The 44,437-nt window shown below is 64.2% G+C and carries 44 protein-coding genes; 19 read left to right on the top strand and 25 right to left on the bottom strand.

Going from position 1 to position 44,437, the window contains the following annotated elements; all coding sequences use genetic code 11:
• A partial coding sequence (locus IVB47_RS24490; protein WP_247465057.1) for a hypothetical protein occupies nucleotides 1-854 on the top strand: 854 nt, incomplete at its 5' end.
• Nucleotides 855-881: 27 nt separating this feature from the next.
• On the opposite strand, the gene IVB47_RS24485 is transcribed toward IVB47_RS24490, so the two are convergent.
• Nucleotides 882-1,532, bottom strand: a complete 651-nt coding sequence (locus tag IVB47_RS24485) for a tetratricopeptide repeat protein (protein WP_247465056.1) — start codon at nucleotides 1,530-1,532, stop codon at nucleotides 882-884.
• 125 nt (nucleotides 1,533-1,657) lie between these two features.
• Nucleotides 1,658-1,966: a 30S ribosomal protein S21 gene (gene rpsU, locus IVB47_RS24480; RefSeq protein WP_007596265.1), complete on the bottom strand. Its 309-nt coding sequence runs from the start codon at nucleotides 1,964-1,966 to the stop codon at nucleotides 1,658-1,660.
• Between the two features lie 260 nt (nucleotides 1,967-2,226).
• Between rpsU and aqpZ the strand changes: the two genes are divergently transcribed.
• Nucleotides 2,227-2,949, top strand: a complete 723-nt coding sequence (gene aqpZ / locus IVB47_RS24475) for an aquaporin Z (protein ID WP_247401078.1) — start codon at nucleotides 2,227-2,229, stop codon at nucleotides 2,947-2,949.
• A gap of 36 nt (nucleotides 2,950-2,985) precedes the next feature.
• On the opposite strand, the gene IVB47_RS24470 is transcribed toward aqpZ, so the two are convergent.
• On the bottom strand, nucleotides 2,986-4,092 hold the full coding sequence (locus IVB47_RS24470; RefSeq protein WP_027570364.1) for a 5-(carboxyamino)imidazole ribonucleotide synthase: 1,107 nt from the start codon (nucleotides 4,090-4,092) through the stop codon (nucleotides 2,986-2,988).
• Nucleotides 4,089-4,577, bottom strand: coding sequence for a 5-(carboxyamino)imidazole ribonucleotide mutase (purE, locus tag IVB47_RS24465; RefSeq protein ID WP_247358276.1), 489 nt, complete (start codon nucleotides 4,575-4,577; stop codon nucleotides 4,089-4,091). Before purE ends, IVB47_RS24470 begins: the two co-directional genes overlap by 4 nt.
• Before the next feature lie 141 nt (nucleotides 4,578-4,718).
• Here purE and IVB47_RS24460 point away from each other — a divergent pair, with 141 nt between their 5' ends.
• The gene (locus tag IVB47_RS24460; RefSeq protein ID WP_247465053.1) at nucleotides 4,719-5,471 is read left to right on the top strand and encodes a GGDEF domain-containing protein; all 753 of its coding nucleotides are present in this window, start codon (nucleotides 4,719-4,721) and stop codon (nucleotides 5,469-5,471) included.
• Here the strand turns inward: IVB47_RS24460 and IVB47_RS24455 are convergent, their stop codons facing one another.
• The 3 genes from IVB47_RS24455 to IVB47_RS24445 form a co-directional block, all read right to left on the bottom strand.
• On the bottom strand, nucleotides 5,472-5,723 hold the full coding sequence (locus tag IVB47_RS24455) for a hypothetical protein (RefSeq protein WP_247358278.1): 252 nt from the start codon (nucleotides 5,721-5,723) through the stop codon (nucleotides 5,472-5,474). It lies immediately after the preceding gene.
• Nucleotides 5,724-5,745: 22 nt separating this feature from the next.
• Nucleotides 5,746-5,952, bottom strand: coding sequence for a hypothetical protein (locus IVB47_RS24450; RefSeq protein WP_027519981.1), 207 nt, complete (start codon nucleotides 5,950-5,952; stop codon nucleotides 5,746-5,748).
• 118 nt (nucleotides 5,953-6,070) lie between these two features.
• The gene (locus IVB47_RS24445; RefSeq protein ID WP_027519980.1) at nucleotides 6,071-6,277 is read right to left on the bottom strand and encodes a DUF465 domain-containing protein; all 207 of its coding nucleotides are present in this window, start codon (nucleotides 6,275-6,277) and stop codon (nucleotides 6,071-6,073) included.
• A gap of 327 nt (nucleotides 6,278-6,604) precedes the next feature.
• On the opposite strand from IVB47_RS24445, the gene IVB47_RS24440 reads away from it, so the two are divergent.
• Nucleotides 6,605-6,784, top strand: coding sequence for a DUF465 domain-containing protein (locus IVB47_RS24440; protein ID WP_007596254.1), 180 nt, complete (start codon nucleotides 6,605-6,607; stop codon nucleotides 6,782-6,784).
• Nucleotides 6,785-6,950: 166 nt separating this feature from the next.
• On the opposite strand, the gene IVB47_RS24435 is transcribed toward IVB47_RS24440, so the two are convergent.
• Entirely contained in the window at nucleotides 6,951-8,054 is a 1,104-nt protein-coding gene (locus IVB47_RS24435) for an NAD(P)/FAD-dependent oxidoreductase (protein WP_247465051.1), read from the bottom strand.
• A gap of 202 nt (nucleotides 8,055-8,256) precedes the next feature.
• Between IVB47_RS24435 and IVB47_RS24430 the strand changes: the two genes are divergently transcribed.
• From IVB47_RS24430 to IVB47_RS24405, 6 genes are all read left to right on the top strand, one after another.
• Nucleotides 8,257-10,944: an EAL domain-containing protein gene (locus IVB47_RS24430; RefSeq protein ID WP_247465048.1), complete on the top strand. Its 2,688-nt coding sequence runs from the start codon at nucleotides 8,257-8,259 to the stop codon at nucleotides 10,942-10,944.
• A gap of 39 nt (nucleotides 10,945-10,983) precedes the next feature.
• A complete protein-coding gene (locus tag IVB47_RS24425; protein ID WP_247465046.1) occupies nucleotides 10,984-12,444 on the top strand; it encodes a glycerol-3-phosphate dehydrogenase in 1,461 nt (486 codons plus the stop codon).
• Nucleotides 12,445-12,519: 75 nt separating this feature from the next.
• The gene (locus tag IVB47_RS24420) at nucleotides 12,520-13,689 is read left to right on the top strand and encodes an ABC transporter ATP-binding protein (protein ID WP_247431677.1); all 1,170 of its coding nucleotides are present in this window, start codon (nucleotides 12,520-12,522) and stop codon (nucleotides 13,687-13,689) included.
• Nucleotides 13,686-14,600 carry an ABC transporter permease gene (locus tag IVB47_RS24415; protein WP_247465044.1) on the top strand — a complete coding sequence of 305 codons (915 nt, stop codon included), beginning with the start codon at nucleotides 13,686-13,688 and terminating at the stop codon, nucleotides 14,598-14,600. Before IVB47_RS24420 ends, IVB47_RS24415 begins: the two co-directional genes overlap by 4 nt.
• Before the next feature lie 4 nt (nucleotides 14,601-14,604).
• Nucleotides 14,605-15,417, top strand: a complete 813-nt coding sequence (locus IVB47_RS24410; protein WP_247465039.1) for an ABC transporter permease subunit — start codon at nucleotides 14,605-14,607, stop codon at nucleotides 15,415-15,417.
• 12 nt (nucleotides 15,418-15,429) lie between these two features.
• Nucleotides 15,430-15,930 carry a DUF6622 family protein gene (locus IVB47_RS24405; RefSeq protein ID WP_247431668.1) on the top strand — a complete coding sequence of 167 codons (501 nt, stop codon included), beginning with the start codon at nucleotides 15,430-15,432 and terminating at the stop codon, nucleotides 15,928-15,930.
• Here the strand turns inward: IVB47_RS24405 and IVB47_RS24400 are convergent.
• The 4 genes from IVB47_RS24400 to IVB47_RS24385 all read right to left on the bottom strand — a co-directional run bounded on the left by IVB47_RS24400 (nucleotide 15,927) and on the right by IVB47_RS24385 (nucleotide 21,244).
• The gene (locus IVB47_RS24400) at nucleotides 15,927-16,778 is read right to left on the bottom strand and encodes a carbohydrate ABC transporter permease (RefSeq protein WP_027570375.1); all 852 of its coding nucleotides are present in this window, start codon (nucleotides 16,776-16,778) and stop codon (nucleotides 15,927-15,929) included. The genes IVB47_RS24405 and IVB47_RS24400 overlap by 4 nt on opposite strands.
• Nucleotides 16,775-17,647 carry a sugar ABC transporter permease gene (locus tag IVB47_RS24395; RefSeq protein ID WP_211394722.1) on the bottom strand — a complete coding sequence of 291 codons (873 nt, stop codon included), beginning with the start codon at nucleotides 17,645-17,647 and terminating at the stop codon, nucleotides 16,775-16,777. The genes IVB47_RS24400 and IVB47_RS24395 overlap by 4 nt, the downstream gene beginning before the upstream one ends.
• 76 nt (nucleotides 17,648-17,723) lie before the next feature.
• Nucleotides 17,724-19,109 (bottom strand): ABC transporter substrate-binding protein, encoded by a 1,386-nt coding sequence (locus tag IVB47_RS24390; RefSeq protein WP_027570377.1) that lies wholly within the window; start codon nucleotides 19,107-19,109, stop codon nucleotides 17,724-17,726.
• A gap of 209 nt (nucleotides 19,110-19,318) precedes the next feature.
• Nucleotides 19,319-21,244 (bottom strand): AsmA family protein, encoded by a 1,926-nt coding sequence (locus IVB47_RS24385; RefSeq protein ID WP_247288292.1) that lies wholly within the window; start codon nucleotides 21,242-21,244, stop codon nucleotides 19,319-19,321.
• A 290-nt stretch (nucleotides 21,245-21,534) separates the two neighbouring features.
• Between IVB47_RS24385 and IVB47_RS24380 the strand changes: the two genes are divergently transcribed.
• From IVB47_RS24380 to IVB47_RS24370, 3 genes are read left to right on the top strand one after another with little or no spacing between them, the layout of a single operon-like run.
• Nucleotides 21,535-22,242 (top strand): CoA transferase subunit A, encoded by a 708-nt coding sequence (locus IVB47_RS24380; RefSeq protein ID WP_007596238.1) that lies wholly within the window; start codon nucleotides 21,535-21,537, stop codon nucleotides 22,240-22,242.
• Nucleotides 22,243-22,260: 18 nt separating this feature from the next.
• Nucleotides 22,261-22,911 (top strand): CoA transferase subunit B, encoded by a 651-nt coding sequence (locus IVB47_RS24375; protein WP_027570379.1) that lies wholly within the window; start codon nucleotides 22,261-22,263, stop codon nucleotides 22,909-22,911.
• A 22-nt stretch (nucleotides 22,912-22,933) separates the two neighbouring features.
• Complete coding sequence (locus tag IVB47_RS24370; protein ID WP_247465036.1) at nucleotides 22,934-23,569, top strand: GNAT family N-acetyltransferase; 636 nt, start codon at nucleotides 22,934-22,936, stop codon at nucleotides 23,567-23,569.
• A gap of 43 nt (nucleotides 23,570-23,612) precedes the next feature.
• Here the strand turns inward: IVB47_RS24370 and IVB47_RS24365 are convergent, their stop codons facing one another.
• From IVB47_RS24365 to IVB47_RS24355, 3 genes are all read right to left on the bottom strand, one after another.
• Complete coding sequence (locus IVB47_RS24365; protein ID WP_247465034.1) at nucleotides 23,613-24,491, bottom strand: SUMF1/EgtB/PvdO family nonheme iron enzyme; 879 nt, start codon at nucleotides 24,489-24,491, stop codon at nucleotides 23,613-23,615.
• 50 nt (nucleotides 24,492-24,541) lie between these two features.
• A complete protein-coding gene (gene nirK / locus IVB47_RS24360; protein WP_247465032.1) occupies nucleotides 24,542-25,639 on the bottom strand; it encodes a copper-containing nitrite reductase in 1,098 nt (365 codons plus the stop codon).
• A 236-nt stretch (nucleotides 25,640-25,875) separates the two neighbouring features.
• On the bottom strand, nucleotides 25,876-26,082 hold the full coding sequence (locus IVB47_RS24355) for a hypothetical protein (RefSeq protein ID WP_027570383.1): 207 nt from the start codon (nucleotides 26,080-26,082) through the stop codon (nucleotides 25,876-25,878).
• A gap of 159 nt (nucleotides 26,083-26,241) precedes the next feature.
• Between IVB47_RS24355 and hemN the strand changes: the two genes are divergently transcribed.
• Both hemN and IVB47_RS24345 read left to right on the top strand, forming a co-directional pair.
• The gene (gene hemN, locus IVB47_RS24350) at nucleotides 26,242-27,594 is read left to right on the top strand and encodes an oxygen-independent coproporphyrinogen III oxidase (RefSeq protein WP_247465029.1); all 1,353 of its coding nucleotides are present in this window, start codon (nucleotides 26,242-26,244) and stop codon (nucleotides 27,592-27,594) included.
• A gap of 101 nt (nucleotides 27,595-27,695) precedes the next feature.
• The gene (locus IVB47_RS24345; protein WP_247465026.1) at nucleotides 27,696-27,893 is read left to right on the top strand and encodes a DUF1858 domain-containing protein; all 198 of its coding nucleotides are present in this window, start codon (nucleotides 27,696-27,698) and stop codon (nucleotides 27,891-27,893) included.
• 87 nt (nucleotides 27,894-27,980) lie between these two features.
• Here IVB47_RS24345 and IVB47_RS24340 read toward each other — a convergent pair whose 3' ends face one another.
• Entirely contained in the window at nucleotides 27,981-28,691 is a 711-nt protein-coding gene (locus tag IVB47_RS24340) for a Crp/Fnr family transcriptional regulator (RefSeq protein ID WP_027570385.1), read from the bottom strand.
• Nucleotides 28,692-28,819: 128 nt separating this feature from the next.
• Here IVB47_RS24340 and IVB47_RS24335 point away from each other — a divergent pair, with 128 nt between their 5' ends.
• Nucleotides 28,820-30,031, top strand: coding sequence for an NnrS family protein (locus IVB47_RS24335; protein WP_247465023.1), 1,212 nt, complete (start codon nucleotides 28,820-28,822; stop codon nucleotides 30,029-30,031).
• A 2-nt stretch (nucleotides 30,032-30,033) separates the two neighbouring features.
• On the opposite strand, the gene IVB47_RS24330 is transcribed toward IVB47_RS24335, so the two are convergent.
• Nucleotides 30,034-31,062, bottom strand: a complete 1,029-nt coding sequence (locus IVB47_RS24330) for an AraC family transcriptional regulator (protein WP_247465020.1) — start codon at nucleotides 31,060-31,062, stop codon at nucleotides 30,034-30,036.
• A 202-nt stretch (nucleotides 31,063-31,264) separates the two neighbouring features.
• Here IVB47_RS24330 and IVB47_RS24325 point away from each other — a divergent pair, with 202 nt between their 5' ends.
• Both IVB47_RS24325 and IVB47_RS24320 read left to right on the top strand, forming a co-directional pair.
• Nucleotides 31,265-31,885: a response regulator gene (locus IVB47_RS24325; RefSeq protein WP_027570388.1), complete on the top strand. Its 621-nt coding sequence runs from the start codon at nucleotides 31,265-31,267 to the stop codon at nucleotides 31,883-31,885.
• A 168-nt stretch (nucleotides 31,886-32,053) separates the two neighbouring features.
• The gene (locus IVB47_RS24320) at nucleotides 32,054-33,730 is read left to right on the top strand and encodes a mucoidy inhibitor MuiA family protein (RefSeq protein WP_247465017.1); all 1,677 of its coding nucleotides are present in this window, start codon (nucleotides 32,054-32,056) and stop codon (nucleotides 33,728-33,730) included.
• A 190-nt stretch (nucleotides 33,731-33,920) separates the two neighbouring features.
• On the opposite strand, the gene IVB47_RS24315 is transcribed toward IVB47_RS24320, so the two are convergent.
• The 8 genes from IVB47_RS24315 to IVB47_RS24280 all read right to left on the bottom strand — a co-directional run bounded on the left by IVB47_RS24315 (nucleotide 33,921) and on the right by IVB47_RS24280 (nucleotide 42,469).
• Nucleotides 33,921-35,276 (bottom strand): esterase-like activity of phytase family protein, encoded by a 1,356-nt coding sequence (locus tag IVB47_RS24315; RefSeq protein WP_247465014.1) that lies wholly within the window; start codon nucleotides 35,274-35,276, stop codon nucleotides 33,921-33,923.
• 84 nt (nucleotides 35,277-35,360) lie between these two features.
• A complete protein-coding gene (locus IVB47_RS24310; protein ID WP_247465013.1) occupies nucleotides 35,361-35,807 on the bottom strand; it encodes a DUF6130 family protein in 447 nt (148 codons plus the stop codon).
• Nucleotides 35,808-35,827: 20 nt separating this feature from the next.
• Entirely contained in the window at nucleotides 35,828-36,832 is a 1,005-nt protein-coding gene (locus IVB47_RS24305) for an alpha/beta hydrolase (RefSeq protein ID WP_247465010.1), read from the bottom strand.
• Nucleotides 36,833-36,881: 49 nt separating this feature from the next.
• Nucleotides 36,882-37,850, bottom strand: coding sequence for an MBL fold metallo-hydrolase (locus tag IVB47_RS24300; RefSeq protein WP_247465008.1), 969 nt, complete (start codon nucleotides 37,848-37,850; stop codon nucleotides 36,882-36,884).
• Between the two features lie 133 nt (nucleotides 37,851-37,983).
• The gene (locus IVB47_RS24295; protein WP_027519957.1) at nucleotides 37,984-38,880 is read right to left on the bottom strand and encodes a carbohydrate ABC transporter permease; all 897 of its coding nucleotides are present in this window, start codon (nucleotides 38,878-38,880) and stop codon (nucleotides 37,984-37,986) included.
• Nucleotides 38,873-39,829, bottom strand: a complete 957-nt coding sequence (locus IVB47_RS24290; RefSeq protein ID WP_027519956.1) for a sugar ABC transporter permease — start codon at nucleotides 39,827-39,829, stop codon at nucleotides 38,873-38,875. Before IVB47_RS24290 ends, IVB47_RS24295 begins: the two co-directional genes overlap by 8 nt.
• Nucleotides 39,830-39,993: 164 nt before the next feature.
• A complete protein-coding gene (locus tag IVB47_RS24285; RefSeq protein WP_027570395.1) occupies nucleotides 39,994-41,337 on the bottom strand; it encodes an extracellular solute-binding protein in 1,344 nt (447 codons plus the stop codon).
• Between the two features lie 88 nt (nucleotides 41,338-41,425).
• On the bottom strand, nucleotides 41,426-42,469 hold the full coding sequence (locus tag IVB47_RS24280) for a C-terminal binding protein (RefSeq protein ID WP_247358300.1): 1,044 nt from the start codon (nucleotides 42,467-42,469) through the stop codon (nucleotides 41,426-41,428).
• 252 nt (nucleotides 42,470-42,721) lie between these two features.
• Between IVB47_RS24280 and IVB47_RS24275 the strand changes: the two genes are divergently transcribed.
• Nucleotides 42,722-44,407: a methyl-accepting chemotaxis protein gene (locus tag IVB47_RS24275; protein WP_247465005.1), complete on the top strand. Its 1,686-nt coding sequence runs from the start codon at nucleotides 42,722-42,724 to the stop codon at nucleotides 44,405-44,407.
• Nucleotides 44,408-44,437: the final 30 nt, after the last annotated feature.

Below are 44,437 nucleotides of genomic sequence, written 5' to 3'. Positions count from 1 at the left end.
CCGCCGAGGCTGGCAAGAACGGCAAGCCCGCCGATCTGGCAAACTTGCCCGCGCCCGGCGTCAAGGCCAAGGGCATTTCCGAGAAGAAGGTGACGGACAAGCCGGCGGCCGAGAAGACTGCCGATCAGCCGGGTGCTGAGCCCAAGACCACTGAGAAGTCGACGGCGGACGTGGTACCGCCCGAGGCCGCGCCGCGGGGCAAGCCGTCCGCGCGCGAGAAGGCGGTTGCCAAGTCCACCCCGGCCGTCAGTGCACCCGCTCCCGCCACCCCGGTGGTGGAGGCCAATTCGGCGCCGGCTGCTGCCGCGCCGGCCGCAACCCCCGACGCCAACGATCTCGTGCGCGCCGCGATCGAGCGCCTGCGCAAGTCGCCTGAGAGCAAAGCGGCTGAGGCCAAAGCTTCCGACACAAAGGCTTCCGACAACAAGTCTTCCGAGACCAAGCCTTCCGAGACCAAGTCTTCCGAGACCAAGTCGCCCGAGAAGATTCAGGAGCCTGCGGTGCGTGAAGCCGCCCGCACCCCGGAGGCCCCGCGTGTCATTCCCGTGGATACGTCATCGGTGCGTCCGTTGCCGCCGCCGATCACGGTCTCGACACCAGCAGCCGAGGCCTATGGCAATGGCGGCTCGTCGCAGGCGGGCCCGCCCTATACGGCCTCGGTCGGCAACGAGAATCCGAATCGGCTGACGCCCCCGGCTGATATTCCGGTCCCGATGATCGCGCCCCCGCTCGATCTGCGCGCCGATGCCGGAGCGTCCATGCCGCGGCCGAAGACCAATGTCGCCGACGACATGCTGTCGGGCGTCAAGTCCATGTTCCATTCCGTTCTGCCGAAGAGCGTCACCCCGGATTAAGGCGGCGCCTGCGCTGCGCCAGAATCGTCAACCGCCGACGCGGGCGAGGCCGCTGCGGGCGACGTCGTCGCGTGGACGAAGCGAGACTGCCTTGGTGTAGGACGCTGCCGCCTTGGTCCTGTCGCCCAGCCGTTCATAGGCTTGCCCGCGTATGGTCCAGACCTGGGCATTGTGGGGATCGGCCTCGGAAGCCTCATCCAGGTCGGCCGCTGCCTCCTTGACCTTGCCGAGGGCGAGATAGCTGATGGCGCGGCCGAGCAGCGGCTCGACCTTCTGCGGGTTTAGGCCGCTCGCGGCGCTGAAATCGGCGATCGCGAAATCGTGCTGGTTCTTGCCCTGGTAGATCAGGGCGCGGCCATAGAGCGCCTGCGCATTGTAGGGATCGAGTCCGACCGCGTGATTGAACTCATCGAGCGCGGCCGCCGTCTCGCCGGACTTTGCCAGGGCCTGGGCCTTTGCCGTATGGGCCTGGGCCTCACTGACATTGCCGGCGCTGACCACGTTTTCGGCGGTCGCAGCTGCCCTGGGTGCCTCCTGCGGCTTCTCCTTCTCCGGCGTCAGCGATCCCAGGTCGAAGGAGCAGCCGCACAGCGAAATCCCCATCAAGGCCAGCGCAAACGGCTGTAGCAAGATGTGGCGTAACCGCGCCAAGCGCGGCTTGGGGAAAGGGGAGGCCATCTACGGTTCGCTCGAGCTGGTGCCGCATCGGTAGTGCCCCATCCCAGGAAGGCACCGTTCACAAAACAATAACGCGGGCCAAGGGCCCGCGTTATCGAAAACTGAAGTCTCTCAAGTTTGGTAAATCAGCGCGGTCCGCGCGGACCAGCACTTGCACCGGCACCAGGGCCACCGCGACCGCCACGATCACCGCCGGGGCCGGCGCCGAACACCGGCTTCGGCTTCATCGGCAGCAGGCCTTCGCGCTGCAGCTTCTTGCGGGCCAGCTTGCGTGCGCGACGCACGGCTTCGGCCTTTTCGCGGGCCTTCTTCTCGGAGGGCTTTTCGTAGTGACCGCGGAGCTTCATCTCGCGGAAAATACCCTCGCGCTGCATCTTCTTCTTGAGCGCCTTGAGGGCTTGATCGACATTGTTATCGCGAACGAGAACCTGCACGCGGCATCCTCTTCAGTGGATCGGATTTGAATTCTGGTAAGTCAAAGGGGATGGCGAAACGCACACGCCCTTAACCTTGAGGGCGCGGATGTATCAGACAAAACTTGGGATGTCCACCGGCCAAGCGGGTTTTCGGGCCAAGTTCAGCCATTAAATGAGGCAAAATACCTCTGCGCGGCCCTGATTTGGGAGATTTGACGCCAAGGGTGGGGCCGTTTCCGGAGCTTTGTTCCGGTATCTTTGAAAGCAGGGGACGACACATGGATATGAAGAAATACGCGGCCGAGGCTATCGGCACCTTTTGGCTCACATTCGCAGGTTGCGGAAGTGCTGTGATCGCAGCCGGCTTTCCGCAGGTCGGCATCGGCCTGGTCGGTGTCTCCCTCGCATTCGGGCTGAGCGTGGTCACCATGGCCTACGCGATCGGCCACATCTCAGGCTGCCATCTCAATCCGGCCGTCACCGTCGGTCTTGCCGCCGGCGGACGTTTTCCGGCCGGACAGATCCTGCCTTATGTGATCGCGCAGGTCGCCGGCGCGATCGTGGCCGCGTGGCTTCTCTACGTCATTGCAAGCGGAGCTCCCGGCTTCGACGTCAGCAAAGGATTCGCGTCCAACGGCTACGACGCCCATTCTCCCGGCCAGTACAGCATGATCGTGTGCTTCCTCACCGAGGTGGTGATGACCATGATGTTCCTGTTCATCATCATGGGCGCCACCCACGGCCGCGCGCCCGCGGGCTTTGCGCCGCTGGCGATCGGGCTCGCGCTGGTGATGATCCATCTCGTCAGCATCCCCGTCACCAACACCTCGGTGAACCCGGCGCGCAGCACGGGACCGGCGCTGTTCGTCGGCGGCTGGGCGCTGTCGCAGCTCTGGCTGTTCTGGGTCGCGCCACTGATCGGCGGCGCGCTTGGCGGGGTGATCTATCGCTGGCTCAGCGACGAACCCACCGGCGTCGTCGCTGGCGCAAAGACGGCGTAATCGCAAAGCGGGATCGCGGCATGCGCCGCGGTCCCGTCAATCGCCGGTCGTGGGTCGCACTTCGGTGACATGCCCCATCTTGCGGCCGGGGCGCGGCGCGCCCTTGCCGTAGATGTGCACGGTCGCGCCCGGCACGCTCAGCCACTTGTCATATTCGTTGATCTCGTCGCCGATCAGATTGGTCATGGTGACGACCTCGCCGTGGCGCACGGGCTTGCCGAGGGGCCAGCCGGCAATGGCGCGGATGTGCTGCTCGAACTGCGAGACGGATGCGCCGTCGAGCGTCCAGTGTCCGGAATTGTGCACGCGCGGAGCGATCTCGTTGACCAGCACCTTGGGTCCGGTGCCGTTGGCGAGCACGAACATCTCGACGGCAAGCACGCCGACATAATCGAGCGCGCCCGCGATCTTGCCGGCAATGCTGCGCGCTTCCTCGGCGAGCACGTCCGGGATCCGGGCGGGCGCTCGGGAGATCTTCAGGATGTGGTCGCGGTGCTCGTTTTCGGTGACGTCGAAACACTCGACCTGGCCTGTCGCGGAGCGGGCGGCGATCACGGAAATCTCACGTTCGTACGGCACGAAGGCTTCCAGGATGGCCGATTTGGTGGCGAGACTGGTCCACACTTTCGCGACGTCGTCGCCCTCGCGGATGATGGCCTGGCCCTTGCCGTCATAGCCGAAGCGGCGGGTCTTCAGCACCGCCGGAAGGCCGATTCTGGCGATAGCCTCGCGCAACGACGGGACCGAGGTGACGTCGGCATAGGCTGCGGTGCCGATGCCCAGCCGCGTCACGAAATCCTTCTCGGCGAGCCGGTCCTGGGTGGTCTCAAGGATCTTGCGGTTGGGCAGCACGGGACGGCGCGCATCCAGCACCATCGCGGCCGCGGACGGCACGTTCTCGAATTCGTAGGTGATGACATCGACGTCGTTGGCGAACAGCTCGAGTGCTTCGACATCGGCATATTCAGCGCAGGTCGCATTCAAGACGACGTCGAAGGCCGGTGAATCCGGATCGGGCGAGAACACCTGGCAGCGCAGGCCGAGCCGTGCCGCCGCCATAGCCAGCATCCGCCCTAATTGTCCGCCGCCGAGGATGCCAATGGTGTCGCCGGGCTTCAGCTTCACCTGCTTTGCGTCAGTCACGCCTTGTCCTCCGGGCGCTCGGCCACGGCCTCGGTCTGCGCCTTGCGCCAGGCGGCGAGGCGATCGGACAAGGCCGGGTCGGATAAGGCCAGCACGGCGGCCGCCAACAGCGCCGCATTGATGGCGCCGGCCTTGCCGATGGCGAGGGTGCCGACCGGGATGCCTGCGGGCATCTGGACGATCGAATAGAGCGAATCGATGCCCTTCAGCGTCCTGGATTCGACTGGGACGCCGAACACGGGCAGTTCCGTCAGCGCTGCCGCCATGCCGGGCAGGTGCGCAGCGCCGCCCGCGCCGGCGATGATGACCTTGTAACCGGCCCCCTTGGCGCCCTTGGCGAACGCAAACAGCCGATCGGGGGTGCGGTGTGCCGAAACGATGCGAGTGTCGGCGACAACGCCGAGCGCTGCAAGCGTGTCGGCGGTATGCCGCATCGTGTCCCAGTCCGACTGGCTTCCCATGATGATGGCGATTGGCGCGGTCATGACGTCAATTGTGCTCGAAAAACAGGAAGATAGGCCAGATTAGCGGTTCCGGCCGGTTGCTCGCAAGGCGGTGGCAAGGAGAAGGGAATGCACTATCCTGTCTTGGTGAATCCCCGCAAGCCTTCATTGAGCAGGATGCCCATGAAGAAACCAAAAAGGGCGAGCGCTGCGAAGGCCAAAAAGGGCCCGAAAACCAGCGCCGGTCGCTCCAAAGTTGCTCCCAAGCGTCTGGCCAAGAGTCGGGCCAAGGGCCCGGCCAAGCTTCCGGCGCGGCGTGGAGCGTCGGCCGCTGGCGGCGCCAAAGGGGCCATGAAGCCGGCCGTCAACGCGACCATCCGCGACCTCCGGAGCAAGCTCAAGGGGGCGCTGCGGCGGGTCGCGGAGCTCGAGGCAGCCGCCGACACCGACTTCCTGCTGGAAATTCCGAACCGGCGCGGCTTCGAACGTGAGCTCGCTCGCGCCGTCGCCTACATGAAGCGCTACCGCGCCAGCGGCGCGCTGATCGTCCTCGACGTCGATCGGCTGAAGCCGATCAACGATTCCTTCGGCCATGCGGCCGGCGACGAGGTGCTGAAGGCGATTGCCGCCACGCTGACGCGGCAGATCCGCGCCTCGGACGTGGTGGGCCGCCTCGGCGGCGACGAGTTCGCGCTGCTGCTCTGGAATCTCAGCGAGACCGACGCCAAGGCGAAGGCCGCGGCTTTCGAGCAGGCCGTCGACGAATTGTCCTTTGTCTTTCGCGGCCAGCACGTGAGCGCGGGCGCTTCCGCCGGCGTCGCCCTGCTTGGAGTGCAGTCCGACTCCACGCGGGCCCTGGAGGAGGCCGATGCCGCCATGTATGTGCGCAAGGCGCACCGGCGGCACGAGCCGCACATCAGGCTCGTCAGCAGCTAGTTAAAGTGTGCCGAGGTCTTTCGGTACGTTGCCGAAGCTGCGGAGCAGTTTGGCGTCGCCGAATTCGCCGGTCATGGGATCGCCGCTGCGGCTGAACGCGACCGCGCCGGTGTGGCCGGCGCCGCGCGACATGATCTCGGCGCGCCGTAGCGCGGCCGCCGCGCTCTGGCATTCCTCGGCCGCACCTGCGACCGGCGAGCCGTCCTCGTCGGTCAGGAAAGGTAATGCAACGTAATAGGTGACATCGGACATGGTCGGCTCCGATAGCTGACAGTCAGGCGGCGCTACTCTTGCTGCGCGAGGTCTCCGGAATGCAGCCTGCGGAAACCGCCGCCTGCAATTCCTCCAGCTCGGCCTCCAGATATTCATTGGCCATGATCAGCGCCTTGATGGTGCTGCGCAGATTGCCGTCGCACATCGCGATCGCCTGATCACAGGCTTGTTCATAATGGCCGTTGTCGAGAAGGGCGGCTGCCGACATCTGCGTTTTCCTTGGACGGTTTTCCGGGGGGCGTTGGTGTCTAAATGTTCTTATTTTGTTCCTTTTGAGTCAAGCGGATTCACATGCGGCGGGTCGCCGTGAGCTGTCCTCCTGTGGATCAGGCGATGATATCGGGCGTGATCTGGTCTTCGATGAACGCGATACGGTCACGCAACAACAGCTTGCGTTTCTTCAACCGCTGTAACCGCAACAGGTCGGGGGCGGGCGATTGATGCAGTGCATCGATCGCCGCATCAAGATCTCGGTGTTCCTGGTGCAACCGGGCGAGCTCGGATTCGAGTTCGCGCGCATCTTCATTGGTCATGTCTGCGGTGGCCGAAAAACCGATAGGCGTGAGATTAAGGCTGTGGATGCCCTGTGGAAACTATCGTCCTTGCGCGCCGTGATCGCAAGCGATCTCGGGCTGTCCCGCGTCGATCTCCCGCGGGATATTTCTGCGGTCGCTTCGACGTTGCGCAAGCGCATTGATATCACGGATTTTTCCCGCGTGGTTCCCTTACTCACGCTTCGTTACATATGAATTTTCAAAAATGACAGTGCGACGACGGATACCCATCGACAGAACGAATCGGTGATGTACACTTCGTCGTCCGGTCGAATCCAAGGTTCACCCCTACCGAGGAGGTTTCGAATGACAATTCAGGCACATCTGGTTGAATTGGAACGGAAGCACAAAACTCTCGAAAACGAATTGCACGAAGCTCTCGTGCACCTTTCAACAGACGACCTGCAAATTGTTGAGTTGAAGCGCCGGAAGTTGATGGTCAAGGACCAGATCGAGCGTCTCAGGCACGGCGACACGCTCCACTAGTAACCCCGTAACAGCGTAGAGTTGATCGCACCCTTTCAGGCAGGGATGGGAGCCTTTGCGCTCATCCCTGCTGCAAGGCGCGCAGCGTGCAAGGATTTCGCCGCTCTAGCTTCTTGTCTGGACGCGCTTCTTTACGCGCAACCGGAATCCCCTTCGCTTTAAACCACTAGATGTTTGCGAGCTCGGCAACGTGATCCGCGATCGCGAGCGATGACGTCAATCCGGGCGACTCGATGCCGAACAGATTGATCAGGCCTTCGACGCCGTGATCGCGCGGGCCCTGCATCAAGAAATCCTGCGTGGCCACCGCCGGCGGCACGATCTTCGGGCGGATGCCCGAATAGCTCGGCATGAGCGCGCCGTCAGGCAACGTCGGCCAGTATCTGCGGATCGCCGGGTAGAAGCGCTCGGCGCGTGACGGGTCGACCTCATAGTCGATCGTCTCGATCCACTCGACGTCGGGGCCGAAACGCGCCTGTCCTGCCATGTCCAGCGTCAGATGCACCCCTAGCCCACCGGGCTCGGGCACCGGATAGATCAGGCGCGAGAACGGTGCCCTGGCATTGCAGCTGAAGTAGTTTCCCTTGGCGAGGTAGGCCGTCGGGATCCGTTCCAGCGGCATGCCCTCGATGTTGCGCGCCACGGTGGTCGCCGAGAGCCCGGCGGCGTTGACGAGGAGGCTGCATTGCAGCGTCATCGGCGCTTCGCCGCCCGCCTCGATCTCGATGACGCCGGCGGTCGCCTTGGCACGGATCAGCGGGGTGTGGAACGCGAAGGCCGCGCCCGCGTCCTCGGCTTCGCCGCGCAGCGAGAGCATGTAGGCGTGGCTGTCGATGATGCCGGTCGACGGCGACAGCAGCGCGGCGTCGCAGGCGAGCGCCGGCTCCAGCCCACGTGCCGCATCGCCCGTGAGCAACTGCATGTCGAGCACGCCGTTGGCCTCGGCATGCGCCTTGATCGATTGCAGCTTCTCGGTCTCTTTCGGATTGGTCGCGACGATCAGCTTGCCGCAATTCCTGTGCGGGATGCCGCGCTCGGAACAGTAACGATAGAGCGCGTGCTTGCCGTCGACGCACATGCGCGCCATCCAGCTTCCGGCGCGGTAGTAGATGCCGGCATGGATCACCTCGCTGTTGCGCGAGGAGGTGATGGTGCCGATGGCCTCGGCTTGCTCGAGCACGATCACCTCGCGCCCGGCTTGCGCCAGCTTTCGAGCCACCGCGAGCCCGATCACGCCGGCTCCGATGACGACGCAGTCCACCCTATCCATGGTTGTGCAGGACGTCCGCTCGAAGCGACGAAGGCCTCACGCCTGGAAACGGCGGCGCGGGGGCGTTTTCCGTTAAGGAAGCATTTATCATGTCAGGGCAATTGCCGTATTTGATGCCACATTTTTCCGTTGCTCGTACAGGCGTTTACCCGATCCAAACCCGCCAGGCCAGACAATCCGACGTTGAAATCGCGGGTGGCTGATGGCTGAGAAGAACTGGCACGCGGGCAGCGCGCTTCCGATTGCGATGCAGGCCGTCGTGTGCCTGGCCGCAGCGGTCGCGCCTGCGCGCGCCTTTGCCCTCTCCGACAGCTTCAGCCCTCCGAGCTACCTCGGCCACCTCGATCCCAACGTGATCTGGGAAGCCCTGATCGCGGGAATTGTGATCTGTTCGTTCTTCGCCGCGATCGCGCTATGGATCCATTCCTCACTGCGCCGGACTAGGCGTTTGCAGCTGCGGCGCAATGCCTTTGTCTCCTCCGCCATGAACAACCTCAACCAGGGCGTGGTGATGACGGATGCGCAGCGGCGCATCATCTTCTGCAACGACCGCTATCTCGATATCTACGGCTTGATGCGGTCGGACATCTGGGCCGGAATGACCGGCCACGACATCCTTGAGCTGCGGCGCCAGCGTGGCGTGCTCGGCGGCGCTTCCGACGACGAGTTCTATGAGAAGGCGGCAAGCCCGAACGGCCTGATAACCGAACTGCCGGACGGGCGGGCCATCCTGGTGAAGTATTTCGTGCTGCCCAACGGCGGCTCGGTGGCGACCCATCTGGACGTCAGCGAGCAGCGCAGGCTGTCCCGGCAGCTCGCCTCCACCAAGCAGTTCCTGGAAACATTGCTGGACCACGTACCGGCCTGCGTGGCGGCGAAGAACATCGAGGATGGTCGCTACATTTTCGCCAATAGCGCCTATGAGCGCTTCTGGGGTTTCTCACGCGATCATGCCGTCGGCAAGAACGCCCGCGAGCTGTTTGCGCCCATCTCGGCGGACAGCATCGAGGCGACCGACCGGGCGGCACTCGATTCGCCGGACGGCCAGTTTCGCAACGAATTCGAGGTCGACCGCGCCGGTGAGCGGCGCATGGTTGCCTCGATCCGGATCGTGGTCCGCAACGAGAGCAACAAGCCCGAATTCCTGATGCTCGTGTTCGAGGACATCACCGATCGCCGCTCGCTGTCGAAGGAGCTGGAGAGCACGAAGAAGTTCCTGGAGCTCGTGGTCGACAACATCCCGGTGGCCCTGATCGTCGAGCAGGTCAAGGACGGCCGCTACCTGCTCGCCAACCGCAGCGCGGAGACGATCCTCAACCGCAGGCGCGAGGAAGCCACGGGCCTGACCGCGTCCGACATCTTCAATCCCAAGGAAGCCAAGCTGATCATCGCGCGCGACGAAGCCGCGATCAAGAAGCGTGGGATGATCACCGAAGAGCACCCGATCTCCACCAAGGACGGGCTGCGGCTGTTCCTCACCCGCCGCGCCACCGTGCTGGGCGACACCGGCGAGCCGCAATATCTGATCAAGACCCACGAGGACGTCACCGATCGCCGGCAGACCGAGTCGCGCATGGCGCACATGGCCTACCACGACGGCCTCACCGATTTGCCGAACCGTGCCGCTTTCCTGCAGGCGTTGACCCAGATGATCGAGGCCTGCGAGGGCACCGGCGAGGAGTTCGCGGTTCTGTGCGTCGATCTCGACGGCCTCAAGGAGGTCAATGACGTCTTCGGCCATGCGCACGGCGACAAGCTCCTGGTCGAGGTGGCCCAGCGGCTCCAGGATTCCGCGCGCGGCGGCGTGGTGGCGCGCCTGTCCGGCGATGAGTTCGGCCTGATCATCGACGGCAAGCAGCCGGAGGCGGGCCTCGCGCTGGCGCAGCAGATCGGTGATGCCGTCGCCAAGGAATTCCAGATCGACGGCCGCCCGGTCCGCGCCGGCGTCACCACCGGCATGTCGATCTTCCCGCACAACGGCGCCGACGCCGCCTCGCTGCTCGCCAATGCCGGCGCGGCGCTGTTCCGCGCCAAGCAGAAATCGCGCGGCACGATCAGCCTGTTCCAGCCGGAGATGGACCAGCAGATCCGCGATCGCCGCGTGCTGCACCAGGACCTCTCGATGGCGATCAAGAATGGCGAGCTCTCGCTCGCCTTCCAGCCGCAGGGGACTGCGGGCCACAGCGTCGCCGAGAGCGATATCATCGGTTTCGAGGCGCTGGCGCGCTGGCAGCACCCGGTGCGCGGCCAGGTTTCCCCGGCCGAATTCATTCCGATCGCGGAGGAAAGCGGCCTGATCGTCGAGATGGGCGAGTGGATCCTGCGCGAGGCCTGCCGCGAGGCCGCCTCCTGGCCGACGCCGCTTCAGGTCGCGGTCAACCTGTCGCCGGCGCAGTTCATGCACGGCGACGTGGTCGGGCTCGTCCATTCCATTCTGCTCGAGACGGGTCTCGCACCCGGCCGGTTAGAGCTTGAGATCACCGAGGGCGTGCTGATCGAGGACTTCGATCGCGGTCTTGCGCTGCTGCGCCGGCTCAAGGCGCTCGGCGTGCGCATCTCCATGGACGATTTCGGCAGCGGTTATTCCTCGCTGAGCTATCTCCAGGCGTTCCCGTTCGACAAGATCAAGATCGACCGCGCCTTCATCATCAATCTCGGCCGCAACCCGCAATCGGCGGCGATCGTGCGCGCGGTGATCGATCTCGGCCATGGCCTGGAAATGTCGATCGTCGCCGAGGGCGTCGAGACGTTGGAACAACTTGCCTTCCTCGCCGCGGAAGGCTGCGACGGCGTGCAGGGCTATCTGCTCGGCAAGCCCCTGCCGATCGGGAAATATGCCGGCCTCGTCGGTCGCGCCGAAGTCATGGAGCTTGCGCTCAAGACCGGTTAGTGATGGTAGGCGCTTCGTTCGCTTCCATTCGACGGCTTCATGGCGGATTACGACCTTGCGATCATCGGGGGCGGCCTGAACGGTGTCAGCCTCGCGCGCGATGCCGCCGGCCGCGGCCTGCGGGTCATCCTGTTGGAGCAGGGCGATCTGGGCGGCGCGGCGTCCTCGGCAACACCGCGGCTGATCCACGGCGATCTCTCGGTCCTGGAACGGCGCGGCTTCCGACGGGTGCGCCGGGCGCTCGCCGAGCGCCGGACCTGGCTCCGGATCGCGCCGCATCTGGTTCGGCCGATGCGCTTCGTGATCCCGGCGCATTCCGACGAGCGCCCGCCATGGCTGCTGCGACTCGGCCTGCTCCTCTACGACAGCCTCACCAGCCGGAGCGGCCTGCCAGCAACGGCGACCCTCGACATCACGCATCATCCGGTCGGCAACGCGCTGAAACGACCATTCGGCACGGCCTTCGAATATTCGGATTGCGTCGTCGACGATTCCCGAGTGGTGGTGCTCACGGCACTGGATGCGGCCGAGCGTGGCGCCGTGATTCGGACTGGAGCGCGCTGTGTGCGTGCCGATCGAACCGACACATGGCGGCTCGCGGTGGTCGACCGCGGCCATCGTCGCACGATCACGGCCCGGGCACTCGCCAACGCCACCGGCGGCTGGACGTCGATGGTCGCCGAGACCGTGCTGCGGCAGCCGCAACCCGCCATGGCGGCGATGCAGATGAGCCAGATCATCGTCCCGCGGCTGTTCGATTCCGATAACGTCTACGTCTTCCAGAACAGCGATGGCCGGCTGATCTTCGCGAGTCCCCTCGATCGCGACTTTACGCTGATCGGCACAATCACGCACGATTTCACCGGCGATCCCGCGATCGTCGCGATGCGGGGGGCCGACGTCGGCTATCTCTGTGAGGCGGCCAGTCGCTATTTCCGCGAGCGCGTCGCCCCGACCGACGTGGTGCGGGCGGTCTCCGGCGTCAACCTGACGCTTGCGTCCGCGCGCCGGCGTGACGGCACCACGCTGTTCCACGCGCGGCGGCGCAAGGCGCCGCTGATCACGATGTTCGGCGGTGACGTCACCACATCGCGCCTGCGGGCGGAGCGCGCGGTGACGAAGTTGACGCCGTTCTATCCGATGTCGCCGCCCTGGACCGCAGGCGCGGCGCTGCCGGGCGGAGATTTCGCGTGGGACCGTTTCGACACCGAGGTCGATCTTGCGCGTGACCGCTGGCGCTTTCTCTCGGAGACGCAGGCCCAACGCTTCGTCGCGGCCTATGGCTCGCGGCTGCCGGCTGTGCTCGGTGAGGCAAAGACCCGCGACGATCTCGGCCCGGCCTTCGGTCCCGAGTTGACGGGCGCCGAGGTGCGCTATCTCATGACCCACGAATGGGCGCGTTTTCCCGAGGACATCCTGTGGCGCCGCTCCAAGCTCGGCCTGACAATGTCGGCGGAGGGATGCGATGCGCTGGCTGCGTTCATGGCGAATCCGATGTGAACGAACCGCCTCTAACCGGTTGAGTGAGGGACGATCGGCCGCTAGCGTGCGGCGGGATTGAGGTTGGCAGGGACCATGACTGACGAGTTGGCCAGAACAGACGCCGCTGCGGATCCGGTCGGAGAGACGCAGTTCGCGGCCAGCGAGCCGCTGCTGCGCATCGAGGGCGTCGCCAAGACCTTCGGGACGTTCCGGGCCGTCGACGGCGTGTCGCTCGACATCAAGACCGGCGAGTTCTTTGCGCTGCTCGGCCCCAGCGGCTGCGGCAAGACCACGCTTCTGCGCATGCTCGCCGGTTTCGAAGCGCCGGATCAAGGACGCATCCTGCTCGGCGGCAAGGACATCGCGCAGGCGCTGCCGCATGAGCGGCCGATCAACATGATGTTCCAGAACTACGCGCTGTTTCCGCACCTGTCGGTGCGCGACAACATCGCCTTCGGCCTGAAGCGCGCCGGCATGGCGCGCGCCGACATTGCCACGCGTGTGGCGGAGATGGTCGCGCTGGTGAAGCTCGACGGGCTCGAGAAGCGCAAGCCCGACCAGCTCTCCGGGGGGCAGCGCCAACGTGTGGCGTTGGCGCGTGCACTGGCGCGGCGGCCGCAGCTCCTTCTGCTCGATGAGCCGCTCGCAGCGCTGGACAAGAAGCTGCGCGAGAGTACCCAAGGCGAGCTGATGGAGCTTCAGCGCCGGCTCGGCATGACCTTCATCATCGTCACCCACGATCAGGAAGAGGCGATGACGATGGCGAGCCGGATCGGCGTGATGAGAGACGGCAAGCTCGCGCAGGTTGCTAGCTCGCGCGAACTCTACGAGGCGCCACGCTCGCGCTGGATCGCGGAGTTTGTCGGCGACGTCAATTTGTTCGACGCCGAGTCCAAATTGCGCGACGGTCATCGCCTGGTGATAGGCACGCGCGATGCGGGACCGCTGGTGGTGGCGGAGCCGCGCGAGCCGTTCGGCGAGGTCAGATTATCGGTTGCGATCCGCCCCGAAAAGGTCAAGCTCTCGCGCCGTGGTCCGGTGAGGGAAGCCGGTCATGAAACGGCGATCAACCAGCTCGACGGCGTGATTGCCGACATCTGCTATCTCGGCGGCACCACCACCTACAAGGTGAAGCTCGACGCCGGCGGGATGGTGCAGGCTTCGGTCGCCAACAGCGCGCGCCTCGACGTCGACGCCTACAGCCTGAACCAGCCTGTCGTCGCCTGGTTCACGCCCGACGACTGCGTGGTGCTGCCGTCATGAGCGCGCGCCGCATCTTCGCGCGACCGGCTCGCCTTGCCGCGATCGCGCCCTATGTCTGGATGGTGCTGTTCTTCCTGGTGCCGTTCGGCTTCGTGCTGAAGATCAGCCTGTCGCAGACGGCGATCGCGCAGCCGCCTTACGAGCCGGTGTTCGACCTGATGGCGGGATGGGGGACGCTGAAGATCGCCTTTGCCGCGTTGTCGATCGACAATTTCAGGCTGCTCGTCTCCGACGATATCTACGTGTTCGCCTATGTGCGTAGCCTCATCGTCGCTGTCACCGCGACCGCGCTGTTGCTCCTGATCGGTTATCCCATCGCCTACGGCATGGCGCGGCTGCCGACGCGCTGGCAAGCCGTGGCGATGGTGCTCGTGATCGTGCCGTTCTGGACCTCGTTCCTGATCCGGATCTATGCCTGGATCAACATCCTCCAGCACGACGGCCTGCTCAACCAGATCCTGCTGGCGCTGCATCTGGTCAGCCAGCCGGTGGTGTGGCTCTCCACCGACAGCGCGATGTATATCGGCATCGTCTATTCCTACCTGCCGTTCATGATCCTGCCGCTCTACGCCACGCTGGCCAAAATGGAGCCGGTGCTGGAGGAGGCGGCCTCGGATCTCGGTGCGCCGCGCTGGCAGGTGTTCTGGCTCGTCACCTTCCCGCTGTCGCTGCCCGGCGTCGGCGCCGGCGTGCTGCTGTGCTTCATCCCCATCGTCGGCGAGTTCGTCATTCCGGATCTCCTGGCCGGCTCCAATGCGCTGATGATCGGCCAGACGCTGTGGCTCGAGTTCTTCACCAACAAGGACTGGCCGGTCGCCTCCGCCGCGGCCATCGTGCTGTTGGTGGTGCTGCTGGTCCCGCTGCTGCTATATGAACGGCTGCAGAAGCGGCAGCTGGAACAGGGGCGGTGAGGCGATGCGCAAGGTCTCCCGCCTGTCCCGCTTCAACGTCGCCTCGCTCGCGCTGGGTCTGGCCTTCCTCTACCTGCCGATCCTGATCCTCGTCGTCTATTCCTTCAACGCCTCGCGCCTGGTGACGGTGTGGGGCGGCTGGTCGCTGCGCTGGTATCACGAGTTCTTCAATGACCGTGCCATGATCGAGGCGGCCTGGATGAGCCTGCGCGTCGCGGTCTCGTCGGCGACCATTGCGACCCTGATCGGCACGCTCGCCGCCGTGGCGCTGTCGCGAGGCGAGCGGTTCCGCGGCCGCACCCTGTTCTCCGGCATGCTCTATGCGCCGCTGGTGATGCCGGAGGTGATTACCGGGTTGTCGCTGCTGCTGCTGTTCGTGGCGCTGAACGCCGAGCGCGGCTTCTGGACGGTCACGATCGCCCATACCACGCTGACGATGTGCTTCGTCGCCGTCGTCGTGCAGTCCCGCCTCGGCTCGCTCGACCGCTCCTTGGAAGAGGCCGCGATGGACCTCGGCTGCGATCCGGTGCGCGCGTTCGTGGCCGTGACGCTGCCGCTGATCGCGCCCGCGATCGTCGCGGGCTGGATGCTCGCCTTCACGCTGTCGCTGGACGATCTCGTGATCGCGAGCTTCACCACCGGCCCGGGCTCGGCGACGCTGCCGATCCGGATCTATTCGGAGGTGCGGCTGGGCGTGAAGCCCGAGATCAACGCGATCTGCACGCTGGTGATCGCCTTGATCGCGGCCGTCATCGTGATCGCCTCGCTCGCCTCGAAACTGTCGAGCTCGCAGGGCGAGAGCGCGGCGCCGCTTTAGACGGGAGGCATCGTGACATTCACCTACCAGGTGCTCGTCCACACGCCGCTCTGGGTCTTCGCGTTGTTCGCCTATCTGGTCTGGCAGGGCATCAAGGCGATGCAGCCGCGCAGGACGCCGATCTGGCGTGCGCTGATCGTGCCGGTCGTGTTCATCGTCTGGGGCGTCTCACGGATCGGCTCTGGACATCAGGACGGCACGTGGCCACTGGTCGCCTGGATCGCGGCGGCACTGGTGCTGCTGCCGCTCGGCGTGCTGACGCCGCGTCCGTTCGATGTCGATCACACGACCGGGGAGATCATTCGTCCCGGCAGCGCGTTTGCGCTGGTCCGCAATCTCGTCGTGTTCTCTCTGCAGTACACAGTTGGCGTGATCACGGCGATCAATGCCGGCGATCGCGCGCTGGCCTTCATCGCCGGCCGCGCGATTTCGGGCGCGACCGCGGGCTATTTCATCGGCTCGACGATCGCGCTTCTGATCGCGTATCGCCGCAAGAGCGCGGCCGATGTTTAGGACTTCACCGCACCTGCCGTGAGCCCGCCCACCATGTAGCGCTTGAAGGCGTAATAGACCGCGGCCGGCGGCAGCGCGTAGATGAAGCCGGTGGTCATCAACAGCTCCCACGGCGAGTCGTCGGCGGCGAGGAAGTTGCCGAGCGCGACCGGCAGTGTGATGTCGGTGTCCTTGGACAAGAGCAGGAACGCGTAGAGGTATTCGTTCCAGGCCAGCAGCACGGCATAGGTGCCGATCGCGACCAGCGAGGGCATCATCAGCGGCACATAGACCAAGCGGAACAGCTGCAGCGTGGTCGCGCCGTCCATCACGGCGGCCTCGTCGAGCTCGACCGGCAGCTTGTCGGACGCCTGCTTCAGCACCCAGATCGCATAAGGCGAGGCGATCGTCACCATGGCCAGGATCAGCGACCAGTGATTGTTGAGCAGGCCGTAAGTGCCCATGGTGCGGTACATCGGCACGGCGAGGAACGCCGCCGGGATGAAGTAGGTGAACAGCGCGAGATTCATCACCCAGCGGCCGCCCGGCACCTTAAGCCGCGAGATCGAGAATGCGGCGGCGGTCGCGATGAACAAGGTCAGCGCGCCGGCGGCCAGTGCGATCACAGTCGAGTTCCAGAACTGGATCCAGAAGTCGCGCAGGAAATAGTGCTCCTGGTAGAACACGATGTGGAAGTTGTGCAGCGTCGGATGATCCGGCCACAGCTTGCCCGAGAACGCGTCCTCCTTCGGCGAGATCGCGAAGAGGAACATGTGGTAGATCGGAATCATGGTCCAGATGAAGACCGGGATGCCGATCAGCAGGAGCTTGGCTTCGGTACCAACTTCGCGGAGGGTGGGAAGCTTCATCGCGACAACCGTTTCATCATGAAGTACATCAGCGGCAGCACGAACGGTATCGCGCAGACGATGGAGGCCATCGCAAGCGAGAGCTGGTCGAGCCGGAGATAGCGGATGCCGAGCGTCGACAGCACATGCGTGAGGTCGGCCGGCCCGCCGCCGGTGAGCAGATAGACGCTGTTGAAGTCGCCGAGCGTCCAGATCATCGAGAGCAGCGTGCAGGTGACGTAGAGCATCTGCATCGACGGCCAGGTGATGAAGCGGAATTTCTGCCACGGACTGGCGCCGTCGACTTCGGACGCCTCGTACAGATCCTGCGGGATCGCGAGCCGCCCGGTCAGCAGGATCAGCGTCCAGAACGGCAGCGACTTCCAGATATGCACGGCGATCGCCATGGTCAGCGCGACCGTCGGGTCGTTCAGCCAGTTCGGGCCGTCATCGCCGGTGAGGGAGAAGATGAAATGGTTGACCATGCCCCATTCCGGATTGAGCATGAAGCGGACCGACAGGATGGTCGGGATCGACGGCACCGCCCAAGGCAGGATGAAGATCACCGACAGCCATTTGATCCAGGGGCGCTGCTGCGCGAAGAAGCCGGACAGGAACAGCGCGATCAGCATCTTCACGTTGATGCCGATGACCAGGAAGATCAGCGTGTTGACCGCGGCGCGCGCGAAGATCGGGTCGTTGTACAGAGCGACATAGTTCGCCGGATTGCGCGCCAGCCACAGGCCGTAGCCGACGGGATAGACGACGAAGGCCAGGAAGACGAGTAGATAGGGCACAAGCAGCAAGATGCCCCAGACCTGCTGCGTGGTCAGGCGCGCCGACAGGGGAGGGGCCGGAATTGTGTCTGAGCCGGAAAGTGTGATCGCCATATCGCATACCCACCGAAAGCAACCGGTCGCGGAGAGCCGCGACCGGTATTAGCATATACCTTATTGCAGTCCGGGATCAGCCCGCGACCGCCTTGATGCGAGCGATCAGCTCGTCGACCGCCTTGTCCACCGGCACCTTCTCGCTGACGACGCGGTTCATCGCCTTGGCCCAGACGTTCTCGTTGTTCAGGATGGTGAACTTCCAGTTCTTGGTGAAGTCGAACGGGGCGGTGCCGCCCTTGAACTGCGCGTAGACCGCCTTGCGATGCCGGTCGGCCTGCCAGAACGGGCTCTCCTGGCTTTCCTTCGTCACCGGGAACCAGCGGCCGAGCGCACCCTCGATATAGGGCCGGACGTTCTCTTCCTGGAGCAGGAAGGCGATGAACTGCTTGGCCTCGGCCTTGTTCTTGGCCACGGAGAAGACCAGTCCGGTCTTGACGTCCGAGCGGTAGCGGATCGTCGAACCGTCCGGAGCCTTCGGGAAGGACGCGGTGATAATGTCCTCGCCATAGGCCTTCTTGCCGGCTTCGCGCTGCTCGGGCGTGAGCGCCTGGTTCTGGGAGTCCTCGAACCACTTCGCCGCGATCGAGATCGTGAAGTTGTGGGTCATCACGATGGTCTTGTTGTGGAACGCGACGTTGTTGTCGGGATCCTTCCAGGTCGTCGAGGACGGCGGGGTGCAGCCCTTGATGTAGGTGTCGGTGTAGTCCTTCATCGCCTTGATCAGGTTCTCGCGGACCTTGGGATCGTCGACCGTGAGCTTGCCGTCGTCGTCGACCAGCTTGACGTGATAGGCATCCATGAAGGTGTAGAACGACTGGAAGGCGTCGGTGGATTCCACGCCCATCGGCTGGCCGACGCCGTAGACGCGCTGGCCCGTCGCCTTGCGGATCCCCGGTTGCACCTTGTCGCACCAGAACGTCCAGTAGCCTTCCCAGTCGGTCGGGATGTCGGCGAGCTTGAAGCCGGCCTTCTCCAGCATGTCGTTCCAGATCTCGACATGCATGCTCTGCTGCTTCAGCGGGAAGCCGTAATAGGCCTTCTTCTTGGTGACGTCGTTATAGAGGATCGACGCATCCAGCGTGTTCTGCACGAACCGATCCTTGATCGGCTCCATGATGTCGGAGAGGTCCTCGAGCCTGCCTTCGTAGGCCCACTTGCCCTGCACCTGCACGTCGTAGGTGTCGGAATAGGCAACATCGGGCACGGTGCCTGAATCGAGTGCGGCGACCGTCTTCGGAATCATGTCCTGGATCGCGTACTGCGACAATTCGACCTTGATGCCGGTCTTGGCTTCGAACTTCTTGATCGTATCGAGCAGCGCGTCGTCTTCGGAGCGGTAGAAGCCCTTGCCCCACCAGACCGTAATCGTCTTCTGCTGCGCAAATGCGGGTGCAGCGGCTGCAAACAGCCCGGCCGCAGCGACCGCCAGTGATACTGCGCCAATAACCTTGGATTTCACGTTTTTCTCCCTCAAACGGCCGGTGTTTTTAACCGGTCGTATAAAACACTAGCGCATGGCCGTGGTACGATCTAGCGGCTTCTTGTCAGACATAGGTCGTGGGGTGTCGGGCGAGAGGAGATGCTTAATGCGCGCATCGATCCAATCGCTGCATCAATTCGCCCTGATCAATTCTGCGTCGATCGGCTGGTGCCGCTTGATCGCCGTCCTCAGTTGGACTTCGCGCCCTTGGCGTTCTCCGCTGTCGGCGCTTCGGCCGGTGCGGGACGTTTTCCGGTCCCGGTGATACGCTCGATCGCGGAGCGCACCGCGTCGCCCGGCTTGCGGTCTTTCAGCATGTCGAGCAGGGGCGCTGAGGCCGGCGAGCGGCGGATCAGGCTTTCCGGGTCGGGGAACACCAGGGGATCGTCCCAGGGGCCCTGCACGACGAAGGGCAATTCGAACCCCGACGCGCTGTTGAGGCTGGCCACGCCCTTCATGTCGTATTCGCGCGTCGGCACCGATGCGGTGCCGGTCATCGTGATCTTCGCCGCCGGTCCCTCGACGCGGATGTCCTCGGCGGTGGCCACGCCATCGGAGAACTTCACCGCGATAGTGAGATTGTCGTAAGGGGTGGAGCCGTTGCGGAAATTGCCGCCGCCGGACAGCGGCCGCCGCTCGAGCCGCTTCAGGAGCTGCTCGGCATTGAAGCCGGAGATCGCGCCGTCATGCCCGGTCACGGTGGCGCTGCCGTCGAGCGACTGCACGAGGCCGAACGGGCTCGAGCCGGACGCGAGGAGCGAGACGTTGATGTTGCCGCGCCCGGACAGCTTGTTGATACCGAACAGCTCGGAGGCGCAGGCCTGAAGGTCGACGTCGGTGAACTGGAACTGCGCCTTGATATCGGCGACGGTGTCGGAGCGCGCGATGCCGAACGAGCCCTTGGCGATGCCGCCATAGACCTGGGCTTCGCCGACCGAGAGCGCCAGCGTGCCGTTGCGCAGATTCGCGCCGATCGCGGTGCGGCCGAGTTTCGACGCCCCGACCGTTAGCTTGGCGGCCGACAGGCGCATGTCGAGGTCGGTGGTCGAGAGGGCGTTGAGGTCGAACAGCTGCCTGTTCCAGTCGCGCGCGCCGCTCGCGAGCAGGCGGAAGGTCGAGATATAGGGCGTGAAGTCGAGCGCGTCGGCTGCAAGCGTCGCCTGCAGCGTCTGACGGCCGTTATTGGCGTAGGTCATCACGCCCTCGGCGGTGTTGCCGTCGAGCTCGACATTGACATTGGTGAGCGCGATCGAGGCGCCGACGACATTGGCCCGCGCCTTCAGCGCGAAGCGGCCGAAGCCGCCGCTGGCGGGCTGCGGCTGGCCGGTCCAGCGCAGCGCGTTGCGCAAGGACGGGCTGTCGATGGTGAGCGTGCCCTCCATCATCGGGCTGGTGCGGTTGGCGACGCTGCCGTCGAAGGCGAGCTTGAGCGGTGCGCTCGCGATCCGCGCCTTCAACCCCGAGCGCTCGCCGGAGAGCGCGGCGACGAAATCGGAAAAGCTGATCGAGCCGTCGACCCGTTCGCCGCGCCAGTCGAACTGTCCGGTCGCGGCGAAGGAGCGCGAGATCGAGGGCCAGGCCAGCGACAGGTCGATGTCCTCGAACTTCTCGGTGCCGTGCGTGGCAGCGTCCTCGTAATCGAGCACGCCGTCCTGGATCCGGATCTCGGAGAACGACACCTGATTCTCGGCACCGGGCTTCATGGTGCGCGCGATGGTCTGGATGAACGGCGTCCAGTTGCTCTCGCCGTCCGGCTTCAGGCTGACATGGATGCGCGGCCGCAGCAGCGTCAGGTCGGCGATCTCGAACCGTTGCAGCAGCAGCGGCAGCAGCCGCAGGTTCGCGGTGAGCACGTCGACATGGAGCGCGGGATCGCTGGTACCGCCGCCCTTCAGGCCGACGTCATGGAAGGAGATGTAGCTTGCCGGCAGCACCGAAATGTCGATCGCGCCTGCGACATTGACCTCGAGTCCGGTGACGTCGCGGATCTGCGTTTCCACCGCCTTGCGCAGGGCGTCGCGATTGATGAGCCATGAGGTCGCGATCAGGGCGATCAGCGCCACGCCGAGCAGCGCCGCGATCGGCGTCCCGAGGCGCTTCATTCCTTGGGCCATGGTCAATGGCATGTCCTGATCGGGTTGGTCGCTGGAGCCAGAAGGCGGGCCGGGAAACCTGCGCGCCCCCACGCCCAAGACCTATTGTGTTAAGTGCCGCAACTTGATGGGTTTTCTTGTCGCTTTCAAGGCCACGGGAACGGTTGCGCCCACGGCTTGGGCAGCTTCTATCACCCAGCGGCGGAGCGGAGAACCCCGTATCATTGACGGCTTCGGACGATTTCGCCTAATAATCGCCGCCAATAAGGCGCGACGCCTGCAAGCCGAAGGTTCACTCGAAGGTTATTTGCATGAACAAGGTCTATCCCGACGCCAAGTCGGCTCTCGAGGGCGTTCTGAAAGACGGCATGATGATCATGTCGGGCGGCTTCGGCCTCTGCGGCATCGCCGAGACGCTGTCGGACGCGATCCGCGACTCCGGCGTCAAGGACCTGACGGTGGTTTCGAACAATGCCGGCGTCGACGGCATTGGCCTCAGCCGCCTGCTCGAAACCCGCCAGATCAAGAAGATGATCTCGTCCTATGTCGGCGAGAACAAGCTGTTTGCCCAGCAATTCCTCGCCGGCGAGCTGGAACTCGAATTCAATCCGCAGGGCACGCTGGCCGAGCGCATTCGCGCGGGCGGCGCCGGCATTCCGGCCTTCTACACCAAGACCGGCGTCGGCACGCTGATCGCCGAAGGCAAGGAAGTGAAGGAATTCGACGGGCAGAAATACCTGATGGAGCGCGGCCTGTTCGCCGACCTCGCCATCGTGCACGCCTGGAAGGGCGACACCGCAGGTAACCTCATCTACCGCAAGACCGCGCGCAACTTTAACCCAATGATGGCGACCGCCGCTAAAGTCACTGTGGCCGAGGTCGAGCATTTGGTTCCGGCCGGCGAACTCGATCCCGACCACATCCACACGCCCGGTCTTTTCGTCAAGCGCATCGTCGAGGTCGGAACGGCCAAGAAGCGCATCGAATTCCGCAACACCCGCCCGCGCACCGCCGCTTAAGCGTATCAGGAGAACCACATGGCCTGGACCCGTGAACAGATGGCTGCGCGCGCCGCGAAGGAATTGCGTGACGGCTACTACGTCAACCTCGGCATCGGCATCCCGACGCTGGTCTCGAACTACATCCCGGACGGCATGGACGTCAGCCTCCAGAGCGAGAACGGCATGCTCGGCATGGGCCCGTTCCCCTATGAGGGTGAAGAGGACGCCGATCTCATCAACGCCGGCAAGCAGACCGTGAGCGAGCTGCCGTCGACCTCGTATTTCTCGAGCGCGGATTCCTTCGGTATGATCCGTGGCGGCCACATGGATCTGTCGATCCTCGGTGCGATGCAGGTGGCCCAGAACGGCGATCTCGCCAACTGGATGATCCCCGGCAAGATGGTCAAGGGCATGGGCGGCGCGATGGATCTCGTCGCCGGCGTCAAGCGCGTGGTCGTTGTGATGGAGCATTCGGCCAAGGACGGTCCAAAGCTCCTGAAGCAGTGCAATTTGCCGCTGACCGGCGAGCGCGTGGTCGACATGGTCGTGACCGACCTGGCCGTCTTCACCATCGACAAGCACGGCAACGGCGGCATGGCGCTGATCGAGCTCGCCGACGGCGTTTCGCTCGACGAGGTCAAGGCCAAGACCGAAGCCGAATTCCGCGTCGCACTGAAGAACACGTAAGGTTTTCGCGAAGGGGGCGCGCATGACGATACGGTCTGCGCGTCCCGAAGACGCCGATTTCATCGCGCAAACCATCCTGTCATCGCAACGCGGCTACCGGCCGCGCGGCTGGTTCGACGTTGCGCTCGGTTTGCCGGAGGCGCAGTGCCGCGAGTTCGTCGCGCGCATCGTGGTCGCGCGCGCGGTGTCGATGTGGCACGTCTCGGAATTTCTGGTCGCCGAGATCGATGACAAGCCTGCGGCTGCCTTGTGTGCGCTACCGGCGGCCGGCACGGGACCAGCAGCTTGGCGTGCCATCGAAGAGATCGCTGCCGCGACCGGGCTCGCCCCGCCTGAGCTTGCCGCCATCCGCCAACGTGGCGGCTACACGCGCGCCTGCTGGGTTCAGGGCGGTGAGGGCGATTGGATGATCGAGTATGTCGCGACTGATCCCGCCTATCGTGGTCGCGGTCTCGTGCAGTCGCTGATCGCGCATGCGCTGGAGAAGGGGCGGGCGGCTGGATTTGCCCGGGCGACAATATCGTTCCTGATCGGCAACGAGCCCGCCGAGCGCGCTTATGCCAAGGCCGGCTTTGTCCTTGCCGAGGAGAAGCGCGATCCTGCCTTCGAGGCGATCATCAGTGCGCCGGGCTTTCGCATGTTCGCGCGGGCGATGTGAATTCCCGGCGTCGTGCTGGCGAAGGCCATGACGCTACGATCACTCACGACCTCGCCGCCCACGTCTTGCTCCACCGCGCCGATACGCTGGCGACCCAGGACGTTTCCTCTCGCACCAGGCGGAAGCCGAGATTGGCGGGCGGCACGCCTTGCGCGCAGCCGCCGGCGCGGGCGTCGCGGATGAAATCCGTGACATAGGCGCGGTGGGCACCTTCGGCGACGCGCACGCCGCAGTTCACGGTCGGTTTGCCGGTATTGCCGGCCGCGTCGGTGCGCGAGCGCACGAAGCAGGTCGAGGTCCACTCCCAGACATTGCCGGCGAGATCTTCGACGCTGTGCTCGTTTGAACCGAACTTGCCGAAGGGATAGGCGGTCGTGTCGAAGAGGTCGCGCTCGGATTCACGCTCGTAGCGACCGATCCAGCGCTTCGATGGATCTGCTGCGTCCACCGGAAGACCGTCATCTCTGAATCTGGAGCCGGCCGCAAAAGCCCATTCCGCGTCGCTCGGCAGGCGGTAGCTGTGACCGGTCTTGCGCGAGAGCCAACCCGCATACGCCTCGGCATCGTGCCAGCTCACCTGCACCGCGGGTCGATCGGAGGCGATGGCCACGCCGCGATCAAGCGCGCGGCAAGCTCCCTCCCGCACGCAAATCTGATAGTCGGATGACGAGACCTGATGCCGCATGATGTGCAGCGGCCTCTCGAAGCGCATCGCGCGCAGCGGCGCTTCCGCTTGCTGTCCGGCACGCGTGAAATCGCCGGCCTCGCGATAGGACAGGCTGCCTGGCGCGACCCTGACGATGGCGGGCTCCGTCGCGGTGCCGTGGGTCCCGATGTCCGATACCAACGGCGCCACCGCGATCGGCCCCGCGAGCCCGGCGGCGCAGGCGAGTAGCAGCTTCAGCTTGAATGCGATCAGCATGGTCGTTCCCCAAGAAAAAGGGACCGGTCATCACCGGCCCCTCATCGCGTCTAGTTGGTGTTGGGGGGCGGGATATCGGCAGGAGCCTTCACCTGCGTCATCAGATCGTCGTTCCATTTGCCTTCGACCTTGAAGTGCGCGGTGGCGCCGAGGTCAGCGGCCTCGATCAGATTGTGCGTGACATAGGCGTAGATGCCGGGTTGCATGAACTTGTACAGCGCAGCGCCCGCCGAGCCGCCGCGGATGAACCAGGTCTCGAGCCCCGTCTCCGGCGCGTTGGAGAACTTGCCGGTCTCCCAGACATAATCGCCATGGCCGCCGATCAGATGCGGACGGCTGTCGCGATTGGCCTGCGAATGCACGATCAGCACGTTCTCGCCGACATTGGCGGTGAGCGCATTCTTGCCGGTGAGCGCGCCGACCTTGCCGTTGAACACCACATGGGAGGGGATCAGCTTCTTCATCACCTCTTCGGTGTCGGTGAAGGCTTCGCCGGGCGATTCATAGGATTTGAAATTGCCCTTGTCGTCGCGTGGCACGTACATGTCCTGCTCGCCGACATAATAGACCTTGTCGTATTTCAGTGCGTGGCCCTTTCCGTCGTTGAGGCCGTCGCGCGGCAGCACCATCACGGCGCCGTTCATGCCGGAGACGACGTGCCAGGGGATCATCGGGCCGCCCGGTGCGCAATGGTAGACGAACACGCCGGTCTTGGTCGCCTTCCAGCGCAAGACGACCTGCTCGCCGGGATTGACCAACGTGAGCGCACCGCCGCCGAGCGCACCGGTCGCGGAATGGAAGTCGATGTTGTGCGGCATGGAGTTGGATGCGGGATTGACCAGCGTCGTTTCGACGTAGTCGCCCTCGTGCACGACCATCATCGGACCGGGCATCGAGCCGTTGAAGGTCATCGCCTGGAAGGTGGTGCCCTTCTCGTCGATGACGACCTTCTTCTCCTCGATCGTGAGTGTGAACTCCACGATCTTGGGGCCCTGCTTGGTCGCTTGCTCATGCGCGTGCACGAACGGCGGAGCGACCAGCTCGACCTTCTGGCGCGGCAGTCTGAGATCGTCGGTAGCCAAGGCGGGTGTCGCCAGCATCAAGGCGGTGGCGGCGGCGCTGATCAATGCGGCTCGGCGGGTGAACATCGGAAGTATCCTTCATCTGAAATGGTCTTGATGACGGAATGCAGTGTGCGCCGATCGCGGCAACCGTGTTTGCGCTGCGACAAGCTTTTGCCGAATTCGCCTCCGGTAAAATCCTCGGGAGTTTTTCGAAGACCGCATCGGCGATACGAAAGACGCGGTGGTGCGCGACGTCAGCCGCATCGAGCGCAAATCGCTCGCACGTTCAGTTCCGTGTATTGCGGATGGATTGTTCTCGGCTAGAGCAACTGGATCGCAATCCAGACCGTGCCCCAAACCGCGAGCGACAGCGCGGCGAAGACGGCGGCCGTGATGACCATCACGCGTACTAGGTGGCTGGCGCCAACGGCAGGCGTGGAGGGGACCGGACGAAAATCGTCGAAGCGCGGGATATGGCCGCGAACGCCGGTGAGCCACAGAACGAGATCGAGCGCGAACGACGCCATAACCTATCTCCAGAGGGCAATAATCAAATGTCACCATGGCTCCGATCCCGTGCTGGGACTTTGAGCGAGCGCAAGGTTTCGCATCTGAAAACGGGTAATTTCGTGCCATCCGGGATGCGCCGCACCGCTGCGCAGCATTGATTGACGAATGGGTAAGATATGAGGGCCGATCTTGCGACGAGCTACGGCGAAGAACGACTGCCACGCTACACGAGCTACCCGACCGCGCCGCATTTCTCGCCGGCGATCGGCGAGGGTGCCTACGCCCAGTGGCTGGCGGAGCTCCCGGCGGCGGCCAGCGCGTCGCTTTATCTGCACGTGCCGTTCTGCCGCGAGATGTGCTGGTATTGCGGCTGCCATACCCAGATCGTTCGTCGAGACGGTCTCATCGCGGCCTATCTGCGTACGCTGCGCAGCGAGATCGCGCAGGTGTCCGAGACGATCGGCCGGCGCATCAAGGTCGAGCACATCCATTTCGGTGGCGGCACCCCGACGATCATGGCGCCGGAGGCTTTTGCCGAGTTGATGGCGGCGATGCGCCAAGCCTTCTTCGTGCTGCCGTCGGCCGAGATTGCGGTCGAGATCGATCCCCGCACGCTGACGGCCGACATGGTCGAGGCCATGCGGCTCTCGGGAGTCAATCGCGCGAGCCTGGGCGTGCAGAGCTTCGACCCTGTCGTGCAGCGCGCGATCAACCGTGTGCAGAGTTTTGAACAGACGGCTTCCGTCGTCGACATGCTCCAGCGCGCCGGCATCAACGGGATCAACTTCGATTTGATCTACGGACTGCCGCACCAGACCGTTGCCTCGTGCCTGGATACGGTGCGACGTTCGCTCGAGCTTGGGCCCGACCGCTTCTCGGTGTTCGGCTACGCGCATGTGCCTGCTTTCAAGAAGCACCAGCGCATGATCAACGAGGCCGTGCTGCCCGACGGCCTTGCGCGCCACGACCAGGCCTGCGCGATCGCCAATGCGTTGAAGGATGCCGGTTATGTGCAGATCGGGCTCGATCATTTCGCGCGGCCGGACGATTCCATGGCTGTGGCCTTCGAGCAACGCACGCTGCGGCGCAATTTTCAGGGCTACACCACCGACAAGGGCGAAGTCCTGCTCGGCTTCGGCGCGAGCGCGATCGGACATTTGCCGCAGGGCTATGTCCAGAACGAGGTCCAGATCGGCGCATATGCGCAGAGCATCGCCGCGGGTCATTTGGCCACCGCTAAAGGCTATGGGCTCACCGACGACGACCGGCTGCGCGCCGACATCATCGAACGCATCATGTGCGAGTTCAGCGCCGATCTCGGCGATATCTGCGCGCGTCATGGCGCAGAGGCCGGGGCAATGCTGAAATCGGCATCGCGTCTGAAGCCGCTGATCTCCGACGGCGTCGTGAGACTGGACGGCGACCGCATCGCAGTCGCAAAGGACTCGCGCTTTCTCGTGCGCAGCGTCGCAGCCGCGTTCGACGCGCATCTGGATCCCGCGAAGCAGTTGCACAGCCGGGCGGTGTGAGATCACCTTACCGTCATGCCGGAATGACGGGCCAGCTTGCGCTTCGACAAAGAGACTCGCGCCCGCTCCGCTATCGTGGTTTCGGAACGGAGTTGTTGTCCATGCCTTTTGGATCCGACGATCTGGTCGATGACATCATGCGCACGGCGCCGCACAAGATCCGCGTGTTTCTCGCCTTCAGGATGGCTTGCGTTGGCTGTCCGATCGCAACCTTCCACACGGTCGATGACGCCTGCCGCGAGCATGGCATCGATCGCGACAAATTCCTCGCCGCGCTGTGCGACCGCGTGCCGGCGTGAACCGGTCTGGAATTCGCGCGGGCCGCGTGCGGATTCCCGGGTGAGGGGCGCTTTCGCCGTAAGCGGAAGCACCCTTGACCCCTGGCTTCACGCCGCGCCGCTGTCGGGGCTCCGCTCCGCGAGCACGACGATCCCATGCGGATCGCGTAGGATGATGCGCTGACGGCCGCTCTCGACCAGTCCCTGCTGTTCCCAGCCGCTCAGGATGCGGCTCACGGTGTGCAGCGTGGTGCCGGTCATCTGCGCGATGTCCTGGCGGCTGATCGGGAAATCGATCTCGATGCCGTGGTCGAGCTTCTTGCCGGATTGTTTGGCGAGGCGCAGCAGCGCATGAGCGACACGCTGCTCGACCTGCTGGGTCGACATTTCCAGGATCCGGGTGTGGCTCTCCTGGAGCCGCGTGCCGACGGTCTGGAGCGTGTTGGCGGCAAGCGAGGGAAATCGCTCGACCAGTCGTGGCCATGCCGAGGTCGGCCAGATCAGTGCGACGCTGTCGTCGACCGCGATCGCCGTGGCCGGATAGCGCGCGGCGCCGATCGCCATCGCGAGACCGAACGTTTCGCCCGGCGCGACATAGCGCACCACGATCTGCTCGCCGGTCGGTGTGGTCTTGGCCGCACGAACATGGCCGTGCAGCAGCAGAAAGAAGGATTGCGCGTCCGCGCCCTGCTCAAAAATGGCGCTGTTCTTGGGATAGCGCACTGAGCGGGCCTCGCGCAGGATCTCCTCGAGGTCCTCCGGTTTGACACCCCCAAACAGCGGCAAATGCGCAACCAGCGATGTGTCGACCTTGGCCATTCTGCCTCCTTGGCGCTGGAAGTGTGATGACACCTGCAATCGTCAGGGTGTTTGCGATAGCTCAAAAACGACCCGGCCGGACGGCAGTATTTTTCCAAGCGACGATTTGAATCGACTGGAGTTGACCCATGGCTGGCGTCCGATCCCGCAACTTTGAGGGCTGGCCGCTGTTTGCGAACAGCTTTCGGCCCTTTTTCCTGCTTGCCGCCATCCAGGCAGGGCTTTCGATCCTGGCATGGCTGCCGATGTTCTATGGCGAATTGTCGGTGAGCTCCGCTTTCGCGCCGCGCGACTGGCACGTCCATGAGATGCTCTACGGCTTCCTGCCGGCGGTGATCACGGGATTCCTGTTCACGGCGATCCCGAACTGGACCGGGCGGCTGCCGATCCAGGGGACGTCCTTGGCCGCGCTGGTGGCGGTCTGGCTCGCCGGTCGGGTCGCGGTGACGCTGTCTGCCGATATCGGCTGGGCGTTTGCGCTTGCCGTCGATGCCGCCTTCCTGACGCTGGTCGTCGCTGCTGCAACGCGCGAGATCATCGCCGGCGGCAACTGGCGCAACCTGCCCGTCGTGGTGCTGGTGCTCGTGCTGCTCGCCGGCAATGTCGCCTTCCATCTCGAAGCGCATTACGCGGGTGCGGCCGATGTCGGCATCCGCGTCGGCATCGGCGTGGTCGTTGTGATGATCTCGCTGATCGGCGGCCGCATCATCCCGAGTTTCACCCGAAACTGGCTGGTCAAGTTCAACCCCGGCCGCCTGCCGGTGCCGTTCGGGCGTTTTGACGGTGTGGTGATCGGGTGCAGCGCAATTGCGATCATCGCGTGGATCGTCGCGCCCTTGAGTACGGTTACCGGGGCGGTGATGGCGCTGGTGGGTGTGCTGCACCTGGTGCGGCTTGCGCGCTGGGCCGGTGTTCGCACCTTCCGCGAGCGGTTGCTCCTGATTCTCCATGTCGGCTATGTCTTCGTGCCGCTTGGCTTCCTCCTGCATGCTTTTGCCGCCTTCGGCGCGTTGCCGCCGAGCGCGGGCATCCACGCCTGGATGGCGGGAGCAGCCGGAACCATGACGCTCGCGGTGATGACCCGTGCGAGTCTCGGCCATACCGGACAGGCGCTGACGGCGTCGCCGGCGACACAAGCCATCTATGCCGCGATCATCGTCGCGGCGCTGGCGCGGGTCGCGGCGGTGGTTTGGCCTGCGCACGGCGATGCGTTGCTGCACCTTGCCGCGTGCGGCTGGATCGTTGCGTTCCTCGGCTTTGCCATCGCGTTCGGTCCGCTGCTCGCCGGCAGCCGTCGCCGCGCACTCGCCGTCATGGGCGTGCCCGTCCCGGCACGCTGAATTCAAGCCGCGGTCGCCGCGGTCAGGGATTCCAGCGGCCGGACGCCTTTGCGCCATGCGGTGATTGTGCAGCCGAAATGGCCGCGGAACCAGCGGGCCATGGCGCTCTGTGCGGAGAAGCCGAGCTGCACGGCGATATCGGTCAGCGGTCGGCCGGGGTCGTCGATCAGCTGGACCGCGAGATCGGCGCGCTGCGCGTCGAGGATGACCGAGAAGCTGGTGCCGGCTTCGGCGAGATGGCGGTGGATGGTGCGGCGGGTGCAGGCGAGGTGCTCGGCGACGCGCTCAACCGTGCAGTCGCCGCCGGCGAGCAGGAGACGGACGACCTCGTCGACCTTCTCCTCCCAGCTTGCCGGCCGCGTCTCGATCGCCTCGATCCGCTTGCGCAGATAGCTCGCGATCAGCGGATGCGCGCTCGGGATCCGGCGCTCCATGTCGTGTGCCGACAACAGGATCGAATCGTCCTCCGCATTGAAGGTCACACGGCAGCCGTAGAACTCGCGGTAGCGCTTGCGGTCGAGCGGCGGTGGGTAGTGCAGGTGAACTTCCTGCGGCCGCCAATCGCTGCCGAACAGCGACTGGATGATGCGGTGGACGCTGCCGAGCGCCATGTCGATCGACTGGCGCGGCGCGGTCGGCTGTCGGCCGCGCAGGTACAGCGTGACGGTGACGGTCTGCTTGTCGCGGGTGACATCCAGCTTCATGCCGTCGTGATGGATCGGGATGAAGCGCGAGAAGGCTTCGATGGCTTCACCAACGGTCGCCTGTTCGCGCACGATCAGGCCGACTGCGCCGAAATTGGTCAGCCCGCCGCGCTCGGCAAGCCGCAAGCCGAAATCTTCGGCTCCGGACGCCTCTGCCGACAATTCGAGCAGGCGGCGCAGGCCGGTGACGGCAATGGGCGTATCGGGCTTGTCGAGGCAGGCCAGCGGCAGCCTGACCTTGCGCATCATTTGTTTGGGGTCGAGCCCGACCGACCGGGCGACCTCCGGGTAATAGCTCAAGCCTGCGCTACGAATGAGGTCGGTCATGCGACCCGTTCCTGTCAGCCATCCCGCAGATGTCCCGAAATGTAAAGTTTATGTCCCGATCCGTCAAATCCGGGAACCGGGTGGAACATACATAAGTGAAACCGAAGCACGGGCGTGAATGCCGTGCATATGACGGCGCGGCGCGACGAGGCCCCGCTGCTGTCTCGGACCATTTGACCAAAGACATTGCTGGATCGGAATTATGCCGGGGAACATGCTTTCCAAGGGTGAGGTATTCGTCATCGACACCGATGCCGCCTCCCGCGAACAATTGTCCACCGCGCTCCAACAGAGCGCATACAACGTGATCTGCTTCGCCGACGGCGCGTCTCTGCTCTCGGAGGCCAAGGCGCGGATGCCGGCCTGCGTGCTGCTGGAGATGCCGCCCGATCGCTCCGGTCTCGACGTGCTCAAGCGCCTGCGCGAGGAAAACTGCATGGCGCCGGTGCTGGTGACCGCGACAAACGGCAGCATCGCCATGGCGGTGGATGCCATCAGGAGCGGTGCGGCCGACTTCATCGAGAAGCCGTTCCGCACCCGCGACATCGTCGACCGGATCGATGCCGCCATCGACGAGTTCGCACAGCCCGGCTCCAGCCGGCAGCGCTGGCTGCCCGGCTGCGAACCCCTGACCGCGCGAGAGGGCGACGTGCTCGAGCATCTCGCCGCCGGCCTGACCAACAAGGAGATCGCCCGGCGCATGCATCTGAGCGCACGCACGGTCGAGGGCTATCGCGCCGGCATTCTGAGGAAGGCGGGCGCCAAGAACGTCACCGATCTGCTTCGCCGCATCTTCGGGCAGGGTTCGTCCGCTCAGGATTAAGGGCTCCGTCGCGGGCTGACGACACGTTCCGGGCCTTGCTGCCGCCGCGGCGGCGCCCCACGGAAACCCTAATCGAACCAGTTCCTTCCCTGCCGCGTCCAACCATGTTGGCGAGGCATTGGATCGCGCGTCCGGCTGGCGGCGGCGATGACTTGGAGGAGGGACTTGATGCGCATCACCGCAAGATGTTTGGCGACGACGAGCCTGGTTCTGGTGACCACGGCATTCGCGTCGTCGTCATGGGCCGCCGAATTGGGCGCCACGTCGGCCATCGATACCGTCACCGTTTACCCCGATGGCGCGACCGTAACCCGCGTCATCGCGGTGGACCTGCCGTCTGGCGATTCGACGCTCGTTGCCAAGGACTTCCCGCTTGGTCTCGACACCTCCTCGATCCGGGTGGAGGGTGAGGGGGGAGCGAAGCTCACCATCGGCACGATCGATGCGCGAACGCCACGTGCGGCGCCGGTCAATTTGCCGGAGCTGGACAAGCGCATCGAGGCACTGAACGACCAGCGCGCCGACCTGCAAGGCGCGATCGACTCGGCCAATGCGCGGCGCAAATTCGCGGAGCATTTTGCGGAAGCCTCTCCTGCCGGCATCGGCGACAAGGGCGAAGCGCGGCCGATTGCCGAATGGCGCACGGCCTTTGCCACCGTCGGCGAGGAAATTGCCAGCGCCGATACCGCCGTTCGCGACGCCACGCGCAAGATGCGCGAGATCGATCGGCAGATCGCCCAGTTCGAAGTCGAGCGCAAGGCCAAGCCGCCGAGCAAGCTCGAAGTCCGCATGGACATCGCCGCGCCGGCAGCAACCAAGGCGACGTTGAGGGTCACCTACAATGTGCGCAATGCGCGCTGGCTGCCGCTCTACGACGCCCGCCTCGACACCGGCGCGAAGGATCGCAAACCGCAGCTCGAATTGGTTCGGCGCGCCGAGGTCACGCAATCGACCGGCGAGGACTGGTCCAACGTCACGCTCGGCGTCTCCACGGTCCGCATCGGCCGCGGCGGCAGCGCGCCGGAGCTGAATTCGCTGGTCGCGCAATATCCGCAGGTGCCGAGGCCGCGGGCGCTGGGCTCAGTTTCGGATTCGGCAATGCCTGCAGCGGCGCCAATGCCGCAGCGAAAGATGGAAATATCGGCGGCCAAGGCGGCCGACGATATCCGCGAGCGCGCCGAAGAACAGCAGGCGGTCGCCGAAATCGGCGACTTCCAGGCCACCTACAAAATTCCCGGCCGCGTCAGCCTCGGCGCCGCCGAGGGCGCCAAGAGCCTGCGCATCGCCTCGATGACCGTGGCCGCCGATCTCATGGTGCGCGCGGCACCGGTGATGGACCCCACCGCCTTCCTCGAAGCCAGCTTCAAGCAGACCGACGACACGAGTCTGCTGCCGGGCAAGGTCGCAATCTATCGCGACGGGACTTTCGTCGGCCGCGGCAAGCTCTCGGCTTCGGCCAAGGACGATATCGTGCGGCTCGGCTTCGGCGCCGACGACAAGGTCCGGATCGAGCGCGCGGTGCTCAAGCGCAACGAAGGTTCGGCAGGCCTCCTGGTCACGACGTCGAAGACCGACGAGCGATCGTTCAAGACGACGATCCGCAACGGTCACGACTTCCCGATCAAGGTCGCGATCGAGGATCAGTTGCCGGTCAGCGAGAACGAGGACATCCTCGTCGAGATGTTGCCTGCGACCACGCCGCCGACCGCAAGCAACATTCGCGACCGGCGCGGTGTGCTGGAATGGTCGTTCGACGCCAAGCCCGGCGAGGTCAAGGACATCAACTTCGCCTGGCGCGTTCGCTGGCCGAAGGACAAGAGCATGGTGATCGTGCCGGCGGGCTGATGGGCGGCGCCGAAGTGCGATGCTGTCTTAGCTCGCGCTCGCTCACTCCCTGTCATGCCCCGCCTAGTGCGCAGTTGCGCACGGGGGCAGGGCATCCGGTACGCCGCGGCGTCACGATCTAATCGCTGGCGCCGCGGATTACTGGATCGCCCGGTCGAGCCCGGCGATGACCGTGTTGAAAGAGCATAGCTCACTTCGCCTTCAGGAAATCCGCGACATCGAGCAGCATGAACTCGTCGTCGTCGGCTTTGTTGGGATCGCGGCTGGACGAGAACGGCAGATTGTTGTCGTTGCCGACGATGATGTGGGTTTCATCGACACGATCGACGTTCTCGATGGTGAAGAACGGGAAGGTGTAGACGCCGTCATTGAGCGGCTTCCTCGCCTTCTTGTCGGGATCCCTGATCTTCAGGAGGTCGAGATAGCCGATCTTGCGCACGGGCTTGCCGACATTGCCGTCGCTGAGCTCGATCTTGTAGACACGCTTGAACTTCGCCACGTCAGGGAAGCAGTTCTCGCCGCGGCTGCCTTGCGGGCAGGCCTTGTCGGGCGTGCCTTCACCGTTGTCGCGCTCGATGATCAGGCCGCTCGCCGGGTCGATCATGTTGAAGTCGCCGATGGCATTGCCGTTCTGCTCGAACACATACTGCCAGTAGCGGCCGGTGAACTTTTCCGCGGCGACGTCGAATTCGAGGATACGCGAGGCTTCCTTGCCGTCGACCTTCTCCCAGTCCTTCTTCTCGGCATCCCAGAGCGGCCCCTCGAGCAGGCCGTAGAGAAACTTGCCGTCTTTCGAGGAAGCGAAGCCCTCATAACCCTTGGAGCGCCGGAGGTTGACGTTGCTGTAGGTCGCACCTGGCGCGCCCGGGGTCGCCACCGCCCAATGATCCGGCGAGCGCACCGGCCTGCCGTCGGCGACCGTCTCGAACAGCCCGAGAATCTTGCCGGTCTTGTCGGCCTTCAGGATGTAGGGGCCGAACTCGTCGCCGATCCAGAAGGTGTCGCCGATGATCTGAAAACCTTCGGTGTCGAAGTCGGAGCCGGTGAGGTAACGCTTCTCGGTGTCTTCATGCACGATGCGGAACGGCACGCGTCTGTCGGGATCGTGCAGGAACACGGTCTCCAGCCGCTCGATCTTGCCGCCGGCCCAATCCATCCTGTAGCGGTTGAGGTACAGCATCGAATCCGGCGAATTGGCGCGCGCGCCCATGCCGTTGTCGGTGATGACCCAGAAGGTGCCGTCGCTCATCGACTTGATGCCGGAATGGCCTTGCAGCGGCTGGCCCTTGAACGGCAGCGATACGCCGGTCGCCCGCTCATAGGACTTGCCCATCACCGTGCCGAGCGCGTCGACCCGCTTGCCGGTGGTGTATTTGCCGGATGTCTTGAGATCGGCGGGAGCATCAGCCGGTGCGTCGATGAACGCGGCGGCTGGCATTACCACGTGGCCGGCGAGCTTGGCGGGGAATTCGTCTTCGCTCTGCGCGAGCGCGGAGCTCGCGGTAAGAATAATCGTTGCGACGGTGCCAAGAAAAGTCGCGCGCATATGCGTCTCCTGTTAACGGAGGACGTCTTATGCGGACCGCGCATTGCAGTTTTGTGAAACCGGGCCAGGCGCCGCGGCCGACAGTTATTTTTTTAGGGGTGTTGGGATCTCGAAACTGACGCTCTTGCTGTCGATTACGTGATGCGTGGGATCGGCCAGCTCCAGCAGGACCCTGTGGGGGCCGGGCTTCAGTCCGACCACGATCACGGTCTCGCCGCTGGCATCGACAAAATGCCACGGCGCATCGTCGACCGTGATATGGACGTGGCCGATGCGCGGCGATACGTCGAGCGCGCCCTTGCCAAACACCGGCACGACGCGGAGATTCTCCGTGGTGTACTGGATGAAGACGAGACCCTGCGCCAACTGTTCGCCGAGCGGCGGATCGATGATCAGCCGCGCAGGCGCCTCGTTTTCGATCGCGACCAGTGGCGATGGGCCGCGCACATCTCTGGCGGTTTGGGCGACGGCGGCTGCTGCGAACAAGGTGGAGGCCGCCAGAACGGCCACGCAGTCGAGAGCGGCATACATGTCCGTTTCCTTCGGGATGATCAGGCGATCTTGCGGGAGAGGAAGTTGCGAATTAACGAAACCATTTCGTCGAACTTGTCCTCGAGCGCGAAATGGCCGGTGTTCATCAGGTGAAATTCTACCTGGGGCAGGTCGCGTTTGTAGGGATGGGCGCCATCGGCCGGGAAGATGAAATCGTTCTTGCCCCAGACGATCAGGGTCGGCGGCTTGTGCTTGCGGAAGTAGGCCTGCACCGCGGGATACAGCGGCAAATTGGTCCGATAGTCGTAGAACAGGTCCATCTGAATTTCGCTGTTGCCAGGACGGTCGAGCAGCGCCTGATCCTGCACCCAGTTGTCGGGTGAAATCCGGCTGACGTCGGACATGCCGTCGGTGTACTGGAATTTCGTCGTTTCCAGCGTTACCAGCTTCATCAACGCCTGCCGACTGGCATCGGATCCGTCGGCCCAGTATTGCTTGATCGGATTCCAGAACTCCCTCAGCCCTTCGTCATAGGCGTTGCCGTTCTGCACGATCAGGCCGCTGATGCGCTCTGGATTTTTGAGCGCCAGGCGCCAGCCGACGGGAGCTCCGTAGTCCATGACGTACATCGCGTAGCGGGTGACGCCGAGCTGGTCGAGCAGGCCGCCGACAAGCTCGCCGAAACGGTCGAACGTGTACTTGAATGTCGCGCGCGGTGGCATCTCGCTCTGGCCATATCCGGGATAGTCGGGAGCGATCACGTGGTACTTGTCGGCCAGTGCCGGGATCAGGTTGCGGAACATGTGCGAGGAGGTCGGGAAGCCGTGCAGCAACAGCACAACCGGCGCGTCCTTCGGGCCCGCCTCGCGATAGAAGATCCTGATGCCATCGACGGTCGCGGTTCGATGATAGGTGACCGGATAGGCACCGGCGGTCTGTTCGTCGCGCTCCGGCTTCGCGGACGCTGCCGTCGAAGCAACTGCGACAGCCGCTCCGGACAACCCAAGAACGAGACGCCGACGATCGAGGAGCGATGGCTTGCGTGTGGTCTCTGCGGTTTTCATATTAATTTCCTTTCAAAACGATGAGTTCGCCGACGGCCGCGAGGGTTTTTCAAACGCCCTGGTAGACCAGTCTGGTGAAGAAGCCGGGATCGATCACGAATTGCCCCCATATCGCGTCGAACGCCGCTGTCGGCTTCGCCGCAACGGTTTCATCGCGCGTTCGTCCCTGCTTCTTGAGGCGGGCGACGTTGTCGCGGATCCCGACGAGCATGTCGCGAAAGGCCTGGAATTCGACTTTGTTTCCGACCGGCTTGCCATGCCCGGCGATGACGATCGTGTCCTTGTCCATCGCCGCGAGATTGGCGTCGCATGCAGCGATCATCCCGTCGATGCTGCCCCCGGTCGAATAGTCGATGAACGGATAGATGCCGTTCCAGAACATGTCGGCGACGTGAACGATGTTGGCTTCTGCGAAAGTGACGGAGATGTCGCTGTCGGTGTGCGCGGGCCCGTAATACTTCAGGCCGATCGAGGTTCCGTTGAGCTTAAGCTCGCGGCTGTCGGCAAAGACTTCGCTGGGGATTCCGCCCGCGCCGAGCGGAAGGAAATTGTAGTCCCAGTCCTCGACCCGCTGCACTTCGGCAAGGTGTTTGCGGGTGTTTTCCTGCGCAATGATCTTCGCGCCGGCTGCATGCAGCCATTCGTTGCCATCGGCATGATCGAAATGCCAGTGGGTGTTGACGAGATGGGTGACGGGATCGGCGCCGAGATCAGCCAGCGCTTTGGTGAGCTGGGGACGTGAGACGCGGATCCCCGCATCGATCAGGACCTTGCCGTCGGGCCCGGTCAGCACGGCAATGTTGCCGCCGGAGCCTTCCAGCACAGTGATGTTGTTTCGGAGCTTGTGCGTGACAATCGGCGATACTGCAGCGCTGTCCTTGATCAGGCTGACGATGCCTCGCGCCTCTGCGTAGGCCTGCCTGGGGCTAAGCCATCCCGAAGCGGCGGCGGTCGCGGCGCCGACGCAACACAGGCAGAAACCGCGTCGAGATAATGATGGGAGCTTTGGCGAACGCATGCAATTTTCGCTTTCTCGAGCGACAATCGACGGCGCCAATGATCGACCCCGCTGTCACGATGGAGCGTGGGGCCAATGCAGCAAGCGGTCTATCACGATAGCACGATCGACTGCGCCTGCGCGCAGCCGCGCGTTACTCCTTTACCGCGCCCGTCAGCGACGACACGTAGTAATCGACGAACAGCGAGTAGAAGATCGCAACCGGCAGCGAGCCGAGCAGAGATCCCGCCATCAGCGCACCCCACTGGTAGACGTCGCCGGTGACGAGCTCGGTCAGGATCGCGACCGGCACCGTCTTGTTGGCGCCGCTCTGGATGAAGGCGAGCGCGTAGATGAACTCGTTCCAGGACAGCGTGAAGGAGAAGATGCCGGCCGAGATCAGGCCGGGCACCGCCAGTGGCAGCGTGATCCGTCGCAGGATCTGCAGCCGTGTGGCGCCGTCCACCAGCGCGCATTCCTCGAGCTCGTAGGGGATCGACTTGAAATAGCCGATCAGGAGCCAGGTGCAGAACGGCACCAGGAAGGTCGGGTAGACCAGGATCAGTGCCAGCGGTGAATCGAACAAGCCGAACTGGACGACCACGGTTGCGAGCGGAATGAACAGGATCGACGGCGGCACGAGATAGGCGAGATAGATGCCGAGGCCGACATAGGGACTGCCGCGGAAGCGCAGGCGCTCGATCGCGTAGGCGGCCAGCGTGCTCGCGATCAGCGACAGCGTGGTCGCGCCGACCGCAACCAGCATCGTTGTCCATAGCCAGCGCGGATAGGCGGTATTGAACAAGAGGTGCTTGATGTGCGCCAGCGTCGGCGAGGAGATCCAGAACGGGTTGTGCTCCTTATAGTTCATCAGCTCTGCGTTCGGCTTGAACGACGTGATCGCCATCCAGTAGAACGGAAACAGGAGGATCAGCACGAAGCAACCGAGCGGCAGGTAGATCATCATCAGCCGCCGCAGCCCGGAATCCCAGGCCATGGTGTCCGGCGGTGTGGTGGCGACGGCGGCCGGCTGGGCCGTGGTATCAGTCATTGCTCTCTCCCTGCTGCCATTTGCGGCGCGCCAGGCCGAAATAAGAGAACAGCGTCGCGAACACCAGGAACGGGATCATCGACACCGCGATCGCCGCACCCTCGCCGAGCTCGCCACCGGCAATGCCGCGCTGGAAGGCCAGCGTGGCCAGCAAATGCGTCGAGTTGCCGGGACCGCCACGGGTGATGGCGTAGACCAGCTGGAAATCAGTGAAGGTGAAGATGATCGAGAAGGTCATGACGATGGCGAGGATCGGCATCATCATCGGGAAGGTGATGTAGCGGAAGCGCTGCCAGGCGCTGGCGCCATCCAGCATCGCCGCCTCGTAGAGCGAGGGTGAGATGGTCTGCAGACCGGCCAGCAGCGAGATCGCGACGAAGGGAATGCCGCGCCAGATGTTGGCGGCGATCAGCGAGAAGCGCGCCGGCCAGGGCGAGCCGAGGAAGTCGATATTGGTGGTGCGCCAGTGCAGCACGTCGACCAGAAGGTAGGAGATGATCGAGAATTGCGGATCGTAGATCCACCAGAACGCCAGCGCCGAGAGCACCGTCGGCACGATCCATGGCATCAGGATGATCGCACGCAACAGGCTCTTGAACGGAAAATGGTTGTTGAGCAGCAGTGCGAGCCAGAAGCCGAGCGCAAACTTTCCGAAGGTCGCGATCCCCGTGTAGACCACGCTGTAGAACACCGCGTTCCACCACAGGGAATCGGTGAGCAGATACTGGAAATTCTCCAAGCCCACGAAGACGCCTTTTCTGCCGATCGTGGTGTCGGTGAAGGCGAGCCAGATGCCAAGACCCAGCGGATAGGTCAGGAACACCGTAAGCAGCCCGATCGCGGGTGCGAGGCACATCACGATCAGGAACGGCTTGTAGTCGAACAGGCGCACCAGCCAGGAGGGCTGCCGTCGTGCGAGGGCGAGAGTGGGAAGTGTGGTCACGGACATCGGGTCGTTGTCCTGTCTGTGAAAGTCTCCATGCCCGTCACTGCGAGGAGCGAAGCGACGAAGCAATCCAGGCCGTAACCGCGGAGACAGGTTGGATTGCTTCGCTTCGCTCGCAATGACAGGATTGCTTCGCTTCGCTCGCAATGACGCGCTTCTGTCCAACGTTACTTCTGCCGTCGGAAGTACCGCTTGCAGCGCTGCTCGGCTTCCGCGGCCGCGGCTTCCGGTGTGGCAGCGCCGGTCGCGACGGATGCGAACATCTGGATCAGCACGTAGTCGGCGCTGACGGCACCGGTCGCGGTCGAGATCGGACCCGCATAGCCATCGTAATAGGTGCTGTTCATCGTGTCCTTGAACAGCTTCACCTTGGGGTCCTGCGACCACACGGCGGCCTCGGCATAGGCGGCCAGCGGCTGGGACCAGTAGCCGGAATTGGCGTTGAGCCAAGGCTCGTATTGGTCCTTTTCCAGCATGTATTGCAGGAAGGCCTTTGCGGCGTTGGGGTACTGGCTGTGCTTGAACACCATGGCGTTCAGCGTCAGGCCCGCCATCGGCGAGACCTTGGCCAAGCCCTTCGGCAGCAACTGATGCTCGCTGTCGTCGGCGATCGCCTTGGTCGCCGGATCGTTCTTCAGCGAGAAATACAGCGAGACGCCGTTCGCGGTCAGCGCGATCTCCTGCGCCGCGTAGGCGCGGTTGTTGCTGACGTCATTCCAGGACGTCGTGCCGGCGATGAAGGTCGGGTAGAGCTGCTTGACCCAGTTCAGCGCGGCGATGGTCTCTTTGCTGTTGATGATGACGTTGCCCTCTTCGTCGAGCAGGGCTGCGTTGTGCGACCATAGCGCCCAGCTTGCGAACCCGTTGCCGTCCCCCTTGGCATTGCCGAGGGCGAAGCCCGCCGGCTTGCCGGCCTTCTGGAGCTTCTGGCACAGGTCGAGGATTCCGGCATGGTCTTCCGGCACCTTGTCGAAGCCGACCGATTGCAGGATCGACTTGCGGTAGATCAGGGGACCCGCAGTGGCTCCGAACGGCAGCCCGATCCAAATGGGGCTCTTGTTCTTCTTGCCGTAGCGCTGCGCCAGCGGCAGCCAGCCGCCGTACCGTTTGCCGAGATAATCGGCGACGTCGGTCAGCTCGACCAGCTTGTCGACATAGATGTGCGGCGCATCGGAGAAGCCGATGATGATGTCGGGACCGGCGCCGGAATTCGAGGTCACCGCGGTCTGCTGGTTGATGTCCTCCCAGCCGACGAAATCGACCTTGACCTCGACGCCCGTTTCCTTGGTGAATTTTGCTGCATTGGCGCGGAACACATCCTCGTCGGCCTGGACGAAACGTACCGGTCGCAGCATGCGCAGGGATGCGCCTTTCTCGATCGGCAGTTTCGGTGTGGGGACGTCCGCGGCCTTGATCGCGGATTGGGCATTCGCCGGAGCACCGGTTGCCGCGATTGCCGCAGCGGACAGGCCCAGCGCCAAGGCATCACGACGTGTGATGTCGTTCCTCATCGGTTCCTCCCTATGTGTTTCCCTTCCCGGCGTTGATCGCCGGTGAAGGGTCTTTCCGGTTGCCGGCGCGCCTTCGCGGCCGTCCCGCCTAGCTGTTCGGGCCGCGGTCCATGCTGACAGGCTGCCAGCGGCGGAGCGCGGTGTCTTGCAGCACCGACGGATTGACGCAGCTTACCGGCCACATGCCCTGAAGCACCAGTGACAATTCGTAGCCCACCCGGCGCTTGCGCGCCTCGTCAAACCGTGCCGAGGCGGAGGCGACATGGGCGGTCAGGGTCACATTCTCCATGCTGAGGATGGGGTTGTTGTGCGAGGGCGGCTCCTTCTCCAGCACGTCGAGGGCGGCATGGGCGATCCAGCCCTCCTGAAGCGCCTTGATCAGGCTTTCCTCGTCCACGGTGGCGCCGCGGCCTGTGTTGATGAAGACCGAGCCTTTCTTCATCTGCCGGAAGTGCTTCTCGGTGAGCATGTGATGCACCTCGGGCCGGGCGGGGGCGTGCATCGAGACGAAATCGGATTGCGACAACACCTCGTTCAGCGTCGCCGGAATTACGCCGTGGTCGGACATCAGCGTTTCCTGGATGAACGGATCGTAGGCCATCATCCGCAGGCCGAACGGAGCTGCGCGTTTCGCAACTGCACGCGCGACGCGGCCGAACGAGATGAAGCCGAGCGTCTGGCCCATCAGCCGCGGAATCTTCGACAACGCCGGCCGGCCCTCCGCCCAGCGGCCGCTGCGCACCATCCGGTCCTGTTCGACCAGCCGGCGGAAGCCTGCGAGCAGCAGCATCATGGCATGGTCGGCGACCTCCTCGATGAAGGTGTCGGGGATGTTGGTGACGGGAATGCCGCGCGCGGTTGCGGCCTTGATGTCGACGCTGTCGACGCCGACCGAGCCGAGCGTGATGACCTTGCAGCTCTCCAGCGCGTCGATGATGGTTTTGGTGATCGGGATGCCCTTGGCGTAGATGGCGTCCGCTGTCTTCGCGGCGGCGATGAACCCGGCCTCATCGGCCGGCGCCTCGACGATCTCGGCGTCGATCGGATCGAGCGCCTCGCGCTCGTAGGAATAATCGCTGCTCGCGACCGTGAAGCTCGCGCCCTTCGGCGTCACGATCCTGTATTTCGGCATGTCCTGCTCCCGATTTGGTTTCTTGTTGTGACCCGGCCTTCGCGCGGGCCTTTGCGTCTTTTACGCGAAATCGGGGCCGTCGCGTACAATTCCAGGTTGTCGTTGAGGCGATTTATACGACTGGTTCGACGTCTTCTCCGGGCTTTTACGGGGCGCCCCGTAACAGCCTGCTAAGGGGTCACCCGCTAAAAGTTAATTTGATTTCGATCGATTCACTCGCGCGTCCTTATCCCTTTGTTGCCGGAGCATCCCGTGAAATTGAGCAATATGAAGATCGCCCCCAAGCTCGGCATCCTTGTCGGCGTCACCTTGTTCGGCTTGTGCATTTCCGGGGTCCTCTCCGGGTACCTGATGAAGCAGGAGATGGTGAACGCGCGCATTGAGCAGGCCAAGGCCATCGTCGACATGGGCCGCAACTATGCGGTGGCGCTGAAGAAGCGGGTGGATGCGGGGGAGATGACGAAGGACGCCGCGATGGCTGATCTTCGTCGCTACGGCAACGCGATGACCTATGACAAAGGCGCCGGTTATCTCTTCGGAACGTCCTATGACGGTATCACGCAGCTGGCGCCAGATCCGAAGCAGATCGGCAGCAACCGCATGGAAGTTCTGACCAATGGCCGCAAACTGTCTTGGGAGCTGATGAACGGCGCGAAGGCCAACGGTTCGATCCTTTTGACCTATGAATACGCGAAACCGGGCCAGGAAGGCTTGATCCGGAAGATGGGCTACGCGGTGGCCGTCCCCGAACTCGAGATGTATCTCGGCACCGGCGCCTATCTCGACGACATCGACGCAAAGATGGGCCCGGTCTACTGGCTGCTCGGTCTCGCCATGTTCGGCATCGTCATCGTCGCCGGAAGCGTCGCCTGGCTGCTCGGCCGCAGCATCAGCGGTCCGCTGGTTCTGCTCGGCGCCCGCATGAAGGATCTCGCCGAGGGCAAGCTCGACGGCGACATTCCCGGCGTCGGCCGTGGCGACGAGGTCGGCGCAATGGCGTCGACCGTCCAGATCTTCAAGGACAACGCACTGCGCATCCGCGACCTCGAGAAGACCGAAGCCGACGCGAAGGATCGTGTCGCGGCGGAACGTCGCAGCGCGATGGAGGGCATCGCCAGCGACTTCGAACGCAGCGTCAACGGCATCGTCCGCTCGGTCTCCTCGGCCGCGACGGGCATGCAAGCCACCGCTCAATCGATGACCGCGACCGCCAGCGACGCCTCTTCGCGTGCGGCGACCGTCGGCGCGGCCTCGCAGAGAGCGTCTGGCAATGTCGGCACGGTTGCCGCCGCTGCCGAAGAGCTGTCGAGCTCGGTTGCGGAAATCTCCCGCCAGGTTACCCGCTCGACCGAAGTGGCGAGCCGCGCCGTCAACGACGCCGAGCGCACCAATGCCACGGTGCAGGAGCTCTCCACCGGCGCCGAGAAGATCGGCGAGGTGGTCAAGCTGATCCACTCGATCGCGGCACAGACCAATCTGCTCGCGCTGAACGCCACCATCGAGGCGGCGCGTGCCGGTGAGTCCGGCCGCGGCTTCGCGGTTGTCGCTTCCGAGGTCAAAGCGCTCGCCAACCAGACCGCCAAGGCGACCGAGGAAATCTCCGCCCAGGTCGCGGCGATGCAGACCTCGACCAGCGATGCGGTCGCCGCGATCGGCGGCATCACCCAGACCATCGCCGAGATGAGCGAGATCACCGCGGGCATTTCCGCGTCGATCGAGCAGCAGGGCGAGGCGACCCGCGAGATCGCGCGCAACATTCAGTCGGTCGCGGCCGGATCGAACGAGATCAACGCCAATATCGGCAGCGTCACCTCGGCCGCGGAAGCCACCGGCACGGCGGCAAGCGACGTGCTCAACAACGCCCGCGAGCTCGACAGCCAGTTCGGCGCGCTGCGCAGCGCAGTCGACGGCTTCCTCGCCAAGATGCGCGCGGCGTAAGGCGTCACACCAGAGCGACGCCACCTATTC

The organism is Bradyrhizobium sp. 62, assembly GCF_023073035.1.
Classification (GTDB): domain Bacteria; phylum Pseudomonadota; class Alphaproteobacteria; order Rhizobiales; family Xanthobacteraceae; genus Bradyrhizobium.
The sequence above is the reverse complement of the archived record's forward strand: the minus strand, read 5'-3'. Positions and strand labels throughout refer to the sequence as shown.

Bases quoted from the DNA above. Each gene is read 5' to 3' on its own strand.
- IVB47_RS24485 (WP_247465056.1), bottom strand. From the start codon at position 1,532: ATGGCCTCCCCTTTCCCCAAGCCGCGCTTGGCGCGGTTACGCCACATC.
- aqpZ (WP_247401078.1), top strand. From the start codon at position 2,227: ATGGATATGAAGAAATACGCGGCCGAGGCTATCGGCACCTTTTGGCTC.
- purE (WP_247358276.1), bottom strand. From the start codon at position 4,577: ATGACCGCGCCAATCGCCATCATCATGGGAAGCCAGTCGGACTGGGAC.
- IVB47_RS24460 (WP_247465053.1), top strand. From the start codon at position 4,719: ATGAAGAAACCAAAAAGGGCGAGCGCTGCGAAGGCCAAAAAGGGCCCG.
- IVB47_RS24455 (WP_247358278.1), bottom strand. From the start codon at position 5,723: ATGTCCGATGTCACCTATTACGTTGCATTACCTTTCCTGACCGACGAG.
- IVB47_RS24450 (WP_027519981.1), bottom strand. From the start codon at position 5,952: ATGTCGGCAGCCGCCCTTCTCGACAACGGCCATTATGAACAAGCCTGT.
- IVB47_RS24445 (WP_027519980.1), bottom strand. From the start codon at position 6,277: ATGACCAATGAAGATGCGCGCGAACTCGAATCCGAGCTCGCCCGGTTG.
- IVB47_RS24440 (WP_007596254.1), top strand. From the start codon at position 6,605: ATGACAATTCAGGCACATCTGGTTGAATTGGAACGGAAGCACAAAACT.
- IVB47_RS24435 (WP_247465051.1), bottom strand. From the start codon at position 8,054: ATGGATAGGGTGGACTGCGTCGTCATCGGAGCCGGCGTGATCGGGCTC.
- IVB47_RS24430 (WP_247465048.1), top strand. From the start codon at position 8,257: ATGGCTGAGAAGAACTGGCACGCGGGCAGCGCGCTTCCGATTGCGATG.
- IVB47_RS24425 (WP_247465046.1), top strand. From the start codon at position 10,984: ATGGCGGATTACGACCTTGCGATCATCGGGGGCGGCCTGAACGGTGTC.
- IVB47_RS24420 (WP_247431677.1), top strand. From the start codon at position 12,520: ATGACTGACGAGTTGGCCAGAACAGACGCCGCTGCGGATCCGGTCGGA.
- IVB47_RS24415 (WP_247465044.1), top strand. From the start codon at position 13,686: ATGAGCGCGCGCCGCATCTTCGCGCGACCGGCTCGCCTTGCCGCGATC.
- IVB47_RS24410 (WP_247465039.1), top strand. From the start codon at position 14,605: ATGCGCAAGGTCTCCCGCCTGTCCCGCTTCAACGTCGCCTCGCTCGCG.
- IVB47_RS24400 (WP_027570375.1), bottom strand. From the start codon at position 16,778: ATGAAGCTTCCCACCCTCCGCGAAGTTGGTACCGAAGCCAAGCTCCTG.
- IVB47_RS24395 (WP_211394722.1), bottom strand. From the start codon at position 17,647: ATGGCGATCACACTTTCCGGCTCAGACACAATTCCGGCCCCTCCCCTG.
- IVB47_RS24385 (WP_247288292.1), bottom strand. From the start codon at position 21,244: ATGGCCCAAGGAATGAAGCGCCTCGGGACGCCGATCGCGGCGCTGCTC.
- IVB47_RS24380 (WP_007596238.1), top strand. From the start codon at position 21,535: ATGAACAAGGTCTATCCCGACGCCAAGTCGGCTCTCGAGGGCGTTCTG.
- IVB47_RS24375 (WP_027570379.1), top strand. From the start codon at position 22,261: ATGGCCTGGACCCGTGAACAGATGGCTGCGCGCGCCGCGAAGGAATTG.
- IVB47_RS24370 (WP_247465036.1), top strand. From the start codon at position 22,934: ATGACGATACGGTCTGCGCGTCCCGAAGACGCCGATTTCATCGCGCAA.
- IVB47_RS24365 (WP_247465034.1), bottom strand. From the start codon at position 24,491: ATGCTGATCGCATTCAAGCTGAAGCTGCTACTCGCCTGCGCCGCCGGG.
- nirK (WP_247465032.1), bottom strand. From the start codon at position 25,639: ATGTTCACCCGCCGAGCCGCATTGATCAGCGCCGCCGCCACCGCCTTG.
- IVB47_RS24355 (WP_027570383.1), bottom strand. From the start codon at position 26,082: ATGGCGTCGTTCGCGCTCGATCTCGTTCTGTGGCTCACCGGCGTTCGC.
- hemN (WP_247465029.1), top strand. From the start codon at position 26,242: ATGAGGGCCGATCTTGCGACGAGCTACGGCGAAGAACGACTGCCACGC.
- IVB47_RS24345 (WP_247465026.1), top strand. From the start codon at position 27,696: ATGCCTTTTGGATCCGACGATCTGGTCGATGACATCATGCGCACGGCG.
- IVB47_RS24340 (WP_027570385.1), bottom strand. From the start codon at position 28,691: ATGGCCAAGGTCGACACATCGCTGGTTGCGCATTTGCCGCTGTTTGGG.
- IVB47_RS24335 (WP_247465023.1), top strand. From the start codon at position 28,820: ATGGCTGGCGTCCGATCCCGCAACTTTGAGGGCTGGCCGCTGTTTGCG.
- IVB47_RS24330 (WP_247465020.1), bottom strand. From the start codon at position 31,062: ATGACCGACCTCATTCGTAGCGCAGGCTTGAGCTATTACCCGGAGGTC.
- IVB47_RS24325 (WP_027570388.1), top strand. From the start codon at position 31,265: ATGCCGGGGAACATGCTTTCCAAGGGTGAGGTATTCGTCATCGACACC.
- IVB47_RS24320 (WP_247465017.1), top strand. From the start codon at position 32,054: ATGCGCATCACCGCAAGATGTTTGGCGACGACGAGCCTGGTTCTGGTG.
- IVB47_RS24315 (WP_247465014.1), bottom strand. From the start codon at position 35,276: ATGCGCGCGACTTTTCTTGGCACCGTCGCAACGATTATTCTTACCGCG.
- IVB47_RS24310 (WP_247465013.1), bottom strand. From the start codon at position 35,807: ATGTATGCCGCTCTCGACTGCGTGGCCGTTCTGGCGGCCTCCACCTTG.
- IVB47_RS24305 (WP_247465010.1), bottom strand. From the start codon at position 36,832: ATGAAAACCGCAGAGACCACACGCAAGCCATCGCTCCTCGATCGTCGG.
- IVB47_RS24300 (WP_247465008.1), bottom strand. From the start codon at position 37,850: ATGCGTTCGCCAAAGCTCCCATCATTATCTCGACGCGGTTTCTGCCTG.
- IVB47_RS24295 (WP_027519957.1), bottom strand. From the start codon at position 38,880: ATGACTGATACCACGGCCCAGCCGGCCGCCGTCGCCACCACACCGCCG.
- IVB47_RS24290 (WP_027519956.1), bottom strand. From the start codon at position 39,829: ATGTCCGTGACCACACTTCCCACTCTCGCCCTCGCACGACGGCAGCCC.
- IVB47_RS24285 (WP_027570395.1), bottom strand. From the start codon at position 41,337: ATGAGGAACGACATCACACGTCGTGATGCCTTGGCGCTGGGCCTGTCC.
- IVB47_RS24280 (WP_247358300.1), bottom strand. From the start codon at position 42,469: ATGCCGAAATACAGGATCGTGACGCCGAAGGGCGCGAGCTTCACGGTC.